This is a genomic window from Burkholderia sp. MSMB1459WGS (assembly GCF_001534535.1).
Lineage (GTDB): Bacteria > Pseudomonadota > Gammaproteobacteria > Burkholderiales > Burkholderiaceae > Burkholderia.
In genome coordinates, this window is the sequence record NZ_LPMU01000002.1 from 1 (window position 1) to 57,671 (window position 57,671).

General features: G+C 66.5%; 48 protein-coding genes (1 of these 48 running past the window's edge). 39 read left to right on the forward strand and 9 right to left on the reverse strand.

Annotated features, from left to right (window positions below; translation table 11 throughout):
* Nucleotides 1–82 precede the first annotated feature (82 nt).
* Nucleotides 83–580 (forward strand): universal stress protein, encoded by a 498-nt coding sequence (locus WT97_RS00230; protein ID WP_059498982.1) that lies wholly within the window; start codon nt 83–85, stop codon nt 578–580.
* 87 nt (nt 581–667) lie between these two features.
* Here WT97_RS00230 and WT97_RS00235 read toward each other — a convergent pair whose 3' ends face one another.
* From WT97_RS00235 to lexA, 3 genes are read right to left on the reverse strand one after another with little or no spacing between them, the layout of a single operon-like run.
* Nucleotides 668–1,393, reverse strand: a complete 726-nt coding sequence (locus tag WT97_RS00235) for a DUF2939 domain-containing protein (RefSeq protein ID WP_059498981.1) — start codon at nt 1,391–1,393, stop codon at nt 668–670.
* A gap of 29 nt (nt 1,394–1,422) precedes the next feature.
* On the reverse strand, nt 1,423–1,758 hold the full coding sequence (locus WT97_RS00240) for a hypothetical protein (protein ID WP_006476078.1): 336 nt from the start codon (nt 1,756–1,758) through the stop codon (nt 1,423–1,425).
* 25 nt (nt 1,759–1,783) lie between these two features.
* The gene (lexA, locus tag WT97_RS00245; protein ID WP_059498980.1) at nt 1,784–2,431 is read right to left on the reverse strand and encodes a transcriptional repressor LexA; all 648 of its coding nucleotides are present in this window, start codon (nt 2,429–2,431) and stop codon (nt 1,784–1,786) included.
* A gap of 264 nt (nt 2,432–2,695) precedes the next feature.
* Between lexA and WT97_RS00250 the strand changes: the two genes are divergently transcribed.
* The 24 genes from WT97_RS00250 to WT97_RS00365 all read left to right on the forward strand — a co-directional run bounded on the left by WT97_RS00250 (nt 2,696) and on the right by WT97_RS00365 (nt 36,108).
* On the forward strand, nt 2,696–3,733 hold the full coding sequence (locus tag WT97_RS00250) for a sulfate ABC transporter substrate-binding protein (protein WP_060352577.1): 1,038 nt from the start codon (nt 2,696–2,698) through the stop codon (nt 3,731–3,733).
* Between the two features lie 123 nt (nt 3,734–3,856).
* A complete protein-coding gene (cysT, locus tag WT97_RS00255) occupies nt 3,857–4,750 on the forward strand; it encodes a sulfate ABC transporter permease subunit CysT (protein ID WP_060352578.1) in 894 nt (297 codons plus the stop codon).
* Nucleotides 4,747–5,691 carry a sulfate ABC transporter permease subunit CysW gene (gene cysW / locus WT97_RS00260; protein ID WP_059789822.1) on the forward strand — a complete coding sequence of 315 codons (945 nt, stop codon included), beginning with the start codon at nt 4,747–4,749 and terminating at the stop codon, nt 5,689–5,691. The genes cysT and cysW overlap by 4 nt, the downstream gene beginning before the upstream one ends.
* 13 nt (nt 5,692–5,704) lie before the next feature.
* Nucleotides 5,705–6,763 carry a sulfate/molybdate ABC transporter ATP-binding protein gene (locus WT97_RS00265; protein WP_047900604.1) on the forward strand — a complete coding sequence of 353 codons (1,059 nt, stop codon included), beginning with the start codon at nt 5,705–5,707 and terminating at the stop codon, nt 6,761–6,763.
* 75 nt (nt 6,764–6,838) lie between these two features.
* The gene (locus WT97_RS00270; RefSeq protein ID WP_034207252.1) at nt 6,839–7,765 is read left to right on the forward strand and encodes a CysB family HTH-type transcriptional regulator; all 927 of its coding nucleotides are present in this window, start codon (nt 6,839–6,841) and stop codon (nt 7,763–7,765) included.
* 720 nt (nt 7,766–8,485) lie between these two features.
* Nucleotides 8,486–9,436 (forward strand): sugar ABC transporter substrate-binding protein, encoded by a 951-nt coding sequence (locus tag WT97_RS00275; RefSeq protein WP_059498976.1) that lies wholly within the window; start codon nt 8,486–8,488, stop codon nt 9,434–9,436.
* A 145-nt stretch (nt 9,437–9,581) separates the two neighbouring features.
* The gene (locus WT97_RS00280; RefSeq protein WP_060352579.1) at nt 9,582–11,195 is read left to right on the forward strand and encodes a sugar ABC transporter ATP-binding protein; all 1,614 of its coding nucleotides are present in this window, start codon (nt 9,582–9,584) and stop codon (nt 11,193–11,195) included.
* On the forward strand, nt 11,192–12,211 hold the full coding sequence (locus WT97_RS00285) for an ABC transporter permease (RefSeq protein WP_059789824.1): 1,020 nt from the start codon (nt 11,192–11,194) through the stop codon (nt 12,209–12,211). The genes WT97_RS00280 and WT97_RS00285 overlap by 4 nt, the downstream gene beginning before the upstream one ends.
* Nucleotides 12,212–12,246: 35 nt before the next feature.
* Nucleotides 12,247–13,278 (forward strand): LacI family DNA-binding transcriptional regulator, encoded by a 1,032-nt coding sequence (locus WT97_RS00290; RefSeq protein ID WP_034207256.1) that lies wholly within the window; start codon nt 12,247–12,249, stop codon nt 13,276–13,278.
* Nucleotides 13,275–14,204, forward strand: coding sequence for a ribokinase (gene rbsK, locus WT97_RS00295; RefSeq protein ID WP_060352580.1), 930 nt, complete (start codon nt 13,275–13,277; stop codon nt 14,202–14,204). Before WT97_RS00290 ends, rbsK begins: the two co-directional genes overlap by 4 nt.
* Nucleotides 14,205–14,472: 268 nt before the next feature.
* Nucleotides 14,473–16,242 (forward strand): methyl-accepting chemotaxis protein, encoded by a 1,770-nt coding sequence (locus WT97_RS00300; RefSeq protein WP_060352581.1) that lies wholly within the window; start codon nt 14,473–14,475, stop codon nt 16,240–16,242.
* 557 nt (nt 16,243–16,799) lie between these two features.
* Nucleotides 16,800–18,722 (forward strand): PrkA family serine protein kinase, encoded by a 1,923-nt coding sequence (locus WT97_RS00305; protein WP_027784391.1) that lies wholly within the window; start codon nt 16,800–16,802, stop codon nt 18,720–18,722.
* Between the two features lie 125 nt (nt 18,723–18,847).
* A complete protein-coding gene (locus WT97_RS00310) occupies nt 18,848–20,116 on the forward strand; it encodes a YeaH/YhbH family protein (protein ID WP_034207259.1) in 1,269 nt (422 codons plus the stop codon).
* On the forward strand, nt 20,113–21,792 hold the full coding sequence (locus WT97_RS00315) for a SpoVR family protein (RefSeq protein ID WP_059498972.1): 1,680 nt from the start codon (nt 20,113–20,115) through the stop codon (nt 21,790–21,792). The genes WT97_RS00310 and WT97_RS00315 overlap by 4 nt, the downstream gene beginning before the upstream one ends.
* A gap of 234 nt (nt 21,793–22,026) precedes the next feature.
* Nucleotides 22,027–23,331, forward strand: coding sequence for an MFS family transporter (locus WT97_RS00320; protein WP_060352582.1), 1,305 nt, complete (start codon nt 22,027–22,029; stop codon nt 23,329–23,331).
* Between the two features lie 939 nt (nt 23,332–24,270).
* On the forward strand, nt 24,271–24,855 hold the full coding sequence (locus WT97_RS00325; RefSeq protein WP_059498970.1) for a fimbrial protein: 585 nt from the start codon (nt 24,271–24,273) through the stop codon (nt 24,853–24,855).
* A 24-nt stretch (nt 24,856–24,879) separates the two neighbouring features.
* On the forward strand, nt 24,880–25,638 hold the full coding sequence (locus WT97_RS00330) for a molecular chaperone (RefSeq protein ID WP_060352583.1): 759 nt from the start codon (nt 24,880–24,882) through the stop codon (nt 25,636–25,638).
* Between the two features lie 167 nt (nt 25,639–25,805).
* On the forward strand, nt 25,806–28,457 hold the full coding sequence (locus WT97_RS00335; RefSeq protein ID WP_060352584.1) for a fimbria/pilus outer membrane usher protein: 2,652 nt from the start codon (nt 25,806–25,808) through the stop codon (nt 28,455–28,457).
* Nucleotides 28,458–28,545: 88 nt separating this feature from the next.
* Complete coding sequence (locus WT97_RS00340; protein ID WP_257128433.1) at nt 28,546–29,253, forward strand: molecular chaperone; 708 nt, start codon at nt 28,546–28,548, stop codon at nt 29,251–29,253.
* A gap of 80 nt (nt 29,254–29,333) precedes the next feature.
* A complete protein-coding gene (locus WT97_RS00345; RefSeq protein ID WP_060352586.1) occupies nt 29,334–32,330 on the forward strand; it encodes a GLUG motif-containing protein in 2,997 nt (998 codons plus the stop codon).
* Between the two features lie 124 nt (nt 32,331–32,454).
* On the forward strand, nt 32,455–33,573 hold the full coding sequence (locus WT97_RS00350; RefSeq protein WP_257128434.1) for a fimbrial protein: 1,119 nt from the start codon (nt 32,455–32,457) through the stop codon (nt 33,571–33,573).
* A gap of 179 nt (nt 33,574–33,752) precedes the next feature.
* Nucleotides 33,753–34,568: an ABC transporter substrate-binding protein gene (locus WT97_RS00355; RefSeq protein WP_059498964.1), complete on the forward strand. Its 816-nt coding sequence runs from the start codon at nt 33,753–33,755 to the stop codon at nt 34,566–34,568.
* 92 nt (nt 34,569–34,660) lie between these two features.
* The gene (locus tag WT97_RS00360; protein ID WP_059789834.1) at nt 34,661–35,383 is read left to right on the forward strand and encodes an amino acid ABC transporter permease; all 723 of its coding nucleotides are present in this window, start codon (nt 34,661–34,663) and stop codon (nt 35,381–35,383) included.
* 2 nt (nt 35,384–35,385) lie between these two features.
* Nucleotides 35,386–36,108, forward strand: coding sequence for an amino acid ABC transporter permease (locus WT97_RS00365; protein ID WP_059499094.1), 723 nt, complete (start codon nt 35,386–35,388; stop codon nt 36,106–36,108).
* A gap of 139 nt (nt 36,109–36,247) precedes the next feature.
* Here the strand turns inward: WT97_RS00365 and WT97_RS00370 are convergent, their stop codons facing one another.
* Nucleotides 36,248–37,513 carry a M23 family metallopeptidase gene (locus WT97_RS00370; protein ID WP_059498962.1) on the reverse strand — a complete coding sequence of 422 codons (1,266 nt, stop codon included), beginning with the start codon at nt 37,511–37,513 and terminating at the stop codon, nt 36,248–36,250.
* A gap of 321 nt (nt 37,514–37,834) precedes the next feature.
* Complete coding sequence (locus WT97_RS00375; protein WP_059498961.1) at nt 37,835–38,497, reverse strand: TetR family transcriptional regulator; 663 nt, start codon at nt 38,495–38,497, stop codon at nt 37,835–37,837.
* A gap of 151 nt (nt 38,498–38,648) precedes the next feature.
* Between WT97_RS00375 and WT97_RS00380 the strand changes: the two genes are divergently transcribed.
* From WT97_RS00380 to WT97_RS00410, 7 genes are all read left to right on the forward strand, one after another.
* A complete protein-coding gene (locus WT97_RS00380; RefSeq protein ID WP_060352587.1) occupies nt 38,649–39,848 on the forward strand; it encodes a MexX/AxyX family multidrug efflux RND transporter periplasmic adaptor subunit in 1,200 nt (399 codons plus the stop codon).
* Between the two features lie 15 nt (nt 39,849–39,863).
* A complete protein-coding gene (locus tag WT97_RS00385; RefSeq protein ID WP_059498959.1) occupies nt 39,864–43,004 on the forward strand; it encodes a multidrug efflux RND transporter permease subunit in 3,141 nt (1,046 codons plus the stop codon).
* Nucleotides 43,004–44,464: an efflux transporter outer membrane subunit gene (locus tag WT97_RS00390; protein ID WP_060352624.1), complete on the forward strand. Its 1,461-nt coding sequence runs from the start codon at nt 43,004–43,006 to the stop codon at nt 44,462–44,464. The genes WT97_RS00385 and WT97_RS00390 overlap by 1 nt, the downstream gene beginning before the upstream one ends.
* Nucleotides 44,465–45,314: 850 nt before the next feature.
* Nucleotides 45,315–45,827 (forward strand): fimbrial protein, encoded by a 513-nt coding sequence (locus WT97_RS00395; RefSeq protein WP_059498958.1) that lies wholly within the window; start codon nt 45,315–45,317, stop codon nt 45,825–45,827.
* A gap of 122 nt (nt 45,828–45,949) precedes the next feature.
* Nucleotides 45,950–48,403 (forward strand): fimbria/pilus outer membrane usher protein, encoded by a 2,454-nt coding sequence (locus WT97_RS00400; protein WP_060352588.1) that lies wholly within the window; start codon nt 45,950–45,952, stop codon nt 48,401–48,403.
* A gap of 15 nt (nt 48,404–48,418) precedes the next feature.
* Nucleotides 48,419–49,165, forward strand: a complete 747-nt coding sequence (locus tag WT97_RS00405) for a molecular chaperone (protein ID WP_060352589.1) — start codon at nt 48,419–48,421, stop codon at nt 49,163–49,165.
* Nucleotides 49,162–50,187, forward strand: coding sequence for a fimbrial protein (locus tag WT97_RS00410; protein WP_060035555.1), 1,026 nt, complete (start codon nt 49,162–49,164; stop codon nt 50,185–50,187). Before WT97_RS00405 ends, WT97_RS00410 begins: the two co-directional genes overlap by 4 nt.
* Before the next feature lie 112 nt (nt 50,188–50,299).
* Here the strand turns inward: WT97_RS00410 and WT97_RS00415 are convergent, their stop codons facing one another.
* Both WT97_RS00415 and WT97_RS00420 read right to left on the reverse strand, forming a co-directional pair.
* Nucleotides 50,300–50,944 carry a class I SAM-dependent methyltransferase gene (locus WT97_RS00415; RefSeq protein WP_156440183.1) on the reverse strand — a complete coding sequence of 215 codons (645 nt, stop codon included), beginning with the start codon at nt 50,942–50,944 and terminating at the stop codon, nt 50,300–50,302.
* Nucleotides 50,945–50,986: 42 nt separating this feature from the next.
* Nucleotides 50,987–51,514 carry a DedA family protein gene (locus WT97_RS00420; RefSeq protein ID WP_060352625.1) on the reverse strand — a complete coding sequence of 176 codons (528 nt, stop codon included), beginning with the start codon at nt 51,512–51,514 and terminating at the stop codon, nt 50,987–50,989.
* Nucleotides 51,515–51,798: 284 nt separating this feature from the next.
* Between WT97_RS00420 and WT97_RS00425 the strand changes: the two genes are divergently transcribed.
* Complete coding sequence (locus WT97_RS00425) at nt 51,799–52,464, forward strand: response regulator transcription factor (RefSeq protein WP_060352590.1); 666 nt, start codon at nt 51,799–51,801, stop codon at nt 52,462–52,464.
* Complete coding sequence (locus WT97_RS00430) at nt 52,461–53,840, forward strand: ATP-binding protein (RefSeq protein WP_060352591.1); 1,380 nt, start codon at nt 52,461–52,463, stop codon at nt 53,838–53,840. The genes WT97_RS00425 and WT97_RS00430 overlap by 4 nt, the downstream gene beginning before the upstream one ends.
* A 75-nt stretch (nt 53,841–53,915) precedes the next feature.
* Here WT97_RS00430 and WT97_RS34445 read toward each other — a convergent pair whose 3' ends face one another.
* Nucleotides 53,916–54,053, reverse strand: a complete 138-nt coding sequence (locus WT97_RS34445) for an HHHH-motif protein (RefSeq protein WP_174430366.1) — start codon at nt 54,051–54,053, stop codon at nt 53,916–53,918.
* 46 nt (nt 54,054–54,099) lie between these two features.
* Nucleotides 54,100–54,345: a hypothetical protein gene (locus WT97_RS00435; RefSeq protein WP_059498952.1), complete on the reverse strand. Its 246-nt coding sequence runs from the start codon at nt 54,343–54,345 to the stop codon at nt 54,100–54,102.
* Between the two features lie 293 nt (nt 54,346–54,638).
* Between WT97_RS00435 and WT97_RS00440 the strand changes: the two genes are divergently transcribed.
* The 5 genes from WT97_RS00440 to fhuB form a co-directional block, all read left to right on the forward strand.
* On the forward strand, nt 54,639–55,307 hold the full coding sequence (locus tag WT97_RS00440) for an RNA polymerase factor sigma-70 (protein WP_059498951.1): 669 nt from the start codon (nt 54,639–54,641) through the stop codon (nt 55,305–55,307).
* A gap of 85 nt (nt 55,308–55,392) precedes the next feature.
* Nucleotides 55,393–55,635, forward strand: coding sequence for an MbtH family NRPS accessory protein (locus WT97_RS00445; protein ID WP_006476052.1), 243 nt, complete (start codon nt 55,393–55,395; stop codon nt 55,633–55,635).
* 46 nt (nt 55,636–55,681) lie between these two features.
* Entirely contained in the window at nt 55,682–56,692 is a 1,011-nt protein-coding gene (locus tag WT97_RS00450; RefSeq protein WP_059789845.1) for a TauD/TfdA family dioxygenase, read from the forward strand.
* Nucleotides 56,689–57,537 carry an ABC transporter ATP-binding protein gene (locus WT97_RS00455; RefSeq protein WP_060352592.1) on the forward strand — a complete coding sequence of 283 codons (849 nt, stop codon included), beginning with the start codon at nt 56,689–56,691 and terminating at the stop codon, nt 57,535–57,537. Before WT97_RS00450 ends, WT97_RS00455 begins: the two co-directional genes overlap by 4 nt.
* Nucleotides 57,534–57,671, forward strand: partial view of a Fe(3+)-hydroxamate ABC transporter permease FhuB gene (gene fhuB / locus WT97_RS00460; RefSeq protein WP_060352593.1) — the 5' portion only. It continues 1,953 nt past the right edge of the window; the window shows 138 of its 2,091 coding nt (coding positions 1–138); the start codon lies at nt 57,534–57,536; the stop codon falls past the right edge of the window. Before WT97_RS00455 ends, fhuB begins: the two co-directional genes overlap by 4 nt.

Consider the following 57,671-nt stretch of genomic DNA (forward strand, 5'->3'; position numbering starts at 1 on the left):
GGCCGGATATAGAGCTGCAGCCCATCCTGTCTGTCGGAACACACGAAAACTGTTGCAAACGGGACGCGTTCATATAGGCTCCATGGCTAGCTACAACAAGATTTTGCTGTGTTACGACGGCACGCTCGAGGGGCGCAAGGCGCTGCGTTGCGGCGCCAATCTCGCGATGGACCTGAAGGCCGAAACGCATTTGCTGTCGGTCGTCGACATGCGTTCGAGCATTGCGCAAAGTGCAGGCTTGCTGACCGATGTCGCATGCGGCCGCTTCGAGGAAACCGCGCGCGAAATTCTGCAGGAAGGCGTGAACTGGCTGCGCGAGCGCGGCGTCCAGGCCGAGGGCCATTTCGCGTTCGGTTATCCGATCGACGAAATCGCGAATCTCGCGTCGGAGCTGAAGGTCGATCTCGTCGTCGTCGGGCACCGGTGCCGCAGCGGATTGTCGAGATGGTGGATGGGGTCGGGCAACACGCAACTGCTCGATCGCGTGAACTGCAGCATTCTGGTGGCGTGTTCGTCGGCGGAAGAGCAGAAGGCCGAAATCGCACGCGAGCGTGAAGCGACCATCGCGAGCGGCAAATGATCTAAAGGCCGGATGGCCGCCTGACCGGCGATGCATGTCGGTCAGGCGTTGCACTGCACCGGCAGTGCGCGTGTCGAGCGCGGCCTGCTATGCATGCAGGTCGATGCCGGACAATTTCCACGAGAACAGCCCGAAGCGGTGAAAGATCGCCGCATAACGCGTGCCGTCGGCGCTGCGCTGATACGTCACGACGAATTCATCGATATTTCGGTAGCCCGCGCTGGTTTGCTGCTGGTGCGGCGCTGGCGTTGCTTCGCTCGGGCTGGCCGGTGCAGCGGGTGCGGGCGCCGGTGCCGGCGACGATGCCGCCGAAGCGGCCGCGTTGCCGCCCGGTGCGCCGGCACTTGCCGGCGCCGGATTGGCGGCCGGTGCGGCAGGCGTGTTGCCGGGTGCATTGCCTGCTGGCGGTGGGTTCGACCATTCAGGCGGGCGCTCGCCCGGATTGCCGCGTGGCGGCAATCCGTTCATCAGTGCGGCCACGCCCTCCGGGGTCGCGTACGCATCGACCAGCGGGCCGATCAGCGCAGAGCCGATCAGCGCGCCAATCACCGCGAACGGATTATTTTTCTTCACGGCGTCGATCCGACGCATCAACTCTTCCGTGACCTGCTGCTTCAGGCTGATGCGCAGCGACGGAAAGTCGACATATTCGCTGATCGCCTGCGCATCACGCGCATCGATCGCCGATTTCAGGCGGCCGAGCGCGACATACGGCGACGCGTACGCATAGCCGAGCGTCGCAATGACGGCGACGACCAGCACGACGATCAGCAGGGGCTTGAGGCGCCGTGCGCGGCGCGACGATTCAGTCACGTTGCCTCCGGTGCGGGAACGTTCCGCAATCAGAGACCGCCCGGCGTGGCCGATCGTTCCTCTGCAATGCAGCGATCGATCATGCGGCACACGGCATCGATCGTACCCACCATGATCAGGCGCGAGCGGCCGTGATAGACGCGCACCGGCGCGCGGCGTGCGGGTTCCGCGTGATTCAGACCGGCATTCAGCGATACCCGCGCGAATGCGGGAAGCGCTGACGGCAGCAGGGACGCCTGCCGTTCGACTGCGACTTCTTCTTGCACTGGCGCCGCCGCGGACAGCGGTGCGCATGGCGTGCGGCCGCGCAGATGACGCAGGCGACCGAATTGACGGAAAGGCAGCAGGCGGGCAAGGCGTTCCATGATGTTCTCCTGGCGAGATGGAATGTCAGAGTTCGCCCGAGCGGATCAGCCCGACGGCGATGCCTTCCAGCGCGAAATCCGCGCTGCCGGCCTTGACGAAGATGTTTTCGTAATCCGGGTTCTCCGCGATCAGCTCGAGGCCGCCGGGCCGGCGCATCAGGCGCTTGACCGTGACGTCGTCGCCAAGACGCGCGACGATGATCTGGCCGTCCTTCGCTTCCGTGCGCTTCTGCACGGCGAGGAGGTCGCCATCGAGAATGCCGGCGTCGCGCATCGACAGGCCGCGCACCTTCAGCAGGTAGTCGGGCTTGCTGGTGAACAGCGCGGGATCGCATGCGTAATGCTGCGAGATGTGCTCCTGCGCAAGGATCGGGCTACCGGCCGCGACGCGGCCGACGAGCGGCAGCGACAGTTGCATCAGGCCGGCGTGCGGCAGCGTGAACTGGTGTGGGGTGTCGTCGATGCCGAGCAGCCGGATGCCGCGCGATGCGCCGGCGGCCAGCTCGATCACGCCCTTGCGTGCCAGCGCGCGCAGGTGCTCCTCGGCCGCATTCGGCGAGCTGAAGCCCAGTTCGGCCGCGATCTCGGCGCGGGTGGGCGGGAATCCGGAGCGCTCGATCGCGCGACGGATCAAGTCGAACACTTGCTGCTGACGGGCGGTGAGTTTGGTCATGGCTCAACTGTATGGATAGACAGTGAGCTGTATTTTTATACAGTACTTGGTGAATTTCAAGTGTTACTTGAGGTTCGACGCGATCGCGCCGGTTCCGGCGCGATGTCGCGACGCCCGGACGCCGGTTTGTCCGCCGCAACCGTCCGTCCCGTATGCGTTAGCACTTTTGAGTATTAAAAAATGAGGAACGATTATTTTTAATCATGTAACCCGTTCGCTAGACTGGCCCGACATCGCAATACCGACAACACTGGAGAACCAAGGATGGCGAAGCGCAATACGGGGCTGGTGGGCGGGGTGGGCCGCCTGATCACAACACTCGCGCTCGGCGCGGCGGCGGCGCTGGGCGTCGCGACGCATGCGCAGGCCGATACGACTTTCCTGAACGTGTCGTACGACCCGACGCGCGAGCTGTATCAGGATTTCAACCAGGCGTTCGGCAAGGAGTGGAAGGCGAAGACGGGCGAAACCGTCAACTTCAAGCAGTCGCACGGCGGATCGGGCGCGCAGGCGCGCTCGGTGCTCGACGGCCTGCAGGCCGACGTCGTCACGCTGGCGCTGGCGTACGACATCGACGCGCTCGCGAACAAGGGGCTGGTGAACAAGGATTGGCAGAAGCGCCTGCCCGACAACGCGTCGCCGTATACGTCCACGATCGTGTTCCTCGTGCGCAAGGGCAATCCGAAGGGGATCAAGGACTGGGACGACCTGACCAAGCCGGGCATCTCGATCGTCACGCCGAATCCGAAGACCTCGGGCGGCGCGCGCTGGAACTACCTGGCCGCGTGGGCATACGCGCTGCACAAGCCGGGCGGCAACGAGCAGACGGCGAAGGAATTCGTCACGAAGCTCTACAAGAACGCCGGCGTGCTCGATTCGGGCGCGCGGGGCGCGACGACGAGCTTCGTGCAGCGCGGGATCGGCGACGTGCTGATCGCGTGGGAAAACGAGGCGTTCCTGTCGGTCAAGGAATTCGGTACCGACAAATTCGAGATCGTCGTGCCGTCGGTGAGCATCCTGGCCGAGCCGCCCGTCGCGGTGGTCGACAAGGTGGTCGACAAGAAGGGCACGCGCAAGCTGGCCGAGGCCTACCTGAATTTCCTGTATAGCCCGCAGGGCCAGGAAATCGCGGCGCGCAACTATTACCGGCCGCGTTCGAAGAACGTGCCGGCGGAGCTGACCAGGCAGTTCCCGAAGCTGAAGCTGTACACGGTCGACGACACGTTCGGCGGCTGGACGAATGCGCAGAAGACGCATTTCGCGGACGGCGGCGTGTTCGATTCGATCTACAAGCCGCAGTAACGCCATAACGACAAGCGGCGCGCCACGACAGCGCGCCGCATCCCCGACGGGCCGCCGGCGCGATTCACTGCGCCGGCGTTTGCGTCGGGCCCATGAGCAGCATCGACCCAGCAAGAGCATCCGATGACGACGTACACCTTTCGCAAGCCGAGCGCGCTGCCCGGTTTCGGCGTGACACTCGGCATCACGGTGGCCTATTTGAGCCTCGTGGTGCTGATTCCGCTCGCCGCCACGTTCCTGAAGACCGCGACGCTGTCGTGGGAGCAGTTCGTCACCGCCGTCACGTCGCCGCGCGTGCTCGCGTCGTACCGGCTGACGTTCTCGGCCGCGTTCGGCGGTGCGCTGATCAATGCCGTGTTCGGCTTCCTCGTCGCGTGGGTGCTGGTGCGCTACACGTTCCCCTTCAAGCGCCTCGTCGATGCGATCGTCGACCTGCCGTTCGCGCTGCCGACGTCGGTAGCCGGCATCTCGCTCGCGGCCGTCTACGCGACCAACGGCTGGGTCGGCCAGTATCTGGCGCCGCTCGGCATCAAGATCGCGTTCACGCCGGCCGGCGTGCTGGTCGCGCTGACCTTCATCGGGCTGCCGTTCGTCGTGCGCACCGTGCAGCCGGTGCTCGAGGATTTCGAGCGCGAGCAGGAAGAAGCCGCCGCATGCCTCGGCGCGTCGCGCTGGCTGACGTTCCGGCGCGTCGTGCTGCCGGCCGTGCTGCCGGCGCTGCTCACCGGTTTCGCGCTCGCGTTCGCGCGCGCGCTCGGCGAATACGGATCGGTGATCTTCATCGCCGGCAACGTGCCGATGAAATCCGAGATCACGTCGCTGCTGATCATCACGAAGCTCGAGCAGTACGACTACGCGGGCGCGACTGCGCTGGCGGTCGTGATGCTGGTCGTGTCGTTCCTGATGCTGCTGCTGATCAACACGCTGCAGTGGTATCTGCAGCGCAGGACGAGCAAGGGCGCGAGCGGTCCGGCGCCCGCCGCCGTCAGCGCCGTCGCCGCAGGAGGCCTGCAATGAGCCAGGAGGCCACCGTCGTGCTGAAAACCCCGTCGCCCACCGCGCGCGCCGCGAAGCGGCTCGACCCCGTCAGCGAATCGCGCGTCGTGCGCTGGCTGCTCACGGGCATCGCGCTGGCGTTCCTCGCGTTCTTCCTCGTCGTCCCGCTCGCCGCGGTGTTCGTCGAGGCGCTGCGCAAGGGCGTCGGCTTCTATCTCGAATCGCTGGCCGATCCCGATGCGTGGTCGGCGATCAAGCTGACGCTGACCGTCGCCGCGATCGCGGTGCCGCTGAACCTCGTGTTCGGCGTGTGCGCATCGTGGGCGATCGCGAAGTTCGAATTCCGCGGCAAGGCGCTGCTGACGACGCTGATCGACCTGCCGTTCTCGGTGTCGCCGGTGATCTCGGGCCTCGTGTACGTGCTGCTGTTCGGCGCGCAGGGCTGGCTCGGGCCGTGGCTGCAGGATCACGACGTCCAGATCATCTTCGCGGTGCCGGGCATCGTGCTCGCGACGATCTTCGTCACGTTCCCGTTCGTCGCGCGCGAGCTGATTCCGCTGATGCAGGCGCAAGGCACCGACGAGGAAGAGGCCGCGCGCGTGCTCGGCGCGTCGGGTTGGCAGATCTTCCGCCGCGTGACGCTGCCGAACGTGAGATGGGGTCTGCTGTACGGCGTGATCCTGTGCAATGCACGCGCGATGGGCGAGTTCGGCGCGGTGTCGGTCGTGTCCGGCCACATCCGCGGCGTGACCGACACGATGCCGCTGCACGTGGAGATCCTGTACAACGAATACAACTTCGCGGCGGCGTTCGCGGTGGCGTCGGTGCTGGCGCTGCTCGCGCTCGTCACGCTCGCGCTCAAGCTGATCGCCGAGCGTCATCTCGCGGCCGAACTGGCCGACGCGCACGACGCCGTTCCCGCACATGCCGGCCCTGTCGGCGCCGTTTCGTCGAAATCGTAAAGAGGCAACCAGAATGGGTATCACCGTCCGTAACCTTCAGAAGCGCTTCGGCGATTTCACGGCGCTCGACAACGTGTCGCTCGACTTTCCGCCCGGCGAACTGGTCGCGCTGCTCGGGCCGTCCGGCTGCGGCAAGACCACGCTGCTGCGCGTGATCGCGGGCCTCGAGCACGCGGACGCCGGCCAGGTCGTGCTGCAGGGGCTCGACGTGGCGTCGGTCGGCGCACGCGACCGCCAGGTCGGCTTCGTGTTCCAGCACTACGCGCTGTTCCGCCACATGACGGTGTTCGAGAACGTCGCGTTCGGGCTGCGCGTGAAACCGCGCCGCGAGCGGCCGTCGGAAGCCGCGATTCGCGACAAGGTGCATGAGCTGCTCAAGCTCGTGCAGCTCGACTGGCTCGCGCAGCGTTACCCGTCCGAGCTGTCGGGCGGCCAGCGCCAGCGCATCGCGCTCGCCCGCGCGCTCGCGGTCGAGCCGAAGGTGCTGCTGCTCGACGAGCCGTTCGGCGCGCTCGACGCGAAGGTCCGCAAGGAACTGCGCGGCTGGCTGCGTCGCCTGCACGACGACCTGCACATCTCGACGATCTTCGTCACGCACGACCAGGAAGAGGCGCTCGAAGTGGCCGATCGCATCGTCGTGCTGAACCGCGGCCACGTCGAGCAGGTCGGCAGCCCGCAGGACGTCTACGATCATCCGCAAAGCGCGTTCGTGTACGAGTTCCTCGGCGCGGCGAACCGGCTGCCGGGCACGGTTGCCGGGCGTGGCTTCGTCGCCGAGGGTGCGGCTGCGCCGATCGAGGTCGACGCCGACTTCGCGGGCCCCGCGAACGCTTACGTGCGGCCGCACGATCTGCAGCTGTGGCCGGCGGGCGAAGGCCACCGCGACGGCATCGCGGTGGACGTGCGGCGCGTGATTCCGCTCGGCGGTTCGGTGCGCGTGGAGCTCGAGGCGCGCGCGGGCGGCGCGCTCGAGGCGGAACTCGACCGCGACGCATGGCGGGCGCTTTCGCTGCAGGTCGGCGACGGCGCGACGGCCGTGCCGCGCGCCGTGCGGGTGTTTCCCGCACGTTGACGAGACAATGCAGGGCAGAGGGCGGGATTCGCTCCGATTCGACAATCAAACAACGACAGCCTAAGAGGCATATCCATGAATTTTCAGCAATTGCGGTTCGTGCGCGAAGCGGTGCGCCAGAACATGAACCTGACGGAAGTCGCGAACGTGCTGTACACGTCGCAGTCGGGCGTGTCGAAACAGATCAAGGATCTGGAAGATGAGCTGGGCGTCGACATCTTCATTCGGCGCGGCAAGCGGCTGACGGGGCTCACGGAGCCGGGCAAGGCGGTGCACCAGCTGATCGAGCGGATGCTGCTGGACGCCGAGAACCTGCGCCGCGTCGCGCGCCAGTTCGCCGATCAGGACAGCGGCCACCTCGTCGTCGCGACGACGCACACGCAGGCGCGCTACGCGCTGCCGAAGGTGATCCGGCAATTCACCGACGTGTTCCCGAAGGTGCATCTCGCGCTGCGCCAGGGCAGCCCGCAGCAGATCGCGCAGATGATCCTGAACGGCGAGGCCGATCTCGGTATCTCGACCGAGGCGCTCGACCGCTATCCGGACATCGTCACGTTCCCGTGCTATTCGTGGCACCACACGGTCGTCGTGCCGAAGGGCCATCCGCTCGTCGGCCGCGAGAACCTGACGCTCGAGGAGATTGCCGAGTACCCGATCATCACGTACGACCAGGACTTCACGGGCCGCTCGCACATCGACCAGGCGTTCGCGCAGGCGGGCGCCGTGCCCGACGTCGTGCTGACCGCGATCGACGCGGACGTGATCAAGACCTACGTCGAGCTCGGAATGGGGATCGGCGTCGTCGCGGCGATGGCCTACGATCCGCAGCGCGACACGGGGCTCGTCGCGCTCGACACGCAGCACCTGTTCGAGGCGAGCACGACGCGGGTCGGCCTGCGCAAGGGCGCATTCCTGCGCGCGTATGCGTACCGGCTGATCGAAATGTTCGCGCCGCATCTGAACGAAGCGGAAATCGCGGGGCTGTTGCGCGAAGCCGTTTGATGGCGCATGTCGCACGCCGTCCGGGCAGATGCCGCGGACGGTGCGCGACACGCGCCGCGCATAGCCTGCCGTACACCGCACCGGGCGGCGGCGGGGATTGCCGCCGGCGCGTCCGAATCATCGGCCGAGGCATCCGATCAGGTGCGTCGCGTCAGGACGACCGGCACGCGTTCCCGTGCCCACGGAAAAACAAGAACGATCGGCAACGCCGAATCCCGGTGCGGAACGCACGATCGGCAACCATCCTCATTCACGAAGCAGCGCGATACGAATCGCCGGTTCGGTCACAGTCGACCACATATCGGGCGGTGGATGCCGGCGTCCGCGTGCCGATCGTGTCGTTCGCGCCGAACCGCTTCATCATCGGCCCGCCGCCGGCGACGCGCGTCGGCGAGCCGCCTTCGGCATCGCGACTGTCGCATTTGCGCGTCGTGAAGCGCGCTCGCGCGCTCCGAATAAACCCTTAAATATTGATCAGACAGGTTGCGCGCCGAAGCGAATCGGTACAGCATAGCCTTCACTCCGCCGGCGTCCCGCCGGCGGTGGCGCGTCGACGACAGCGCGCGCCAGGCAGTCGGCCGTCTGCCTTGCTTCCATTCCGTGGTACCGACAGCAGCATCGATGGCCATTGCCCGGGTAGTGTGGCGCAAACGTTTGCTCACATTAAAACAACAACCGAATAACAATCCGGCCCTTCGGGCCAGTCGCCAGGAGATGTGTATGAATGTCCGCTTTCGCCGTCGCTTCCTGACCGCCGCGCTCGCCGCCGTCGCGGTGGCCGCCGCACCGGCTGTCCACGCGCAATCCGCGGCCAAGCCGAAGGTCGCACTCGTGATGAAGTCGCTTGCCAACGAGTTCTTCCTGACCATGGAAACGGGCGCGAAGGAATACCAGAAACACAACGCGAACCAGTTCGACCTGGTCACCAACGGCATCAAGGACGAGACCGACACCGCGAACCAGATCCGCATCGTCGAGCAGATGATCGTCTCGAAGGTCGATGCGATCGTGCTCGCGCCGGCCGATTCGAAGGCGCTCGTACCGGTCGTGAAGAAGGCCGTCGACGCAGGCATCGTCGTCGTGAACATCGACAACCGGCTCGATCCCGACGTGCTGAAGTCGAAGAACCTAAACGTGCCGTTCGTCGGCCCGGACAACCGCAAGGGCGCGCGCAAGGTCGGCGATTACCTCGCGAAGCGGCTGAAGGCGGGCGACCAGGTCGGCATCGTCGAAGGCGTGTCGACGACCACCAACGCCCAGCAGCGCACGGCCGGCTTCCAGGACGCGATGAAGGCGGGCGGGATGAAGGTCGTGTCGGTGCAGTCGGGCGAATGGGAGATCGACAAGGGCAATGCGGTGGCCGCCGCGATGCTCAACGAATATCCGAACCTGAAGGCGCTGCTGTGCGGCAACGACAACATGGCGATCGGCGCCGTGTCGGCCGTGCGCGCGGCCGGCAAGCAGGGCAAGGTGCTCGTGGTCGGCTACGACAACATCAACGCGATCAAGCCGATGCTGAAGGACGGCCGCGTGCTCGCGACCGCCGACCAGTACGCGGCGAAGCAGGCCGTATTCGGCATCGACACGGCGCTCAAGGCGATCGCCGAGCATCGCAAGCAGGCCGACATGTCCGGCGTGGTCGAGACGCCGGTGGATCTCGTGACGAAGTAACGCCGCACCGGTCCGGCCGCCGCCCTCAAGAATCCGGCGCGGCGGCCGTTATCCGGTGTGAGCGCGATCACGGCCACTGCATGCACATGCACTTGTGAGCGTCATATCCGCGCGCCCCGTGCGCGCGGCCGCAACCAGGATCGCGATGGAACCGACCTTCCAACCCTCCCGTTCAGCCCACCCCGTGCTGTCCGTATCCGGCATCGGCAAGACCTATGCCGAACCCGTGCTCGCCGACGTCACGCTGACGCTCGACGCGGGCCAGGCGCTCGCGCTGACGGGCGAGAACGGTGCCGGCAAGAGCACGCTGTCGAAGATCATCGGCGGCCTCGTCGACCCGACCGCCGGCACGATGCAGCTCGGCGGCCAGGCCTATGCGCCGGCGAGCCGCACGCAGGCCGAGGCGCTCGGCGTGCGCATGGTGATGCAGGAGCTGAACCTGCTGCCGACGCTGAGCGTCGCCGAAAACCTGTTCCTGAACCGCCTGCCGCGGCGCTTCGGGATCATCGATCGCGCGCGGCTGCGCGACGACGCGCGCGCGGCGATGGCGCAGGTCGGGCTCGACGCGGTCGATCCGGATACGCCGGTCGGCGCGCTCGGCATCGGCCACCAGCAGATGGTCGAGATCGCGCGCAACCTGATCGGCGACTGCCGCGTGCTGATTCTCGACGAGCCGACCGCGATGCTGACCGCGCGCGAAGTCGAGCTGCTGTTCGAGCAGATCGACCGGCTGAAGGCGCGCGGCGTCGCGATCGTCTACATCTCGCACCGGCTCGAGGAACTCGCGCGCGTCGCCGAGCGCGTCGCGGTGCTGCGCGACGGCCGGCTCGTGCATGCGGGCGACATGGCGGCGACCACGTCCGACGGGCTCGTCACGCTGATGGTCGGGCGCGAGATCGGCGAACATATCGATCTCGGCGAACGTCGTTTCGGTGCGCCGCGGCTCGCGGTGTCGGGCCTCACGCGCGGGACGGCCGTGCGCGACGTGTCGCTCGAGGTACGCGCGGGCGAAATCTTCGGCATCTCGGGGTTGATCGGCGCGGGTCGCACCGAGCTGCTGCGGCTGATCTACGGTGCCGACACGCCGGATGCCGGGACGATCGCGGTGGGCCAGCCGCTGAAGCCGGCGCGGATCGCGTCGCCGGTCGATGCGGTGCAGCAGGGCATCGCGCTGATCACCGAGGATCGCAAGGGCGAAGGGCTGCTGCTGTCGCAGTCGATTACAGCGAACGTGTCGCTCGGCCAACTCGACCGGCTCGCGCGCGGCGGCATCGTCGATTCGGCGCGCGAGACCGCGCTCGCCGAGCAGCAGATCGACGCGCTGCGAATCCGCACGCACGGGGCGACGCAGCCGGTCGGCGAACTGTCGGGCGGCAACCAGCAGAAGGTCGTGATCGGCCGCTGGCTCGCGCGCGACATGGGCGTGCTGCTGTTCGACGAGCCGACGCGCGGGATCGACGTCGGCGCCAAATTCGAGATCTACACTTTGATGGGCGCGCTCGCGCGCGAAGGCCGCGCGCTCGTGGTCGTATCGAGCGACCTGCGCGAGCTGATGCTGATCTGCGACCGGATCGGCGTGATGTCGGCCGGCCGCATGACGGCCGTGTTCGAGCGCGGCAACTGGACCCAGGATGCGCTGCTGGCCGCGGCGTTCGCCGGCTTCGGCCGCGAGACGCCGGCGGCCGCCATGCCGCATCCGGATGCGGGGCAGGCGCGCGGCGCCGCTCCGGGCACTTCGACGACAGGACCACAGCAATGACCCAGCCTCCCGTATCCCCGACCGACGCAGGCGCGCAGCAGGACGTGACGGGGCGCCGCGCGCGCACGCTGTCCGGCACGCGGCTCGGCCTGTCGAACTATCTCGGGCTCGCCGGCGCGCTGGCCGCGATGATCGCGCTGTTTTCGGTGCTGAGCGCGCACTTCCTGACCTACGACACGTTCAGCACGATCGCGAACCAGATTCCCGATCTCGTCGTGATGTCGGTCGGGATGACCTTCGTGCTGATCATCGCCGGGATCGACCTGTCGGTCGGCTCGGTGCTCGCGCTCGCCGCGTCGATGGTCAGCGTCGCCGCGCTGAAATGGCAGTGGGGGCCGCTGCCGGCCGCGCTGATCGGGATCGCGGTCGCAACCGCGACGGGCACGCTGACCGGCGCCGTCACGGTCGGCTGGCGGATTCCGTCGTTCATCGTGTCGCTCGGCGTGCTGGAGGCCGCTCGCGGCCTCGCGTACCAGCTGACGAATTCGCGCACCGCGTATATCGGCGACGCGTTCGATTTCCTGTCGAACCCGATCGCGCTGGGCATCTCGCCGGCGTTCCTGATCGCGGTCGCGGTGATGATCGCGGCCCAGTTCGTGCTCACGCGCACGGTGTTCGGGCGCTATCTGATCGGGATCGGCACGAACGAGGAAGCGGTGCGACTTGCAGGGGTTAACCCGCGGCCGTATAAAATTCTCGTATTCGCACTGATGGGCGCGCTCGCGGGGCTCGCGTCGCTGTTCCAGATTTCGCGGCTCGAGGCGGCCGATCCGAACGCGGGCGCGGGCCTCGAACTGCAGGTCATCGCCGCCGTCGTGATCGGCGGCACGAGCCTGATGGGCGGGCGCGGCTCGGTGATCAGCACGTTCTTCGGCGTGTTGATCATCTCCGTGCTGGCCGCGGGGCTGGCGCAGATCGGTGCGAACGAGCCGACGAAACGGATCATCACGGGTGCGGTGATCGTGGTGGCGGTCGTGCTCGATACGTATCGCAGCCGGCGTACGCGCGTGCGGTAAGAAGACACACAGAACAGACCAGAGAGAAACGGGAAATGGCGACGATCAAGGATGTGGCGGCCATGGCGGGCGTGTCGTTTACGACCGTCTCGCACGTGGTGAACAATTCGCGGCCGGTGTCCGCGGATGTGCGTGCGAAGGTCGAGGGCGCGATCCGCGAGCTGAATTACGTGCCGTCGGCCGTGGCGCGCTCGCTGAAGGCGCGGGCGACGGCGACCATCGGCCTCGTCGTGCCGAACAGCACGAATCCATACTTCGCGGAGCTTGCGCGCGGCATCGAGGATCAGTGCGCAGCCAACGGCTATTGCGTGTTCTTCTGCAATTCGGACGACGATCCCGTGAAGCAGCGCAATTACCTGCGCGTGCTGCAGGAAAAGCGCATCGACGGTCTGATCGTCGCGTCGGCGGGCGAGGACGCGGTGCTCGCGCAGACGCTTGCCGATATCCACGCGCCGCTCGTCGTCGTCGATCGCAACATCGAGGGGCTCGCGGCCGATCTCGTACAGATCGACCACGAGCGCGGCGCGTATCTGGCCACGCGCCATCTGCTCGAACTCGGGCACGCTAAGATCGGCTGCATCACCGGGCCGACCGACACCGCCGTCAGCGCGATGCGCGTGCACGGCTTCATCCGCGCGATGGCCGAGCGCGGGGTCGACATCGTGCCGGGCGCGATCGCCGAAAGCGATTTCTCGTGCCTGGGCGGCTATCACGCGGCGTCGCGGCTGTTCGAATCGGTGCGGCCGAGCGCGATCTTCGCGGGCAACGACCTGATGGGGGTCGGCGCGCTGCGCGCGGCGGCCGAGCGCGGGATGCGCGTGCCCGACGACTGCTCGATCATCGGGTTCGACGACATCGAATTTTCCCGCTACACGTATCCGGCGCTGTCGACGGTCGGCCAGTCGGTGCGCGCGCTCGGCGAAATGGCCGCGCAGACGCTGATCGAACGGATCGGCGGCGGTTCGAGCGCCGTGCCGAGCCGCCGCCGCGTCGTGTCGCCGCGCCTCGTGCTGCGCGAATCGACGGCGGTCTATCGCGAGCCGGCCGCGCCGGGCGCTCGCGCATGACGGCGACCGCCACGGGCGCCGGCCGCGTGACGGTGGTCGGCAGCCTCAACATGGATCTCGTCGTGCGGGCGCCGCGGTTGCCTCTGCCGGGCGAAACGCTGGCCGGGCACGCGTTCGCGCAGGCAGCGGGCGGCAAGGGCGGCAACCAGGCCGTCGCCGCCGCCCGGCTTGGCGCGCACGTCGCGATGATCGGCTGCGTCGGCGCGGATGCGCACGGCGCGGCACTGCGAGCGGGCCTCGAGGTCGAGGGAATCGACTGCACGGGGCTCGCGACGAGCGCGTCGGCGTCGACCGGCGTCGCACTGATCGTCGTCGACGATGCGAGCCAGAACGCGATCGTGATCGTCGCCGGCGGCAACGGCGAGGTCACGACCGACACGATTGCCCGGCACGAGGCCGCGCTCGCGGCGGCCGACGTGCTGATCTGCCAGCTCGAGACGCCGCCGGACGCGGTGTTCGCTGCCTTGTCGGCCGGGCGCCGGCTCGGCCGCACGGTGGTGCTCAATCCGGCCCCGGCCGTCGCGCCGCTGCCGGACGGCTGGCTGCCGCTCGTCGATTACCTGATCCCGAACGAGGTCGAGGCGGCCGCGCTCACCGGGCTGCCGGTGCGCGACCCGGCGGAGGCCGAAGCCGCCGCGCGCTCGCTCCAGGCCGGCGGCGCGCGCAACGTGCTGGTCACGCTCGGTGCGCGCGGCGTGCTCGCGTTGACGGCCGACGGCGCTGCGCGACACTATCCGGCGCCGGCGGTGCAGGCGGTGGACACGACGGCGGCCGGCGACACCTTCATCGGCGGCTTTTCCGCACGGCTCGCGGCCGGCGCGGACGTCGACACGGCCATCCGCTTCGCGCAACGCGCGGCGGCGCTGTCGGTCACGCGCGCAGGCGCACAGCCGTCGATTCCGAGCCGCATCGAACTGGCCGACTAGGGCCGGATCACCGCTTTCCGGTTCCGCTACGCGGCCCGTCCGTCGCACGAGACGGACGGGCCGCGTACCGGTGCGCCTTCTCCTGTTCGCCATTCCGACCCGAATTGCGTCAATTATTCAGTCATTTGTAATAAACAGACGAATAATTCGAAATAATGACGCCAAAGCCATCAAGTTATGCGCCACACGGTCGTAAATGCACCGAGTGAAGCAATGCTTCGAGCCAACGGGCGAGGCCCGTTCATGACGACGCAATACAGGATGGATGATGGTGTTCAGGAACCTGACGATTCGTGCGCGCATCGGTTTGACGATGGCGTTTCTGGCGGTACTGCTGGGTATCACCGGCGTGCTCGGTCTGTACGGAATGACGCGTTCGAACGATTCGACGCGCGAGATTTTCACGAACCAGATGCCGAGCGCGGTCGACGTGTCGGTCGCGGAAATGTTCGCCGCGCGCGAGCGCCTCGCACTCGACCGGGCGGCGCTGCTGGTCGGCACGCCCGATTCCACGGCTGCCATCGAGCGCAGCCGCGCGATGCGCACGCAATCCGACGCATGGTGGCAGAAGTACCTCGCGCTGCCGCGCGGCGCCGATGAGGATCGCCTCGCCCAGGACGTCGTCGCCCGGCGCAAGGTGCTGCAGGATACCTGCGACGCGTTCGCGAGCGCGATCGGCACGGGCGATCACGACCGGATCGGCGACGGCGCGAAGCAGCTTCAGGCGCGCTATAACGAACTGGCCGTGGCCGGCGAAGCGCTGCGCAACTTTCAGTTCACCAATGCGCAGGCGCGCTTCGATCGGGCGGAATCGGTGTTCGAGACGATGCGCGTGCTGTCGATCGTCGTGCTGCTGGCCGGCATCGGGGCCGCGGCGCTGTCGTGGCTGACGCTGAGCCGCGCGATCGGCCGCCCGATTGCCGATGTGCTGTCGCATTTCGACGCGATCGCCGCGGGCGACCTGCGCCGGCCGATCGTCGTCGATCGGCGCGACGAGATGGGGCAGTTGCTGGAAGGCCTCGCGAGGATGCAGCGCGGGCTCGTCGACACGGTGCGCACCGTGCGCGGCGGCAGCGAATCGATCGCGACCGCGGCCCGCCAGATCGCGGCCGGTAACATCGACCTGTCGTCGCGTACCGAGGAACAGGCCGCTGCGCTGCAGGAAACCGCGTCGAGCATGGAGCAACTGACCGGCACCGTGAAGCAGAATGCGGACAATGCGCGCCAGGCAAGCGCGCTGGCCGCGAATGCGTCCGACATTGCAAACAAGGGTAATACGGTGGTGGGCCAGGTGGTCGGCACGATGGGCGAAATCAACGACAGCTCGGCGAAAATCGCGGACATCATCGCGATCATCGAGGGAATCGCGTTCCAGACCAACATACTTGCGCTGAATGCGGCCGTCGAAGCCGCGCGGGCAGGCGAGGAAGGCCGCGGCTTCGCGGTCGTCGCCGGCGAAGTGCGCAGCCTCGCGCAGCGTTCGTCGAGCGCGGCGAAGGAAATCAAGACGCTGATCGACGCGTCGGTGGAGCGTATCCGGACCGGCTCGACGCTGGTCGACGAAGCCGGGCGCACGATGAACGACGTGATCGGCGCGGTCCAGCGTGTGACGGACATCATGGGCGAGATCGCGGCGGCGTCCGAGGAACAGAGCGGCGGGATCGACCAGGTGGCGCGCGCGGTCGCGCAGATGGACGAGGTCACGCAGCAGAATGCGGCGCTCGTCGAGGAGGCCGCGGCCGCCGCGCAGTCGCTCGACGAACAGGCGATGCGCCTGCGCGAAACGGCGGCGGTATTCCAGCTCGACGACGAAACGGCGCGCGCGGACACCGTCGTTGCGGTGGCGCGGCATGCGCCGCGCGCATCGTCCGCGCCGGCGGCGGCGCCGGTACAGGCCGCTGCGCGCGTCGAACGCGATGCCGCGCCGAAACGCGCGACCGCCGCGATGCCGGCGCGCAAGCCTGCCGCCGTATCGGCTGCGCCGGTGCCCGCGCCGGCCGTCGCGAGCGCCGGCGGTGACGACTGGGAGACGTTCTGATCCGCGTGCGCCGCGTATCTATCCCCATTTGGTGACGAACGACGCCCGCGATCCGCGGGCGTCGTCGTTTCTGCGACAGGCCGAATGTGACAGCGCGGACGATCGATCGGGCTCAGGCACGTGCGTCGCGCATCGTGCGTGACGCACCGACGGATTCGCGCGGAGGCGCTGCGTGCGCGTCGTGTTCCCGCGTTCGTCGTACGGGTATGTCCGTACGGGACTGCGAAAAAAATTTGTAACGGTGCGGGCGGCGTGTCATCGCGCGCGGCCGCTCGAACGTATAGGGATGAAGGGGAGAGGTGGCGACGTCGGGGGTGTCCAACGCACGAGCCGTTTCGATGTTCGACGAGACGCGGCGGATGCAGTTTCTGCGGCTCGGGAGGTCGATTGTAAAACGACGAAATGCGTTGTCCAAGCGGTGTTGTCGAGAATGACGAACTTCATACGAAGAGTTCGTGAAAAAAAATAAGAAAGGGTTTAGGATGAATTCGAACGCGCTTGCTTCTGCGCAGTCATAGAAGGCAGGCACGTCTTCAGACTCAGGCGAGGGAGGTAGCATGGATATTTACAGCAGCTTCGCGAACCGCTTCGAAAAAACGCGAGAGGAAGAGCTCTCGCTGGAGGAGTATCTCGCGCTCTGCAAGAACGATCCATCCGCGTATGCGACGGCGGGTGAACGCATGCTGGAAGCAATCGGGGAACCTGAACAGATCGATACCCGCAACGACCCGCGCCTGTCGCGGATCTTCGCGAACAAGGTCATCAAGGTGTATCCGGCATTCCGTGAGTTCTACGGAATGGAGGAGGTGATCGAGCAGGTGGTCGCGTATTTCCGCCACGCTGCGCAAGGTCTTGAAGAGAAGAAGCAGATCCTCTATCTGCTGGGCCCGGTGGGCGGCGGCAAGTCGTCGATCGCCGAGCGTCTGAAGCAACTGATGGAGCGCGTGCCGTTCTATGCGCTGAAGGGCTCGCCCGTCAACGAATCGCCGCTCGGGCTGTTCGACTACGACGAGGATGGTCCGATCCTCGAGGAACAGTACGGCATTCCGCGCCGCTACCTGAAAAGCATCCTGAGCCCGTGGGCCGTCAAGCGCCTGCACGAATACAACGGCGACATCCGCCAGTTCCGCGTGGTGCGACGCTATCCGTCGATCCTGCGGCAGGTCGGCATCGCGAAGACGGAGCCGGGCGACGAGAACAATCAGGACATCTCGTCGCTGGTCGGCAAGGTCGATATCCGCAAGCTCGAACAGTACGCGCAGGACGATGCCGACGCCTATAGCTACTCGGGCGGCCTGTGCCTCGCGAACCAGGGCCTGCTCGAATTCGTCGAAATGTTCAAGGCGCCGATCAAGGTGCTGCACCCGCTGCTGACCGCCACGCAGGAAGGCAACTTCAAGGGCACCGAAGGCTTCGGCGCGATTCCGTTCGACGGCGTGATTCTTGCGCACTCGAACGAATCGGAGTGGAAGGCCTTCCGCAACAACCGCAACAACGAGGCGCTGCTCGACCGGATCTTCGTCGTGAAGGTGCCGTACTGCCTGCGCGTGTCGGAAGAGATCAAGATCTACGAGAAGCTGATCCGCAACTCGTCGCTGGCCGAGGCCGTGTGCGCGCCGGGCACGCTGAAGATGATGTCGCAGTTCTCGGTGCTGTCGCGCCTGCACGAGCCGGAGAATTCGAGCCTGTTCTCGAAGATGCAGGTGTACGACGGCGAAAACCTGAAGGATACCGATCCGAAGGCGAAGTCGTACCAGGAGTATCGCGACTACGCGGGCGTCGACGAAGGGATGACCGGCGTATCGACGCGCTTCGCGTTCAAGATCCTGTCGCGCGTGTTCAACTTCGATACGAGCGAGGTCGCGGCGAACCCAGTGCACCTGATGTACGTGCTCGAACAGCAGATCGAACGCGAGCAGTTCCCGCCGGAAACCGAGCAGAAGTACCTGTCCTTCGTGAAGGACGTGCTCGCGTCGCGCTACGCGGAGTTCATCGGCAAGGAGATCCAGACGGCGTATCTCGAATCGTATTCGGAATACGGCCAGAACATCTTCGATCGCTACGTCACGTACGCGGACTTCTGGATCCAGGACCAGGAATTCCGCGACCACGACACGGGCGAGAGCTTCGACCGCGCCGCGCTGAACGCGGAGCTGGAGAAGATCGAGAAGCCGGCCGGGATCAGCAATCCGAAGGATTTCCGCAACGAAATCGTGAACTTCGTGTTGCGCGCACGGGCGGCGAACGCCGGCAAGAACCCCGTGTGGACGAGCTACGAGAAGTTGCGCGTCGTGATCGAGAAGAAGATGTTCTCGAACACCGAGGAGCTGTTGCCGGTGATTTCGTTCAACGCCAAGGGTTCGGCGGAGGAGCAGCGCAAGCATGAGGACTTTGTGAACCGGATGGTCGCGAAGGGCTATACGCCGAAGCAGGTGAGGCTGCTTTGCGACTGGTACCTGCGCGTGCGCAAGTCGTCATGACACGCGCGGCATCGCGCCCGGACGGCGAGTCCGCCCGGGCGCTTTCAGAGGCGCCGCCCGCATGACGGCAGACGGCATGCGCGGCGAGTGCCCCGGCAGATCGACTTTCGAGCGGGAGACCGGGAGTGCTTCATCAAATCATCGACCGCAGGCTGGCCGGCAAGAACAAGAGCATCGCCAATCGCGAACGCTTTCTGCGTCGCGTCAAGAACTACATTCGTCGTGCCGTGTCCGACGCGGTGCGCGACCGTAGCATCAAGGATATCCAGAGCACGCAGAGCATCACGATCCCGCGCAAGGACATCGCGGAGCCGAATTTCCGGCACGCGCCGGGCGGGCGTCGCGAATACGTGCACCCCGGCAACGAGGACTACGTGCGCGGCGACAAGATTCCGCGTCCGCAGGGCGGCTCGGGCGGCGGCGGGAGTCAGGCGAGCAACGAAGGAGAAGGGCAGGATGACTTCGTGTTCGAGCTGTCGCGCGACGAGTTCATGCAGTACTTCTTCGACGATCTCGAACTGCCGCGCCTCGTGAAGACGCACCTGCTGACGGTGCCGAGCTGGAAGAACGTGCGCGCGGGCTGGTCGGCGGAAGGTACGCCGAACAACATCGACGTCGTGCGTTCGCTGCGCAGCGCGCTCGGCCGGCGCATCGCGCTCGGCTCGCCGCTCGTCAACGAGCTGCGCGAGCTCGAGGCGCGGCTCGAAGCGCTGAAGAACGACACCGAAGACCGCCGCGCGGAAATCGCGACGCTCGAAGCCGAGATCCACCACCTGAAAGGGCGCATCTGGCGGATTCCGTTCATCGATCCGTTCGACCTGCGCTACATCAACCGCGTGAAGCAGCCGCAACCGTCGAGCCAGGCCGTGATGTTCTGCCTGATGGACGTGTCGGGCTCGATGGACGAGCAGCGCAAGGATCTCGCGAAGCGCTTCTTCATCCTGCTTTACCTGTTCCTCAAGCGCAACTACGAGCGCATCGAAGTGGTGTTCATCCGTCACCACACGCGCGCCGAGGAAGTGGACGAAGATACCTTCTTCCATTCGACCGAAAGCGGCGGCACGGTCGTGTCGAGCGCGCTCGAACTGATGCGCAAGGTGATGAACGAGCGCTACTCGCCGACCGAGTGGAACATCTATGGCGCGCAAGCGTCCGACGGCGACAACTGGACTGACGATTCGCCGAAGTGTCGCAAAATCCTGGAAGAGGATATTCTCACCAAGACGCGTTACTTCGCGTATATCCAGGTCGCGCCGGAAGAGCAGAATCTGTGGCTGGAATACGCGCAACTGGCCCTGTCGCAACCGCATCTCGCGATGAAAAAAGTGGAATCGGCTGCGGACATTTACCCGGTGTTTCGCGAATTGTTCGAAAAGCAGGTGGAAATGTCATGACGACCCGCCATCTGCACAACGAGTCGCGCGGCTACGAGCCGCGCCCTTCCGGCGACGACACGGCCGGCCCTGCCGCACCGCAGCAACGCGTGCAGGCCGAACCGTCGCCGCCGGCCGCCGACTTGCCCGGTTCCGGGCAAAAGGAAGCGCGTATGAACGTTGCCGAACGCAAGCCACTGCCGTGCCCGTCCGACTGGACGTTCGAATTGCTCGAGGAATACGACACGCACATCTCGCAGGTCGCCGAACAATACGAGCTCGACATCTACCCGATCCAGCTCGAGCTGATCAGCGCCGAGCAGATGATGGATGCGTATGCGTCGGTCGGGATGCCCGTCAACTATCGCCACTGGTCGTTCGGCAAGCACTTCCTCGCGACCGAAAAGAGCTACCGCCGCGGCCAGATGGGCCTGGCCTACGAAATCGTCATCAATTCGAACCCGTGCATCGCGTATCTGATGGAAGAAAACACGATGACGATGCAGGCGCTCGTCATCGCGCACGCGGCGTACGGGCACAACTCGTTCTTCAAGGGCAACTACCTGTTCCGGCTGTGGACCGACGCGCACGCGATCATCGACTATCTCGTGTACGCGAAGAACTACGTCGCGGAATGCGAGGAGCGCTACGGTCTCGATCGCGTCGAGGAACTGCTCGATTCGTGCCACGCGCTGATGAACTACGGCGTCGACCGTTACAAGCGGCCGCAGAAACCGTCGCTGTCGAAGGAAGCGGCACTGCGGCGCGAGCGCGAGGCGTACCTGCAGTCGCAGGTCAACGAACTGTGGCGCACGCTGCCCGGCAAGAAGCCCGAGCTGACGGAGGAGCAGGAAGAGCGCTATCCGCCCGAGCCGCAGGAGAACCTGCTGTATTTCGCGGAGAAGAATGCGCCGCTACTCGAACCGTGGGAGCGGGAGGTGATCCGCATCGTGCGCAAGATCGGCCAGTATTTCTATCCGCAGCGGCAGACGCAGGTAATGAACGAAGGCTGGGCGACGTTCTGGCACTACACGCTGCTCAATACGCTGTACAACCAGGGGAAGCTGGAAGACGGCTTCATGATGGAGTTCCTGCATTCGCACAGCAACGTGGTCTACCAGCCGCCCGTCACGAAGCCGTACTACAGCGGGATCAACCCGTATGCGCTCGGTTTCTCGATGATGAGCGACATCCGAAGGATCTGCGAAGCGCCGACGGAGGAGGACTACAAGTGGTTTCCGGAGATCGCGGGCACGCCGTGGCTGCCGGCGATGCACTATGCGATGCGCAACTTCAAGGACGAGAGCTTCATCGCACAGTACCTGTCGCCGAACCTGATTCGCGAGATGCGGCTCTTCTCGGTGCTCGACGACGACATGCGCGACTCGCTCGAGGTATCGGCGATCCACGACGATTCCGGCTATCAGTACGTGCGGCAGGCGTTGTCGCGGCAGTACGACATCCATCATCGCGAGCCGAACATCCAGGTATGGGCCGTCAACACGCGCGGCGACCGTAGCCTTACGCTGCGTCACTTCATGACCGACAACCGCCACCTGTCGAACGACAGCGAAGAGGTGCTCAAGCACATGGCGCGGCTCTGGCAGTTCGACGTGTACCTGGAAAGCGTCGACGAGGCCGGCACCGTACGCAAGCGCTACGAGTGCCGCTACGTGCCGCCGGAAGTGCGCGTGTGATCGTCGCCAAGCGAAAATGTTTGCATCGGACGCCAGCCCGAAGGCTGGCGTTTTCATATGACGAACGCGTGGCGGGAGAAAAATTTTCTACATCCGGACGAACCCGGAGCGCTTGTTACTTTACATTTCGCTAAAATCCCGTAGCGCCGTGCGCCGGAACCGGTGCCACGTGCGACCGCACGCGGCGGCCCCAGCCGTCTCGCCCAGAAAGTACTAAAAGGAACAGACCAACCCATGGACGTCCAGACCGACCAAGCTGCGCTGTCCGCGCATGACACCCGGCGGCGCGTGTTCGCCATCGTCGGCGCCTCATCGGGCAACCTCGTCGAGTGGTTCGACTTCTATATCTACTCGTTCTGCGCGCTGTACTTCGCGCCGGCATTCTTCCCGAGCGGCAACACGACGACCCAGTTGCTGAACACGGCGGGCGTGTTCGCGGCCGGCTTCCTGATGCGTCCGATCGGCGGCTGGCTGTTTGGCCGCATCGCCGACCGTCACGGCCGTCGCACGGCGATGATGATCTCGGTGCTGATGATGTGCGGCGGCTCGCTCGTGATCGCGGTGCTGCCGACCTATGCGCAGATCGGTGCGCTCGCGCCGACGCTGCTGCTGGTCGCGCGCCTGTTCCAGGGCCTGTCGGTGGGCGGCGAGTACGGTACGAGCGCGACCTACATGAGTGAAGTGGCGCTGAAGGGCCGTCGCGGCTTCTTTGCGTCGTTCCAGTACGTGACGCTGATCGGCGGCCAGCTGTGCGCGCTGCTGGTGCTCGTGATCCTGCAGCAGACGCTGTCGGCCGGTGAGCTGAAAGCGTGGGGCTGGCGCATTCCGTTCGTGGTCGGCGCGGCGGCCGCGCTGATCTCGCTGTACCTGCGAAAGTCGCTCGACGAGACGTCGACGAGCGCATCGCGCGACAAGAAGGACGCCGGCACGATCCGCGGCGTGTGGCAGCACAAGGGGGCGTTCTTCACGGTGGTCGGCTTCACGGCCGGCGGCTCGCTGATCTTCTACACGTTCACGACGTACATGCAGAAGTACCTCGTGAACACGGCCGGCATGCAGGCGAAGACGGCCAGCAACGTGATGACCGTCGCGCTGCTCGTCTACATGCTGATGCAGCCGGTGTTCGGCGCGCTGTCGGACAAGATCGGCCGCCGCACGTCGATGATCCTGTTCGGTTCGTTCGCGGTGATCGGCACGGTGCCGCTGATGCATGCGCTGAAGGACGTGACGAGCCCCGTGGCCGCGTTCGTGCTGGTCACGGTTGCGCTGGCGATCGTCAGCTTCTACACGTCGATCAGCGGCCTCATCAAGGCCGAGATGTTCCCGCCGGAAGTGCGCGCGATGGGGGTGGGCCTGTCGTATGCGGTCGCGAACGCGATCTTCGGCGGCTCGGCCGAGTACGTCGCGCTGTGGTTCAAGTCGATCGGCAGCGAGGAAACCTTCTACTGGTACGTGACCGTGCTGTGCGCGATCTCCCTGATCGTGTCGTGGCGCATGCGCGATCCGAGCAAGGAAGGGTATCTGCGCCACGAGCCGTGATCGGCCGCGGAGCATAGCCCGGCCGACGGCCGGCGCTGCCCGCCGCCACGGATAGCCAGCGGCGCTCCTCCCGGACGGCGGAGCGCCGTTTCGTTTATGGGGCGCGCCGACTCGGAAGCTCATCCGCACGGCGACGATATCGATATCGCAATCGCTTCGTTGTCGACGATGGCCGATCCTTTTATGCTGGACCCGTAGTTCGTGTGACACCTCCTTGACTGGGATTCGCGCCCGCTGCTTGCAGCGGGCGTTTTTTTTGGCGCTGCGTTCGTTGCCGCTCGAGGCGGCGGGAAGGCAGCGCCGGACCCGAACGACGCACATGGGACAAGTCGGTAACGACGCGTATATCGATGCGATTGCGAAACGACCGGCGGCCCGCAATGACGAATCGGCATGGAAAAGGAAAATGCTGATTCTGGTGTGCAATATTCTCGATTGGTTACCCTTTTAAAATGAGTCGCGAGGGGCGTGCACATGAGATTTTTCTGAATACATGTCAATTCCAATGAGAAAATTACTGGATGGGAGATGATCTGAAACTGTTGTTAACAAAATAATGCAATTGGCCTGGATTTTGCGCGTGCAATAACGGACGCTCGCCGGGCCTTCTTTCGCCTCGTCGTTCCGTTATCGACTATCGGTCGAAGTGCCGTGCGCCCTTGCTGCGCCAGCATCGTCGGCTGCCTGCCGCTCGCGATTGCCGCGTTCATTCGAATTCCACATGCTTCGATAAGCGAATGGAATAATTCGTACCAGTACGATATCGATAAATCATTTTGATTAATAGAATTTCGCTGGCCGTCAAATTCGCGGATGAGGTCAGCCTTTCTTCCGGAATAAGACGACCAGGTTCGTGCTGCGGCAATCGGCGAAACGATCGAATGCCGGCACGTGAACGGGCTGTTCCGAGAAAACATCCATTTTTAAAGGAATTCAACGATGAAGATGAATCTGCTCCGGGGTTGCGTCGCCGCAGGTATCGCAAGTGCTGCGCTCGTGCCGTCGGTTTCCCACGCATTCGACGGCGAGCTTGCGTTCTACGGCAGCATTTCCGACGTCACCTGCAACATCGACGGCGCAGCGCCGGGCGCCGGCAACCGCAAGGAAGTGCAACTCGGCGACCGTATCGGCACGGACACGTTCACCGAAATCGGCAAGACTTCGAATCCCGTCACGTTCAACCTGAACATCGGCGGCAATGCAGGGTGTACCGACGGCACGAAGGTTCTGGTCGAATTCGATCAGCGGTCGATCAACATCAATCCGGTGACCGGCAACCTGAAACTCGTCGGCACCAAGCCGGCGGAAGGCATCGAAATCCAGCTCAAGGATGCGGGCAACGGCAAGAACGGCAAGATCATGCTCGGTCAGCCGCAGAACATCGCGGATGCCCAAGTCGCGACGGTCGCGAACAACACCGCCACGCTGACCTATACGGCGCAATACGTATCGACGGCCGCGCCGGCTGCGATCAAGACCGGTTCGGGCAACTCGTTCATCCGCTACGTGCTCGCGTACCACTGATCGATGCAATCTCTGCTCCACGTCATGAACCTGTCCATTCGTTCCCTTCGTGTGCAAGCCGTGGCCGGTGTCGTGGCGTGGGCCGCCTGTGCCGCGCCGGCACAGGCGGCACTGCTGCTGGACGGTACCCGGGTGATTTTTCCGGAGCATGCCCGCGATGTGACGGTCCGGATGAAAAACGCAGGTACCGAGCCGGTACTCGCGCAGAGCTGGATCGACGACGGCCGCGCCGATGTGCCGCCCGAGGAGATGCGCACACCGTTCCTGGTTGCGCCGACCTTGGTGCGCGTCGAAACCGGACGCAACGCCGTGCTGCGCATCACGAACCTGCAGGCACAACTGCCCGCCGACCGCGAATCGGTGTTCTGGCTGAACGTGCTCGAGGTGCCGGCAGTGACGCAGGACGCGGACAACCGCTTGCGCTTCGCGTTCCGGACCCGCATCAAACTGTTCTACCGGCCCACGGCGCTCGCGAACGACGCCGACACCGCGGCGGACAAGCTGGTGTGGAAGGTATCGGCCGACGCGGCGCATACGCGCGGGCAGCCGATATCGCTCGAGGTTTCCAATCCGACGCCGTATTACGTGTCGTTCGGCATGGTGGAGGGCGACGTCGGCGGAACCTTCGTCCCGGCCGGCGGCGGGATGGTCGCCCCGTTCGGGTCGCAGCGCTTCCCGTTGCCCGCCGCCACCGCGCGTTCGCAGCGTCCGACGGCCGTGCGCTACATGGCGATCGACGACTACGGCGGCCGCAGCACGATAACTAAAAAATTGACCGATTGAGCAACAGGTTCACATAGCACATCTCGAAGGCACGACACAGCATGCCGGATCATGAAAATCGATTCGGTATGCGAAACAACTGTATCCTCATGCTGAGTTCGGCTGGTTTTCAATTTTCATGTGCGCCGCGGTTTCTGCAGCGTCCTTGTCTGCTGGCCGTCACATCCGTGTTCGCATCGATCGCGATGGTGTCGGGGACGAACGGTTTCGCCGCGACGACGGATACGGTCGAGCCGGCTGGGCGGGACGGCACGCGCCGCTCGACAGCGAGCGCGGCATCGAGCGTGTCGACAGGCGGGGACACGCACTTCGACGATTCGATGCTGATGCACGGCGCGGGCAGCGAGCCGATCGATACGACGCCGTTCGCACGGCCGAACGCGGTCGTGCCCGGCATGCATCGCGTCGACCTGATCGTCAACGGGCAGTGGCGCGGCGTGGAAGACATCATGTTCCGTCATGATGTGCGCGGTGACGTGCTGCCTTGCTACGATCGCGCGCTGCTGCAGCGCGCGGGCATCGATCTGGATCGAAGCGCGCGCGGCCAGGATGGCAGCCAGCCGCCGAATCCGATGCCCGACGGGTCGATCTGCGATGCGTTGTCCCGCTACGTGCCCGGCGGCGCGCTGTCGTTCGACGCGGCCGAGCAGAGGCTGTATTTGACTGCGCCCCAGCTCTACATGCGGCTCGCGAGCCAGAGCACGTACGTCGACCCGTCGCATTGGACGAACGGCGTGCCGGCCGCATGGCTGAACTACAACGCGAGTGCGTTTACGACGCGTTCGAGCGGTTACGAGTATTCGCAGTTCTATACGGGCCTGTCGATGGCGGCGAGCGCCGGGCCCATCCGGATCCGTCACAACGGCAACCTGACGTGGTCGCAGCGCAGCGGCGCGCGCTATCAGCGCGGCTACGTGTATGCCCAAACCGATCTGTCCGACTGGCACGCGCAGTTGCTGGCGGGCGAGAGCTCGACCAGCGGTTCGATGTTCGACGCCGTGTCGTTTCGCGGCGTGCAAATCGCGAGCGACGACAGGATGCTGCCCGACGAGCAGCGCTACTACGCTCCCGTCGTGCGCGGCGTCGCGCAGTCGAACGCCAAGGTGTCGATCTATCAACGCGGCTATCTGGTGCACGAGACGACCGTCGCGCCCGGACCGTTCGCGATCGACAACCTGCAGGCGATGAGCTACGGCGGCGACCTGAACGTGACGGTGACCGAGGCCAACGGAGAGACGCGCAGCTTCGTGGTGCCGTTCGCGACGACGGTGCAACTGCTGCGTCCGGGCAGCACGCGGTTCAGCGTGACGGCGGGGCAGGCGATCGAACTCGGCGACGATATCGGCAAGCAGTACGTCGGCCAGTTCACCGTGCAGCGCGGCGTCAGCAATGCCGTGACGGCTTATGGCGGCGCCGCGTTCGCGAGCCGCTACCAGTCCGCGCTGGTGGGTGTCGCGCTCAATACGTCGATCGGCGGCTTCGGGGCGGACATCACGATCGCGCGCACGCAGCCGCGCGGCAGCGAGCGCCTGACCGGTTCGAGCATTCGCGTGTCGTACAGCAAGAACCTGCCGAACAGCGGGACGAACTTCTCGCTGCTCGCGTATCGCTATTCCACGAAAGGCTATCTCGGCCTGCGCGACGCGATGCTGCTGAACGGCCGGGGCGATCAGGGCGCAGGGGCGGCCACGTTTGCGCGTTTGCGCGATCGGGTCGATCTCAACGTGAGCCAGCAGATCGGGAGTGCGGGCAGCGTTTATGCGAACGGATCGGCGCTCAGCTACTGGGCGGGCGGCGGGCGGACGGTCAGTTTCACGCTCGGCTACAGCACGCAGTGGCGCGATGCCACGGTGACCGCGTCGGTGCAGCGCGTGCGCAACCTGTCCGGACGCGAGCCGTCGTTCGGGGGTGGCGCAGGCAGCACGCTCGCGAGCGTGAACGTGTCGATTCCGCTGGGCCGCAATTCGCGGCGTGCGCCGATCTTCAGCTCGCTCGTGACGCATGACAGCAGCGCCGGCACGAGCGCCACGGCGAGCCTCGCGGGCCGCTTCGGCGAGCGGGGCGACGGATCGTACTCGCTGGCGTCGAGCTATGACGGCAACAATCGCGCATCGTCGGGCAGTTTCGGCATCGGCTATCAGCGGCCGGCCGTGTCCGTGTCGGCGAATCTGGGCATCGGGCGTGACTACCAGCAGGCTTCGGCGAACGCGACGGGCGGCCTCGTGTTGCATCCGGGCGGCCTGACGCCGGCACCCACGTTGAGCGAGACCATCGGCGTCGTGCACGCGCCGCACGCGCGCGGCGCACAGGTCGCGAACACGAGCGCGCGCGTCGACCGCTTCGGCTACGCGATCGTGCCGAGCCTCATTCCGTATCAGCTCAACAAGATCGACATCGACCCGAAGGACATTCCGGAGAACGTCGAGCTGAAGACGGTGTCGCGCAGTGTTGCCCCGCGCTCGGGGTCGATCGTCATGCTGTCTTACGACACGCTGAAGGCGCGCGCGCTGCTGATCGACGCACAGACCGACGAAGGGCGGCCGCTGGCGTTCGCGGCACGCGCGTTCGACGCACACACCGGCGCGGCGCTCGGCGTGGTCGGCCAGGGCAGCCGACTGTTCGTACGCAGCGCCGCGGACGACGGCCGGATTCGTGTCGAATGGGGACCGCGTGCGGACCAGCAGTGCGTGATCGATTACACGATACCGGCTGCGCAGCGTGCGGGGACGGGCTACGTGATGCTGACGGGTACCTGCCGCGCGGCGACGGTGACGCGGGACGCCGTCGCATCGCGAGCCGAGCACGACGGAGGGCGCTAACACGATGCATCGTTCACGCTTTCGTGATGTCCCGCTTGCGCGGCTGTCGTCGCGTCGTGGGTGCCGCCGCCCGGATACCGGTCGCGTCTTGCGCGCGCTCGTGCTGGCCTGTGTCGCGAGCGTCGGCGCGGTCCGGTGCGAGGCGTCTCTCTCCGTGGTCGGCACGCGGTTCGTCTATCCGGGCAATGCGCGCGCGCTGACGATCCTCGCCCGCAACGGCGGGAGCGCCCCGATCCTCGTGCAGGCGTGGCTCGACGACGGCGACCCGGATGCCGACCCGAGCCGTCTGCGCGTGCCGTTCGTCGTCGCGCCGCCGCTTGCGCGGCTCGATCCGGGGCAGCCGCTGTCCATTCGCGTGCAGGCTGTCGGCGGCGGCCTTCCCACGGACCGTGAGGTGTGCTTCTGGATCAATCTGCTCGAAGTGCCGCCGGCCGCGCCGACCGGCGAGCACGTACTGCGCATCGCGTACCGGCTCAGGATGAAGCTGCTGGTTCGGCCGCCCGGTCTCGATGGCGAACCCGACGACGCGCCGAACCGGCTCGTATGGACGCACGGCGGCACGCAGGCCGCTGCATCGGTCGCCGCGCGCAACCCCACACCGTACTACGTGACGCTGACGCGCCTGTCGGTGAACGGCGAACCCGTCGTGCTGGAGAGCGGCGCGGTGGACGTCGCGCCGTTCGGCCGGGCCGAGATTCCGATCGGCATGCGGGCCGGCGCGGGCGCGATCGTGTTCGACGCCGTCGACGAGAGCGGTGCGTCGCACGAATACCGCGCGCGGGCCGCGCCGCCGTGACGAGCGGCACGTCAATGTTTGCAGGACCCGTCCTGCCGGGGGTATCGGCAGGGATTCAACTACAACAAGGGAAAACGAAAGTGAACAAGACCTATGCTCTGGTGTGGAACGACCGACAAGGCGCCTGGCAGGTCGCCGGCGAACGGGTACGCCGGCGCGGCAAGTCCAGCACGCGAGCGCGTGTCGTCGCGGTGCTGACGCTGCTTGCGGGCGGCGCAGCGACGTCCGTGCATGCGCTGCCGACGGGCGAGACGATCGTGTCCGGGAAAGCCGACATGCTTCGCTACGACAACGGGCAGCAGATGTCGATCAACCAGCACAGCGACAAACTGGTGACGAACTGGCAGTCGTTCAACGTCGACAAAGGGCAGCGTGTCACGTTCAACCAGCCGTCCGCGACGTCGATCGCGCTGAACCGGGTCGTCAGCCAGGACGGCAGCGCGATCTACGGCAACATCGACGCGAACGGCCGCGTGTTTCTCGTCAATCCCAACGGCATCCTGTTCGGCAAGGGCGCGCAGGTCAATGTCGGCGGGCTGCTGGCGACGACGCTGGACATCAGGAACGAAGACTTCGACGCAGGCCGCTTCCGGTTCTCCGGCCGGAGTCCGAGCGAAGTGCAGAACTTCGGCAATCTCGTGGCGCGCGAAGGCGGGTCGATCGCCCTGCTGGGCGCGCGCGTGTTCAACAGGGGAATCGTCCAGGCACAGATGGGCACCGTTGCACTGGCGTCGGGCAGCGACGTCACGCTGAACTTCGACGGCGGCAAGCTGCTCAGCGTGCAGGTCGACCAGGGAACCGTCAACGCGCTCGTCAGCAACGAACAATTGCTGAAAGCCGACGGCGGACAGGTGCTGATGAACGCCAAAACCGCCGATACGTTGCTGCGTACGGTAGTCAACAATCAAGGCACCATCGAGGCGCGCACGCTCAGGAATACGGCGGGCCGGATCTCGCTGGATGGCTACGATGCCGGCACCGTGAACGTCGCGGGTGTGCTGAATGCGAGCGCGACGGCACCGGGCAACGGCGGCACGGTCGACACGCGCGGTGCGGACGTGAAGGTGGCGCTCGGTGCAACGGTCGATACGCGCGCGACCAACGGTCGCGGCGGCTCCTGGCGCATCGCATCGTCCGACGTGTCGGTCACGGCCGGTGCGAACCAGCCCGGTACGATCGTGGCCGACACGCTGTCGCGCAATCTCGCGACCACCGATGTCGAGCTGGTCGCCGATCGCGGCCACACCTCGGTCGACGGGGCCGTTACCTGGGCCGGCGGCAACCGCTTGACGCTGGCCAGCCGGCAGGGCGACGTGTCGATCAACGGCGCGCTGCGCGCGACAGGCGCGAATGCACACTTCGCGATTAACGCACACGACAACGTGCGGATCGCGGCGCCGATCGCGCTGACCGGCGCGAATGCGCTTCTGACGCTCGACTACGGCGTCGCGCAATCGCTGACGGGCGGTGCGGCAGTGAAGCTGTCGGGGGCAGGGGCCGGTTTCGAATCGAACGGGTATCGCTATACCGTGATCCAGAACCTGCAGCAGCTGCAGGCGGTCGATGCGAATCTCGACGGGCTGTACGTGCTCGGCAACGACATCGCGGGTTCCTATTACGGCTCCGCGTTCAAGACGATTGGTTCGGGAGCACAGTTCTCCGGTGTGTTCGACGGCCTCGGCAACACGATCAGCAACCTCAACATTACGAGCAGCGACCCGTACGCCGGGCTGTTCGGCCGCAACACCGGCACGCTTGCCAACCTCAACCTGAAGTCGTTGCGCGTCAGCGCCGCGGCGGGCGTCGGTCCGGTGTCCATCGGCGGGCTGGTGGGCGAAAACGCCGGCAAGATTTCGAACGTGACCGCAACCGGCATGCAGGTCAATGCGAACGCCAACCGCAGCAATGCGCTGGGTGGGCTGGTCGGCACCAATCTGGGCGAGATGTCCCGCGCATCGTTTGCCGGATATGTGACAGGCAACCACATGTCGTATGCGGTCGGCGGCCTGATCGGCGAGAACCGCGTCGGCGAGCTCTCCGGTGTCGTGGCCGACAGCGAATCGAATGCGACCGTATTCGGCGGTGCATCGAATCTCGCGTCGATCGGCGGGCTCGTCGGCGTGAACCGGGGCGGCGACATTCTCCGGTCGACGAGCCGCGGCACCACGTCGGGCGCCAATATCGCCGGCGTGAACGTGGGTGGACTGGTGGGGGCGAACCTGCTCGGCATGATCGAGGACTCGGCCGCGCTGGGCCGCGTGACAGGCGGCTCTGGCGGTACGGTGGGCGGCCTCGTCGGCAGCAATACCGGCAAGATCGTCAAGTCGAGTGCGAGCGGCATCGTCGACGGTCGATATGCGCAAGCGATCGGTGGTTTCGTCGGGTTGAACCAGGGGATCGTGACCGACAGCAAGGCGCTGGGCGAGGTCTGGAGCGCATCGACGGGTTCGACGGGTGGCTTCGTCGGCATGAACCTGGGGCCGAACGCGATCATCGACATGGCGGAAGCGCATGGCGCGGTGAAAGGCGGCCAGGGCACCAACGGCGGCTTCGTCGGCAGTCACCTCGGCGGACGGATTGCACACGCGGTCGCGCGCGGCAAGACGACGGGCGGCAACTACAGCAAGACGGGCGGCTTCGTCGGCAGCAACGCGGCCGAACTGGGCAACGTCGATGCGAGCGGCGACGTGTCTGGCGGGTTTGGCGCGTCAGTGGGCGGTTTTGCCGGCGCCAACACGACGTCCGGCACGATCGAGGCCGCGTCGGCAACCGGCAACGTGACGGGCGGTGGGTCGAGCACGGTGGGCGGTTTTACTGGCGAAAACCTCGGTACGGTGCGTGACGCGTCGGCATCGGGCATGGTCGGCGCCGGCTGCTATTCGACACTCGGCGGCTTGATCGGCATGAACACCGGATTCGTCGAGCGCTCCGTCGCGAGCGGGCGGGTCAACGGATCGTCGGGCCAGACCTTCGGTGGCCTCGTCGGTATCAACCGAGGCATCTTCCGCAACAGCATCGCGTCCGGCGAAGCTGCGCTGCAAAAGATCGCCGGTCTCAATCTCGGTGTGATCGAGTAATGCAATGGCTGGCGGGCGTGCCGATCGGCACGCCCGCCAGCCAGCGATACAAAGGTGGGGCAGCATGAAGACGATTCAATGGTGCAGGCCCGGGCGTATCGGCCGGGCGATACGACGCCTGACGATGATGGGATATCTGATGCTTGCGTTCGGCACGCACGTCATGGCGCAAAGCGGTAGTAACGCGACGGCGCTGGATTGCAGTTTCAGCAACGTCGAAGCGACACCCTGGCAAATGCAGACGCCGTTGACGAGCACGACACCGAACAACGCGATCCTGTACAAGCGCACCGTTTCGCTCATGGTGACGTTCAAGTACGGCAGCATGGCTCCGACGGCACACGAACTCGTGAGTGCGGCACATTGGACGCCGGGCAGTATCGTCGCGGACGGCGTCGCGCAGACGAACGTCGATGGCATCGGCTTCAAATGGGCGGGCGTATCCGATGACGGCGTCGAGCGCACGCTGCAGCAAGGCACGCTGCCGGTGGCGACCGCGAAGCAAGCACTCATCCAGTCGGGCGCCGGGGGTACCGATTCGCGAATGATGCGCTTCCGACAATTCCTGGTGCTCGCCAAGCCGGTTTCACAATTGCCGCCGGGCAAGCTGGTCGTCAAGAACCTGCCGGGCAATCCGACCGTCGCGATTTACGCGCTCGACTTGCCGAAAGGTGTCGCAACGGTCGGCGGCACCGTGGCGGTGCCCGAGCAGACAAGCCCGCCGAACCTTTGCAAGCAGTTGAAGGCTTTCGTCGGGGTCGGCAACGTGTGCATTGGCAGCGAGTGCGAGATTCATGTGCCGAACCGCTGCGAGGTGCAGTCGAAGGAGATCGTGCCGGTGACGCTCGGCAACTTCTCGATCAGCAATTTTCCGAGCCTGAACGCGACGTCGAAGCCGGTCAGTTTCGATATCGCGCTCAGCCAGTGCGCAGCGTCGGCCAAGCCGTCGATCAGCTTCCGCGACAAGGCCGCGCAGCCGAATCCCGACAAGACGCTGCTGCAACTGAGCGCGCCGGCAGGACAGACGGTCGCGCGCGGATTCAACATCGTGATGACGAACGCGCTGACCGGCGAGCGGATCGCGTACGGCGAGCCGGGCGCAGCGACCGAGTATCCGATGCGACGCACGGGCGACATGGCCGTGATGCCGCTGCGTGCGCAGTACATCCGTACCGGCGCGGACGGGGAACTGGCGCCCGGCTATGCGGGCGGTGGGGCGGAATTCTCGTTCACGTTTCCGTGACGCGGCGCGCGATGCGTGCCTCATCACGAAACCCGCAGAGCAAAGCACCATTTATTGGTTCGAGTTCGCCGCGCGCGCTGATACGTTAGCGGCTTCGCGACGACACTGCGTCGCGATGTTCTTCGAACCGTGCTGCCGCGCGATCCGCGGCGGCCTCCATAACAAATCAGGTCGTGCTCATGAAAATCAACACGCTCGCTACGTGGCTCATCGGGGTCGCGCTCGTTACCGCAGGCACCGTCGCGCATGCGGACCGTCTCGACGACATCAGGAAGGCCGGCGTGCTGCGCGTCGCGACGTTCGACAGCAATCCGCCGTTCGGCTATGTCGACGCGAAAAGCAACCGCATCGTCGGTCTCGACGTCGATTATGCGAAGGCGCTGGCCGACAAGCTCGGCGTGAAGCTGCAACTGCAACCGACGAACCCCGCGAACCGCATCCCGTTCCTGACGTCCGGCAAGGTCGATCTCGTGCTCGCGAATTTCACGATCACCGACGAGCGCGCGAAGCAGGTCGACTTCAGCATTCCGTATTTCTCGTCGGGCCAGCAGTTTCTCGCGAAGAAGGGCGTGCTGAAATCGGCCGACCAGTTGAACGGCCTGCGCGTCGGCGCGGACAAGGGCACGACCAACGAGATCACGCTGCGCGAGAAATTCCCGAAGGCGACGATCGTCGCGTACGACGACACGCCGTTCGCGTTCGCCGCGCTGCGCGCCGGCAACGTGCAGGCCATCACGCAGGACGGCCCGAAACTGATCGGCCTGCTCGCGAACGTGCCCGACAAGCAGAACTACGAGATCCCGGCATTCACGATCTCGAACGACTACATGGGTGTCGGCGTGCCGAAGGGCGAGACGCGCCTGCTCGGCTTCGTCAACGACACGCTGAAGGGGCTCGAGGCGAGCGGTCGCGCCACGCAGATCTACGACGCATGGTTCGGGCCGACCACGAAAACGCCGCTCACGCGGATTTTCCGTATCGGCGACAAGACCTGATCGGTCACGCACGTGCGCCGCGATCGGCCTGAACGTCGGCCGTGCGGCGCTTTTCGTTTTCATCCGAACGTGCGCTTCGCGCGCGCCACAGCATGCTCGGGTTGGCTCCCAAATATCTGTCCTGGCTCTGGCAGGGCTTCCTGCTGACACTCGGCCTCGCGGCCGCGTCGGCCGTCGCCGCGACCGTCGGCGGGCTACTGCTCGCCGTGATGCGGCATGCGCGCGGCAGGGCGCCGCGCACGGTCGCCGCCGCATACGTCGTCGCGTTTCGCAACACGCCGCTGCTCGTGCAGTTGCTGTTCTGGTATTTCGGCGTCGCGTCGTTGCTGCCCGATACGTGGGTCGCGTGGCTCAACGCGCGCCATGCGGTGAGCGTGGGCCCGTTTACGCTCGCGTGGCCGTCGTTCGAATTCGTCGCGGGCTGGGTCGGCTTGAGCGCCTATACGGCGGCATTCGTCGCCGAGGAATGCGAAGCCGGCCTGCGCGGCGTGCGACGTGCGCAACACGATGCGGCGGCCGCGCTCGGCCTCACGCCGATGCAGTCGCTGCACTACGTGGTGCTGCCGCAGGCCGTGCGCATCGCGCTGCCGCCGCTGTTCGGCCAATACATGAATCTCGTGAAGAACTCGTCGCTCGCGATGGCGATCGGCGTCGCCGAGTTGTCGTATGCGTCGCGGCAGGTCGAGACCGAAACGTTCAGGACGTTCGCCGCGTTCGGCGTCGCGACGCTGCTGTACGTCGCGGCGGTGGCCGCGATCGAGGCCGGTGCGTACGCGGCGACGCAATGGCGCGACCGGCTCGGAGCGGGGCGCTGACGATGGATCTTTCGCTGCTCGTCTCCAATTTGCCGTACCTGCTCGTCGGCGCGTTTCCGGACGGCCCGCTCGGCGGCGCCGCGCTGTCGCTGGTGCTGGCGCTCGCGTCCGCGATTGCGTCGGCCGGGCTCGGCGTGGCGCTCGGCGTCGCGATGGCGCTCGCACGCGGCCCGGCGCGCGTGCTGCTGCTCGCGTTCATCGGCTTCTTTCGCGCGATTCCGGTGCTGATGCTGATCTTCTGGACGTATTTCCTGATGCCCGTGCTGCTGCACATGGACGTGCCGGGGCTCGCGACGGTCGTGTGCGCGCTGGCGCTGGTCGGCGGCGCGTATCTCGCGCATGCGGTGCATGCGGGGATCGTCGCGGCGGGCGACGGGCAATGGCAGGCCGGGCTGTCGCTTGGCCTCACGCGCTGGCAGACGGTGCGCTACGTGCTGCTGCCGCAGGCGATCCGGATCATGACGCCGTCGTTCGTCAACCAGTGGGTCGCGCTCGTGAAGGACACGTCGCTCGCGTATATCGTCGGCGTGCCGGAGCTGTCGTTCGTCGCGACCCAGGTGAACAACCGGCTGATGGTGTATCCGGCGCCGATCTTCCTGTTCGTCGCGGCGATTTATCTGGTGCTGTGCACGTCGCTCGACGGCGCGGCGCGGTGGTTGCTGTCGCGGCGCCCGAGGGCGCCGCGCATCGCGCAGGCGGCGGAGCGCACCGAACCCGCGCGGTGACGGCGTGCCGCCCGATGCAGGCGGCGGATTTCCGGTGATGAAGATGGGGGCCGCGTCGCCGCTGGTCGAGCGGCGACGGGCGTGAGCATGCTGCTGTGGCCGCGGTGCGATTCTTGGCGTGATTGCCGGCGTTCGCGCGTTAGGACGCGCTGTAATGCGTATCGAACACCGCGCGCAGCGTCGACGAACCGGTCGCGAAATCGCCCCACAGCGGCCCGTCGTTCTGCGTGAACGCGAACGGCGTCGTACTGATCGACGCGAGGCGCAAGCGCCATTGCGCGGCTTCCTGACGGAACGCGGTGAGCTGCATGTCGGACAGCGCCGTCTGCGCGCTCGCGAGCGTGACGAGCGGATCGACCGGATCGTTCGCGACTCGCACCTCGAAATGCAGGTGCGGGCCCGTTGCGGCGCCCGTCATCCCGACCGAGCCGATGCGCTGGCCTTGCTTCACGGTTTCGCCGACCTTCAGCCCGCGCGCGAACGCGGACAGGTGCGCGTAGTAGGTCGAATAGCCGTCCGCATGATCGACGATCACATAGCGGCCGTAGCCGCCCGGATCGGTGCCGACGAACGACACGACGCCGTCGGCGGCCGCATCGACCGGCGTGCCGCTGGGCGCGGCGAGATCGACACCCGTATGGAACGCCATCGCCTGCGACAGCGGATGGATGCGCTCGCCGAAGAACGAGCTGATGCGCGTCCACTTGACCGGCATCGTGAACGCGGCAGCTTCGAGCGGCGAACCGTCGAGCGTGTAGTACGCGCCGTGCTCGGCGCCGGGCGCGCGGAACCAGATCGCGCCGAACGTGCGGCCGGCGACGCGCAGCTCGAGCGCGGTGACGCGCGGCGTACCGTCGTTCGTGTCGAACGCGATGCGGTAATAGTCGCCGCGCTGCGCACTCGCGCGCATCGCGACCTTGCCGGTGACGAGATCGCCGAGCTGGATGCGCACTTCGGGCGGCACGTCGAGGCGGTTCAGCGTATCGGACAGCGTGAGCTCGATGTCGCCCGCGCGCATCCCGTGCTGCTGTTCGGGCGACGCGAACTGGAACAGGCTCGCATAGCCGAGCATGTCGTTGCGATGCGCGCTGAGCGGTGCGAACAGGCCCGGCTGCAGGCTGCGATCGTTGCGCTCGACGTGTTCGTTGCGCTCGCCGATCGTGCGGGCGAGCTCGCTCGTCACGAAATGCTGCGCGGTGGGAAACGGCGTATCGGACAGCACGCGCTGCGGCAGCGCGGCCGTGCCCGAGTCGACGGCGCCCGGCAGTTGCGACACCGCCGGCAGCGCGGCGGCGAGGCCGAATGCGGCGAGGGCGCCGAGCACGGCGGCCGGCACGAGCGCGCGCACGGCGCGCTGCGCACGGCCGGGCGCGACGGCATCAGGGGTTACGACGGACTTGACCAAGGTGTCCACATCCAGGAAAGCGGTTCAAAGGGGTGTGGGCGGGGGCCACCGGCGGCACATCGTCGAAAGGCGACGGGGCGGGCGGCGGGCGTGCAACAAAACAGGCCCCGCCAGGGGCCTGTGTCGTTTCCGTTCGACCCAACGCGCGGGGCTGGCCCGCTTCGAACGGCGGCGTGCATACCGGGTCGAACCCGGTATCACGCAGACGCTAAAGAAAAATGACAGCGTCAGTCTACCGATGTTCCGCGAAACGTTAAAAATTTTAAAGGGGGTCAGCTCATTCGTTTCGCACTGCGGTAAATCGGGTTAAATCAGCATTTGTTACGACGATTTTGGTCGGTCAGGCAATTTTTGCGCGCGTCGGCGGAGGGCGGCGGAGGTGCGGACGGCGTCGAAACCGGCGTCGAGCATCGCCTCGGCGTCGTTCCACAGATTGCCGCGCAGCCGGTTGGTCCAGATCATCGACGCGAACACGCCTTCGAGCAGCGACACGAGATAGACGGCGGCCAGATGCACGTCGAGATCGGCGGCGACTTCGCCGGCGGCGATCGCGCGACGCAGCAGCGCCTTGGTGATGCGCAGCATCTGCAACTCGAGCAGCATGCGCCGCCGTTGCAGCGCACCGTTTTCCTCGCTCTGCTCGCACTTCGTATAGAGAATCACCAGCACGCGCTGCATGGGGCCCGGCTCGCCGCATTCCTGCAGGTAGTGCGACGCGGCGCGCCGCAGCGTCGCGAACGGCGGCAGGCCATCGCCCGCGTCGAAACCTTCCGAGGTGCGCGCGAACGCGCGGTCGCACATCGCCAGACACACTTCCATCTTGTTGCGGTAGTGGCCGTACACGGCGCCCCGCGACATCCCGGCGGCCTCGGCGAGGTCCGCCATCGCGGTTTGCGCGACGCCGCGCTCGAGCAGCACGAGTTCGGCGGCGTCGAGGATACGGTGCTTGATGGCGAGCGATTCTTCCCGGGTCTTGCGGGCCATGTCGTGAAATTCCTTACAGTTCGCTGTCGTTTTATTGAGACAATGTGCGGGCCAGATTGAAGTCGCCTGTATTTAATCAGTCGTGACTGATTATAATCGGCCTCCCTGAGCCGCCGCATTGTATCGGCGGCGAGTGATCCGAGGTCAGAACATGAATAACAAACGCACCCTGTGGCGCCGCATGCGGCTGGCGCCGTTCGCGCTCGCAGCCTTGCTGGCCGTGGCCGGATGCGGAAAGGGCGACAAGGACGCCGCGCCGGAGACCGCGAAGCAGGCCACCGTCGTGACGGTACGCCCGACGGCCGTGCCAATGACCGTCGAACTGCCGGGCCGGCTCGACGCATACCGGCAGGCGGAGGTCCGCGCGCGGGTCGCGGGCATCGTCACCGCACGTACCTACGAGGAAGGCCAGGAAGTGAAGCAGGGCGCGGTGCTGTTCCGCATCGATCCCGCACCACTGAAGGCCGCACGCGACGCCGCGCAGGGCGCGCTCGCGAAGGCGCAGGCCGCCGCGCTCGCGGCGACCGACAAGCGTCGCCGTTACGACGACCTCGTGCGCGATCGCGCGGTGAGCGAGCGCGACCACACCGAGGCCGTCGCGGCCGACACGCAGGCGAAGGCCGAGGTCGTATCCGCGAAGGCCGAACTCGCGCGGGCTCAACTGCAGCTCGACTACGCGACCGTCACCGCGCCGATCGCGGGCCGGGCACGGCGCGCGCTCGTGACCGAGGGCGCGCTCGTCGGCCAGGACCAGGCGACGCCGCTCACGACCGTCGAGCAGCTCGATCCGATCTACGTGAACTTCTCGCAGCCGGCCGCCGACGTCGACGCATTGCGTCGCGCGGTGAAGAGCGGGCGCGCGACGGGCATCGCGCAGCACGACGTCGCGGTGACGCTGCTGCGCGCCGACGGCACTACGTATCCGCTGAAGGGCAAATTGCTGTTCAGCGATCTCGCGGTCGATCCGACCACTGACACCGTCGCGATGCGCGCGCTGTTTCCGAATCCGGAGCGCGAGCTGCTGCCCGGCGCGTATGTGCGGATCTCGCTCGACACGGCGGTCGACCAGCGGGCGATCCTCGTGCCGCGCGACGCGCTGCTGCGCACGACCGACCGGACGTCGGTGCGCGTGGTCGGCGCGAACGGCAAGGTCAAGGACGTCGAAGTCACGGCCGACCAGATGAGCGGCCACGACTGGCGCATCACGCGCGGCCTCGCGGGCGGTGAGCGCGTGATCGTCGACGACGCCGCGCAGTTCGCGCCCGATACGGTCGTCAAGCCCGTCGAGAAGGCGCCGCCGTCGAAGGCGGCGCCGGCAGCGGCCGCTTCGCCGGCCGCCCGTCAAACCTGACCGGTTCAAACCAACATGGCACGTTTCTTCATCGATCGCCCCGTCTTCGCATGGGTGATCGCCATCTTCATCATGCTGGGCGGCCTGTTCGCGATCCGCGCGCTGCCCGTCGCGCAGTATCCGGACATCGCGCCGCCCGTCGTCAGCATCTATGCGACGTACCCGGGCGCGTCCGCGCAGGTCGTCGAGGAATCGGTGACCGCGCTGATCGAGCGCGAGATGAACGGGGCGCCGGGGTTGCTGTATACGTCGGCGACGAGCAGCGCCGGGGCGGCGTCGCTGTACCTGACGTTCAAGCAGGGCGTGAACGCCGATCTCGCGGCCGTCGAAGTGCAGAACCGGCTGAAGACGGTCGATGCGCGCCTGCCCGAGCCCGTGCGCCGCGACGGCATCCAGGTCGAGAAGGCGGCCGACAACATCCAGCTCGTCGTGTCGCTGACGTCCGACGACGGCCGGATGAATGCCGTGCAACTCGGCGAATACGCGTCCGCGAACGTGGTGCAGGCGCTGCGCCGCGTCGAGGGTGTCGGCAAGGTGCAGTTCTGGGGCGCCGAATATGCGATGCGGATCTGGCCCGACCCGGTGAAGATGGCCGGGCACGGCCTCACCGCGTCGGACATCGCGTCGGCCGTGCGGGCGCACAATGCGCGCGTGACGATCGGCGACATCGGCCGCAGCGCGGTGCCGGACAGCGCGCCGATCGCGGCGACCGTGTTCGCGGACGCGCCGCTGAAGACGCCGGCCGATTTCGGCGCGATCGCGTTGCGCGCGCGGGCGGACGGCTCCGCGCTGTTCCTGCGCGACGTCGCGCGCGTCGAATTCGGCGGCAACGACTACAACTATCCGTCGTACGTGAACGGCAAGGTCGCGACCGGGATGGGCATCAAGCTCGCGCCGGGCTCGAACGCGGTGTCCACCGAGAAGCGCGTGCGCGCGACGATGGACGAGCTGTCCGCATACTTCCCGCCGGGCGTGAAATACCAGATCCCGTACGAGACGTCGTCGTTCGTGCGCGTGTCGATGAACAAGGTCGTCACGACGCTGATCGAGGCCGGCGTGCTGGTGTTCCTCGTGATGTTCCTGTTCATGCAGAACCTGCGCGCGACGCTGATCCCGACACTCGTCGTGCCGGTCGCGCTCGCTGGCACGTTCGGCGTGATGTATGCGGCCGGCTTCTCGATCAACGTACTGACGATGTTCGGGATGGTGCTCGCGATCGGCATCCTCGTCGACGACGCGATCGTCGTCGTCGAGAACGTCGAGCGGCTGATGGTCGAGGAAGGGCTCCAGCCCTACGACGCGACCGTCAAGGCGATGCGGCAGATCAGCGGCGCGATCGTCGGGATCACCGTGGTGCTGACGTCGGTGTTCGTGCCGATGGCGTTCTTCGGCGGCGCGGTGGGCAACATCTATCGGCAGTTCGCGCTGTCGCTCGCGGTATCGATCGGCTTCTCGGCCTTCCTCGCGCTGTCGTTGACGCCCGCGCTGTGCGCGACGCTGCTCAAGCCGGTGTCCGGCGACCATCACGAGAAGCGCGGCTTCTTCGGCTGGTTCAACCGCTTCGTCGCGCGCGCGACACAGCGCTACGCGACGCGGGTCGGCACGATGCTGAAGAAGCCGCTGCGCTGGCTCGTCGTGTACGGCGCGCTGACCGCGGCGGCCGCGCTGATGCTCACGCAGTTGCCGACCGCGTTCCTGCCGGACGAGGACCAGGGCAACTTCATGGTGATGGTGATTCGCCCGCAAGGCACGCCGCTCGCGGAAACGATGCAGAGCGTGCGCGAGGTCGAGTCGAGCATCCGCCGCGACGAGCCGACCGCCTATACGTATGCGCTCGGCGGCTTCAACCTGTACGGCGAAGGGCCGAACGGCGGGATGATCTTCGTCACGCTGAAGAACTGGAAGGAACGCAAGGCCGCACGCGATCACGTGCAGTCGATCGTCGCGCGCATCAACGAGCGCTTCGCGGGCACGCCGAACACGACGGTGTTCGCGATGAACTCGCCGGCGCTGCCCGATCTCGGTTCGTCGAGCGGCTTCGACTTCCGGCTGCAGAATCGCGGCGGGCTCGACTACGCGGCGTTCAGCGCCGCCCGCGAGCAACTGCTCGCGGCAGGGCACAAGGATCCGGCGCTGACCGACCTGATGTTCGCGGGCACGCAGGACGCGCCGCAACTGAAGCTCGACATCGATCGCGCGAAGGCGTCCGCGCTCGGCGTGTCGATGGACGAGATCAACACGACGCTCGCGGTGATGTTCGGCTCCGACTATATCGGCGACTTCATGCACGGCACGCAGGTGCGGCGCGTGATGGTGCAGGCCGACGGGCTGCACCGGCTCGATCCGGACGACGTGAGGAAGCTGCGCGTGCGCAACGCGCGCGGCGAGATGGTGCCGCTCGCGGCGTTCGCGACGCTGCACTGGACGCTCGGGCCGCCGCAGCTCACGCGCTACAACGGCTATCCGTCGTTCACGATCAACGGCTCGGCCGCGGCAGGCCACAGCAGCGGCGAGGCGATGAGCGCGATCGAGCGGATTGCCGCGACGCTGCCGGCCGGCATCGGCCATGCGTGGTCGGGGCAGTCGTTCGAGGAGCGGCTGTCGGGCGCGCAGGCGCCGATGTTGTTCGCGCTGTCGGTGCTCGTCGTGTTCCTCGCGCTCGCGGCGCTCTACGAGAGCTGGTCGATTCCGTTCGCGGTGATGCTGGTCGTCCCGCTCGGCGTGATCGGCGCGGTACTCGGCGTGACGCTGCGGGCGATGCCGAACGACATCTATTTCAAGGTGGGGCTGATCGCGACGATCGGGCTGTCCGCGAAGAACGCGATCCTGATCGTCGAAGTCGCGAAGGATCTCGTGGCGCAGCGCATGTCGCTCGTCGACGCGGCGCTCGAGGCCGCGCGCCTGCGGCTGCGGCCGATCGTGATGACGTCGCTCGCATTCGGGGTCGGCGTACTGCCGCTCGCGTTCGCATCGGGCGCCGCGTCCGGCGCGCAGATGGCGATCGGCACGGGTGTGCTGGGCGGCGTGATCACGGCGACCGTGCTCGCGGTGTTTCTCGTCCCGCTGTTTTTCGTGATCGTCGGCCGTCTGTTCGACGTCGGCCCGCGCCGGCGCGGCGGATCGCGGCCGGCGACGATGGAGGGTTCGCAACCATGATGTTTGCGCTGAACGCGCGCGCCGCGCGGCGGGTTCCGGCCGCGCTGGCCGCTGCACTCGCGCTCGCCGGCTGCTCGCTCGCGCCGCGTTACGAGCGTCCGGCGGCGCCGGTGCCGGCAAGCTATGCGCCGGTCGACGGCAGTACTGCGCCAGCGGCCGACCCGGCCGCGGCGCAGGATGCCGCGTTGCTCGACGACTGGCATGCGTATTTCACCGATCCGGCGCTGCAGGCGTGGATCGATGCGGCGCTCGCGAACAACCGCGACCTGCGGATCGCGGCCGGCCGGCTCGAGGAAGCGCGCGCGTTGTACGGCGTGCAGCGTGCGGACCGGATGCCGTCGGTCGATGCGCAGCTCGGCTATGAACGCGCGCGCCAGTACGATCCGGTCGTGCGCGAAAGCGCGATCAGCGGGCTGTATCGCGCGGGCGTCGGCGTCAGCGCGTATGAGCTCGACCTGTTCGGCCGCGTGCGCAACCTGTCCGACGCGGCGCTCGCCGAATACTTCGCGACGGCCGACGCGCAGCGCACGGTCCGCATCGGCGTGATCGCCGAAGTGGCGGGTGCGTACGTATCGGAGCGTGCGCTGCTCGAGCAGCGTGCGCTGGCGCAGCGCACGCTCGATGCGCGCGAGCGGATGGCCGCGCTCACGCAACGCCGCTATGCCGCCGGCACGAGCGACGCGATCGAGCTGCGCTCGGCCGAGATGCTGGTCGCATCCGCGCGCGCGTCGCAGGCCGCGCTGCAGCGCGAGCATGCGCAGGCCGTACGGGCGCTGCAACTGCTGGCGGGCGATTTCGCGCGCAACGTGCCTGCCGACGCGACCGCGCTCGACACGCTGTCGATCGCGCCCGTGGCGCCGGGCGCGCCGAGCGAATTGCTCGAACGGCGGCCGGACATCCGGCAGGCCGAAGCACGGCTGAAGGCCGCGAACGCGAACATCGGCGCGGCGCGCGCGGCGTTCTTCCCGCGCATCGCGCTGACGACCGACTACGGCTCCGTGAGCGACGCGTTCTCGAGCCTGTTCGCGGCCGGCACGAGCGTGTGGACCTTCGCGCCGCGCATCACGCTGCCGATTTTCGCGGGCGGGCGCAATCGCGCAAACCTCGACGTCGCGAACGCGCGCAAGGACATCGCGGTCGCCGAATACGAGAAGGCGGTGCAGACCGCGTTTCGCGAAGTGGCCGATGCGTTCGCCGCGCGCGACTGGATCGACCGGCAGCTTGCCGCGCAGCAGGACGTGTATGCGGCGGACGGCGCGCGGCTGAAGCTCGCGGAGCGTCGTTATGCGGGCGGCGTCGCGACTTATCTCGAACTGCTCGACGCGCAGCGCAGCACGTACGAGTCGGGGCAGGAGTTGATTCGGCTCAGGCAGCTCAGGCTCGCGAATGCGATCGCGCTGTATCGCGCGCTCGGCGGCGGCTGGGCGCTTGCATCGGCGGAGGCCGCGGCTTCCGCGTGATGGGCGATTCGTCGCCCGATACCGCAGCGTGTCGGGCGACATGACGGCGGCCGTACGATTCGACGTACGGCCGCCGCTTCGACAGGGCGTGCTGTTCGCCGTACCGCCCGTCGTACCGCCTTTCGTCATCGGCGCTTCCTTTCGCCGGCCCGCGCATCGCTCTCATCTCTCGGCCGCGCGCAGGGGCCGAGTCCGCATCCGTGGACCAATCGTGTCGCCCGCCGGCGTAAACATGTGCCGCGTCTCTTCGTTTCTCATCTCATCCGGTCCGGCATGCCAGGCGTGTTCCGGCGGCCGCGCATGCTGTCGATTCCCGATCGGTAATTGACGATCGAATTAATCGATGCATTGGAATCAATGGCGGCGGCAAAGTGTCGCAGTAAAACGTTTGTATGCTTTTCGCAATCGTTTGCGCGATAAATCCATATTGATGAAATACCGTCTTTAATTTCCTGTCAGTTGAAAATGACTCGATATTCGTGTTGCGACCGGACAACGATGGCGGCACTGGACAATGTTTTGTCCTTTGAGTGGAGGCAGCGTGCAAGCCGGCCCCAGCGACGAGGGGCACGGCCAAGCCGATTACCGGCAAAAAATTCCCTTAATCTTCAATCGGTTCCGGAAAATAAAAAAGGACTGCGGATTAAAGATCCGGAATTGGAAATCGAAAGGAAAGAATGAGGTTCCAGAGGAATAAAGAAAACATTGTCAGATGTATTTGACAATGATTTACAGAAATCTTTCACGGTTATCTCGATAATGCGGCCTCGTGTCGGACGGGAGCCACCACACGCTACCGTTTGTGTCCGCCACGTCGTTCATTCCATTTGCACTCCTTACGGGAAACGTCATGAAAAAATCTCTCCTGACCGCTGTCGCACTCGCGGCCCTGTCCACCTCGGCCTTCGCGGCGGGCACCGGCACGATCAACTTCACGGGCGAGATCGTCGCGGGCGCATGCGGCATCGATTCGAACTCGGTCAACCAGACCGTGCAGCTCGGCAAGGTGCCGACCAACAAGTTCAAGCAAGCCGGCGACAAGTCGGACCCGGTGTCGTTCGACATCAAGCTGACCGACTGCGACACCAGCATCGCGCAGAACGCGTACTTCACGTTCACGGGCACGTCGAGCGCCGGCCAGCCGAAGCTGCTTGCCACGATCGGTTCGGCAACCAACGTCGGCATCCGCCTGCAGTCCGCATCGGGCGAATACCTCGACAACGGCGCCGAGCAGAAGGCGCCGACGCTGCTGCAGAACGGCACGAACACCGCGCGCTTCGCGGCGATGTACGAAGCGACGGCAGCCGGCGTGACGCCGGGTACCGCCGACGGCGTCGCGAACTTCACGGTCCGCTACCAGTAAGCGTCCGTACCGGAGGAGGGGGGCGTGCGTCCCGTCCTCCTTCGTCTTTCCTCCCGTTTTCCTTCTCCCTGGACTCACGGTAGCGCCGCGTGCGAATCAGACATTCCTTCCTTTGCGTCTCCGTGCTGGTCGTCGGCAGCCAGAGCCATGCGACGGAATTCAATTCGTCGTTCCTCGACATCGACGGAACGAGCAACGTCGACCTGTCGCAGTTCTCGCAGCCGGACTTCACGTTGCCCGGCGAGTACATGCTCGACGTGCAGGTCAACGACCTGTACCTCGGACTGCAGCCGATCGAATTCGTGACCGTCGATGCAACGGGCGCGGGCAAGCCGTGCCTGCGACCGGAGCTCGTCGCGCGGTTCGGCCTGAAGCCGTCGCTGGTCAAGGACCTGCCGCGCTTCCGGGGCGGCGCTTGCGTCGACCTGGCGGCGATCGAAGGGGCGACCGTGCGTTACCTGAAAAGCGACGGGCGGCTCAAGATCACGATTCCGCAGGCCGCGCTCGAATTCACCGATTCGACTTACCTGCCGCCGGATCACTGGTCCGAAGGGATTCCCGGCGCGATGCTGGACTATCGCGTGATCGCGAACACGAACCGCAACTTCGGTGCGGCCGGCGGGCAGACGAACTCGATCCAGGCCTACGGGACGGTGGGCGCGAACTGGGATGCCTGGCGCTTTCGCGGCGACTACCAGGCGCAATCGAACGTGGGTAACACGGCGTACGCGGACCGCACGTTCCGCTTCAGCCGGCTTTATGCATTTCGCGCGCTGCCGTCGATCCAGTCGACGGTGACGTTCGGCGACGACTACCTGAGCTCGGACATTTTCGACACGTTCGCGCTGACGGGCGCGTCGATCCGCAGCGACGACCGCATGCTGCCGCCGTCGCTGCGCGGCTATGCGCCGCTGATCTCGGGCGTGGCGCGCACCAACGCGACCGTGACCGTGTCGCAGGCCGGCCGCGTGCTGTACGTGACGCGCGTGTCGCCGGGCGCGTTCGCGCTGCAGAACATCAACACGAGCGTGCAGGGCACGCTCGACGTCGCGGTCGAGGAAGAGGACGGCAGCGTGCAGCGCTTCCAGGTGACGACCGCCGCCGTGCCGTTCCTCGCGCGCACCGGACAGTTGCGCTACAAGGCCGCGGTCGGCAAGCCGCGCCTGTTCGGCGGCGCCGGCATCACGCCGTTCTTCGGTTTCGGCGAAATCGCGTACGGCCTGCCGTTCGACATCACCGCGTATGGCGGCTTCATCGCGGCGTCGGGCTACACGTCGGTCGCACTCGGCGTCGGCCGCGATTTCGGCGCCTTCGGCGCGGTGTCGGCCGACGTCACGCACGCGCGGGCGCGCCTGTGGTGGAACGGCGCGACACGCAACGGCAACTCGTATCGCATCAACTATTCGAAACACTTCGACGGGCTCGATGCCGACGTGCGCTTCTTCGGCTACCGTTTCTCCGAGCGCGAGTACACCAACTTCGCGCAATTCTCCGGCGATCCGACGTCATACGGCCTCGCCAACAGCAAGCAGCGCTACTCGGCGACGATGTCGAAACGCTTCGGCAATACGTCGACCTATTTCTCGTACGACCAGACGACCTACTGGGCGCGTGCGTCCGAGCAGCGGGTCGGCCTGACGCTCACGCGGTCGTTCTCGATCGGCACGCTGCGCAACCTGAACGTCAGCGTGTCGGCATTCCGCACGCAGAGCGCGGGCGCGAGCGGCAACCAGTTCTCGGTCACCGCGACGCTGCCGATCGGCGGCAACCACACCGTCACGTCGAACCTGACGACGGGCAGCGGCAGCACCAGCGCGAACGCCGGCTACATCTACGACGACCCGGCCGGACGCATCTACCAGGTCAATGCGGGCGCGACGGACGGCCGCGCGTCGGCGAACGCGAGCTTCCGCCAGCGCACGTCGGCGTACCAGCTCACCGCGCAGGCGTCGACGCTCGCCAATGCGTATGCGGCCGCGTCGCTCGAAGTCGACGGCTCGTTCGTCGCGACGCAGTACGGCGTGTCCGCGCACGCGAACGGCAATGCGGGCGACACGCGGCTGCTGGTGTCGACCGACGGCGTACCCGACGTGCCGCTGTCCGGCACGCTCACGCATACCGACTCGCGCGGCTACGCGGTGCTCGACGGCATCTCGCCGTACAACGTGTACGACGCGACGGTCAACGTCGAGAAGCTGCCGCTCGAAGTGCAGGTGACGAACCCGATCCAGCGCATGGTGCTGACCGACGGCGCGATCGGCTTCGTGAAATTTTCCACCGCGCGCGGCAGCAACCTGTACCTGACGCTGACCGACGCGGCCGGCAAGCCGCTGCCGTTCGGTGCGTCGGTGCAGGACGCGGCGAACGGCAAGGAACTCGGCATCGTGGGCGAAGGCGGCGCGGCGTTCCTGACCCAGGTTCAGCCGAAAGCCACGCTGGCGGTGCGGGCGGGCGAACGGACGCTCTGCACGATCGACGCACTGCCGAACCAGCTCCAACTCGAAGGCACGCCGATTCCGGTGACGTGCCAGCCGCCCGGCGAGTCGCATGCAGCGGCCGTGCGGGCCGAACGATGATTTACGGATCCAGCGATGAAGCATTCCATTTCCCGTTCTTTCCCGCGGCGCGCGCTGTGCGCGTTCGCAACCGTCGGCGCGCTGCTCGCCGGCGCCGCGCAGGCGGCGATCGTGCCCGACCGCACACGCGTGATCTTCAACGAAGGCGAGCAGGCCGCGATCGTGACGATCACCAACAAGAGCACGACGTATCCGTATCTCGTGCAGTCGTGGCTCGAGGATACGAAGGGCAACAAGATCACGTCGCCGCTGATGGTCGTGCCGCCGCTGCAGCGGGTCGAGGCGAACGAGCGCAACGTGCTGCGGATCGCGAAGCTGCCCGGTGCGCAACTGCCGGCCGATCGCGAAACGGTGTTCTACCTGAACATCCGCGAAGTGCCGCCGAAGACCGACACGCCGAACACGCTGCAGATCGCGCTGCATACGCAGATGAAGCTGTTCTACCGGCCGAAGGCCGTGCAGCCCGCGCGCGACGAGGACTGGACGCTGCCGATGACGCTGCGGGTGGATGCGGCGGCGCACAAGCTGGTGTTCGACAACCCGACGCCTTACCACGTGACGGTGGTCGACGTGAGCGCGGGCGCGCAAAAAGCGCCGGTGCCGATCGAGCCGACGATGGTGAGCCCGATGAGCACGGCCGACGTGCCGTTCAACGCGGCGACGCCGTCGACGCTGTTCGTCACGCATATCGACGATTACGGCGGCCAGGTGGCGGTCGAGTATGCGTGCGAGGCCGGTGTGTGCAAGAGCGTGAAGAAATGAGCGGGGGAATGCGTCAGCGGGAATCGTCGACGGCATGGTTGCGCTGGGTCGTACTCGCGCTGCTGCTCGCGGCCGTGCAGCCTGCGTGGGCGCTGCGCTGCCTGACCAACAGCGGCGCGACGTCGTTGACTGAGCCGATCGGCGGTGTTGCGTCGTATCCGACCGACGCGCCGGACGGCTATGTGATCTGGGTGTCGCCGGTGCGCACGACGTCGGGGTACTGCTACAAGGATCTGGGTGACGACGGCAGCCTGAAGGTTGTCGACAACATTTACTTCTACGCGAATCCGAATCGCACGGACCCTGCCGCGTGGGGGCTCGAGATCGGCATCCGCTACAAGGGCGTCGACTATTTCGACAAAACCAGCAATCGCGGCGGCGGGGTGTTTACCGGATATTCGGTGCCGCCGTGCAGCAGGTACGACTTCGGCCGCGGGCGTTGCCAGCAGACGCGCATCAGCATCGACTATCAGGTCGTCGTGCGCAAGAAGGGCAACTGGGTCCAGCCGCCGAGCGATATCTATACGGTGTTCCAGTTCGACGGCGAGTTCGGGCTGAATGCATTCGGCACAAGCTTCCAGTACCGTCTGAGCGGCCTGCGCAACCTCAAGCCGACGCCGTGCTTCGTCGACGTGCTGGTGACGCCCGAGCCGGGCATCGTCAATTTCGGGCAGGTGCAGACGTCCGGCAACGGCTTCCTGCCGGCCGTGCCGCGCCGGCGGTTTTCGCTGTCGCTGACGAAGAAATGCAGCATCCCGGTGCGCGTCGACGGTTACTTCGAAGCGACGAAAGGCATCGTGCAGAACGGCTTGCTGGTGCCTGAAAGCAAGAGCAACTTCGGCATCGGCCTCGAGGACAGCCAGGGCAAGGCGATCGAGTTCAACAAGCAGTTCACGCTCACGCAGTTTCCGGCTAACGTCGCGAATCAGAGCGTGTTGCTCGATGCGGTGCTCAAATCGTTCGGACCACCGAAGATCGGGCCTTTCGATGCAGCCGCAACGATCCGGATTTTCCTGTATTGAGTGTTGGGCGGCGTCGATCCATTGACCGGGATCGGCGCGACCGGAGCGAACGCGCGCGGCCCGTCGCCGGGGCAGCGCCCGGCAGCACGAACAGCCGGGCCGTGTCTCGACCCTACGAAGCCGTTGCTCGCGCAACCTCATCCAGCGACGGCTTCGCAGCGGCACGGTGCCGGCCGACCACCTCCCCCAGCCGTTCGAACCGATACACGAAGGCCGGCGGAAAATTCATCCACGCGACCCCGACCCGCACGGCGCGAATGCGCATGGCTTCCAGATAGCGCGCGGGAATCGGGCAGCGCGGCACATAGGTGAACTGATGGAACGCGCCACCGGCAGCCAGATGGCGCGCAAATGCGCACTGCACGATCGCGACGGCTTGTTCGACCGGCATCGCGACGAGCGGCAACCCGCTCACGACCGCGTGCGCGCGCTGCCCGCCGAAGAAGTCGCCCGTCGTCCAGAGCTCGGCCGCATCCATCTGCATCACCCGCAACGCCGGAAATTGATGCCGCAGCGCGTTCGCGAACGCGGGATCGGCTTCCACCAACACCAGCCGCTCGCTCGCGACGCCGCGTGCGAGCAGCGCGCGCGTGAACACGCCGGTGCCGGCGCCGAGTTCGATCACGGACGCGCCATCGCACGGTACCTGTGCGGTGATCAACGCGGCGAGCGCCGGACCGGACGGCGCGAGTGCGCCGACCCGGCGCGGGTTGTGCCACCAGCTACGCAGAAACAGCATCCATTCGGGGATTCGCATCGACAGGCTCCTGGAGGGTCGATCGGTCAATGACAGGCGCGGCTAGGCGACCGCTTGCGCGGCGAGATAGCCGGCCGTGATGAACAGCGTGTTCCACAGCGCAATGCCGGCCGCGGCGCCGGACGCGAAACGCGTGAAGCTCGTTTCCAGCAATCCGGCGAGCGCCGGCGCGACGAGCCGGACGAACGGCACCAATTGCGACCACAGGGCGAGCCGCGTGGGCCGCGCGCGGATGCTTTCGATCAGCGCGTCGATTCTGGCGGGCTGCAGCCGGCCCAGCGGTGCGAGGCGGCGCAGCAGGGTCAGCACGCTGTCTTCGGGCCACAGATTGCCGAGCGCGTAATGAAAGAGGCAGCCGGCGAAACTGCCGAGCACCGTGACGACGATCGCTTCCGGCAAGGTCCACGCGCCTTGCGCACCGGCGACGCCGATCATTGCGAGCAGCACGTGCGACGGCAGCACGGGAATCAGTCGTTCGATCAGCGACAGCCCGGCGAGGCAGACGATGCCGTTGGCGCTGGCCAGGCTCAGCGCGAGGCCGAACGGGACGAGCGTGGCGAACTGGTTCATCGCGCGGCTCCCGTGCGACCCGGGCACGACGGGCACGACGCGTGCGGCCTTCCATGCCAGAATGACGCGCACCGGCCCGGCGCGAAGGTGGCGCGCCGCGCCGTCTTGCATCGCAGCAACGAAATCGAAGAACGGAACACGGTCATGGCGGGCCTCTCTGGAAAGCGCCGGATGCATTGCGCCGGCAATGCGGCGATCGATGCGCATCGTGGCCCTTCGGCTTTAAGAAGTTTTTAATCGCAGTCCGTCAGGCTGGCGACCTCGCCAATCGAGGAGCGATATCGATGCATATCCTGCTGGTGGAAGACGATGCGATGCTGGCCGACGCCGTGCGGGCCGGCCTCGCGCAGAACGGCTGGCACGCGGACTGGTCGGCCGACGTGCCGGCGGCGCGGCTCGCGCTCGTCGGGCACGACTACGACGCGGTGCTGCTCGACCTGCAACTGCCGGGCGCGTCCGGTTTCACGCTGCTGGCCGCGATGCGTGCGAACTACGATGCGACGCCGGTGCTGATCGTGACCGCGCGCGATCAGTTGAGCGACCGTATTCGCGGCCTGGACGCCGGCGCCGACGACTATCTCGTGAAGCCGTTCCAGCTGGACGAGCTTTATGCGCGGCTTCGCGCGCTGACGCGCCGCAGCCAGGGCCGTGTGTCGGAGCGGCTGGTCTGCCGCGATATCCACGTCGATCCGGCGCGCCGGGAAGTCACGCGGGCCGGCGAACCGGTTGCGTTGAGCATCCACGAATACCGGACGCTGCTCGCGCTGATGGAGCGGCAAGGGCGAGTCGTCACGCGGGCGCAGCTCGAGGAGCGCGTGTACGGCAACGACGACGCAATCGAAAGCAACACGATCGCGGTGTACATCCATCAATTGCGGCGCAAGCTCGGCGACGAACTGATCGTGACGGTGCACGGCTTCGGCTATCGCATCGGGGAGGGTACGGCATGAGGTCGCTGCGCGTACGCCTGCTCGCGACCGTGATGGCGATGGTCGTCGTGTTCTGGGCCGGCTGGGGCGCGTTTCTCGGCATCGGCCTGTGGCGCGAACAGCGCGGCTGGCGCGACGGCTTGCTCGAGGGCGCCGCGCAACTGCTGCTGTTGTCGTTGCCCGATACGATCGATCGCCTGCCCGAAGTGCGCACACAGGCAGTGTTGCCGAAAACGGCGTACGGCAAATACGACGTCGCGTTCCAGATCTGGGTCGACGGCCGCAACGTCATGCACAGCGCGGATGCGCCGGGGCCGGCGCTCAAGGCCGACATGCGCGATGGCTACGGCGTGAGCGCCGGACGCGGTCTCGCGCACGACGAGACCTGGCGGGTTTACTCGCTCGCGGATCCGGCCGGCCGGATTCACGTGCAGACCGGCGGGCCGGCCACGACCTGGCAGGAGAAGGCCAGCAATGCGGTGCAGCTCGGCCTGTTCAATACGGCGGTGATGCTCGCGATGCTGGGCGTGGCGATCTGGTGGGGGATCCGCTGGTCGTTCGGGCCGGTGCGCGAGGTTCAGCGGGCGATCCAGCACAAGGCCGCGTTCGATTTTTCGCCGTTGCCGTTGACGATGCTGCCGCGCGAACTCCGGCCGCTCGTCGAATCGTTCAATCGGCTGCTCACGCGGCTGAGCCAGGCCGTCGATACCGAGCGCCGTTTCATCGGCGATGCGGCGCACGAATTGCGCATTCCGCTGGCGGCGTTGTCGGCGCAGGCGGAAGTGGCACTGCGGGCGGACGATCCGACGGACAAGGACGCGGCGCTGCGCCGCCTGGCAACGGGCGTCGAGCGCAGCGCGCGGCTGTCGGCGCAATTGCTCGAGCTGGCGCGGCTGGATGCCGGCTCGCGTGCGGAGCAGCATGGGCCGGTCGACCTGGCACGGCTCGTTGCGCTGATCGCGAGCGACTTCGACGCGGCCGCGCATGCACGCGGGCAGACGGTGCGGGTGGCGGTCGAGCCGGTATGCGTGTGGGGCGACCTGGACGAAGTCGCGATCGCGGTGCGCAACCTGATCGACAACGCGCTGCGTTACGGCCGTGAAGGCGGGCGGGTCGAGATCACGTGCGATGGCGTTGCGGATGCAGGGCGGGTCGGGTTGCGGATCGCGGACGACGGACCGGGCGTGCCGATCGATCAGCGCGAGCGAATCTTCGAACGCTTCTACCGGGTGCCGGGCACCGCGCAGCCGGGAAGCGGTATCGGACTGTCTCTGGTCGCGCGCATCGCCGAGTCTCACGGCGGGGCGGTCGACGTGACGTCCGGTATCGACGGGCGCGGGCTCGCGGTGATCCTGTCGTTTCCGATCTGGCTCGCGCCGGAGCGGTGGCAGCGCTAGCGTGGACGCCGCGTGGCGTCGACCACGCAAAAAAGCGCCGGCAAGCGGCGCTTTTCCGCATCGGCTGCGCGACGCTCAACGCACCCAGCGGCATACCCTGTGATGGTGATGCTCGAAGTGACACACGCGGTGCGGATGCGCTTCGGCGATGGCCGGCACGAGCACGGCGGCGGCAACGGCGGCGGCGGTGAGGGTTTTGAGTAGCGTCTTCATGTCGAGGTCCTGTCGTTGAATGATGGGTCAAGAGTGCGCAGCGGCATCACCACTGCGGCCGCTGATCGTCGCGACGGTCGTCACGGCGGTCATCCCGGCGATCGCGGTCGTCACGCGGGCCGGGATGCCGGGCTTCCCAGTCGCGGCGCTCCCAGTAGCGATTTCCGTCCCAGTAACGATCGCCATGCCAGCCGATCGTGACTTCGGCAGGGCCAGGGTAGGCGACGCACCCGGCGAGCATCACGCTCGACAGCGCGCCCACCATGACTGCGGATAACACGATGGATTTCATGTTGCTCTCCCTTGGAAACGGCAGGTCGATCGTACGAGCCCCCAAAATTTCACGTAGTAAGAAGTTGCTACCGCCGATGACACGTGCAGGCGTTTCGTCAGGAACGTGAAAGCATGCGTGCGCGGCGTGCGAGCCGTCTGCGCAGCGCAGATATACACCTGTCCACTCCAACAACGATTCCACCAATTGTTCAGACAAATCCTGATGACCCAAAGGGTCATCTCGTAATCGGATTGAGAATGATTTGCGTTTACGTTAAATTGCGCTATCTCGGAATTTGACGGAGCAGATCGATGGCCATGGCGGAAGTGCTCGACCGACCGGCGGCGACAGCGGCAAACCCGTTCCTCGGCAGTTATCCGGACCTGCCGCCACGCGCCGCGCCGCGTCCGCGCCGGGCGTCCGAGCCCCGTGCGCAGGGCGCGCTGCTCGACGTGCTGATCGCCCATCGCGCGATGCTCGTCAACGTCGCGCGCGGCTTCGTCGGTTGCGCGAGCCGCGCGGAGGACGTCGTGCACGACGTGTTCGTGAAGCTCGTCGAATTCCCGAACCAGGACGCGGTGCGCCAGCCGGTCGCGTACGTGACGCGGATGGTGCGCAATGCGTCGATCGACGCATGCCGCCGGCAGAGCCTGGAAAACGTCTATCACACGGAAGAGGACGACGGCTTCGACGTGCCGTCGCCCGAGCCGACGCCGGAAGCCGCGCTGATGACGCGCGATACGCTGCGGCGCGTGTGGGCCGCGCTCGACGACCTGCCGGCGCGCAGCCGTGCGGCATTCGAGATGGTGCGGCTGCGCGAGGAGACGCTGCAGACCGCGGCGCGCGCGCTGAACGTGTCGCAGACGCTCGTGCATTTCATGGTGCGCGACGCGGAGCGCCATTGCGCGGAATGCCTCGACGCGTGCCATCGCGGCGTCGCCTGCCCGGTGTTCCTCGGCGGCCGCGCGCGGCGGCGGTAAAAAAACGCGCCGGCCAACCGTCTATCAGACAGGAGCGGCCGAATCCGCCGCTTCGCCTCCTTCAACCGCCCAGCGATTTCCGATCATGACGCAAGCCCCGACGCCTTCCGCCGACACCGACGATCTCGTCTATACGGTCGTCATCAACGACGAAGAACAGTATTCGATCTGGCCGACGTTCCGGCCCGTGCCGGCCGGCTGGCGCGAAGTGGGCGTGAGCGGCCCGAAGGCCGACTGTCTCGCGCACATCGAGACCGTCTGGACCGACATGCGCCCGGCGAGCCTGCGCCGTGCGATGGACGGCGAGCGCGCGACGCGCGCGTCGTGATCTGCTGCGCCGCGGGTGCGGCGCCTCACCTGAAGAGGACGTTTGCATGACCCTGCTTTCGTTGCCGACGCTCGACGACCTGCGTATCGAGCCGGGGCTGCCCACCGTCGTGTCGCCGCGCGGCAACGACGGGATGTCGATCGACGATGTCGCGCCGCTGGCGCGCGAGATCGCGGCCGACACGCTCGAACGGGCGGGCGGCGTGCTGTTCACGGGCTTTCGCGTGCCGTCGATCGACGCGTTCCAGCAGTTCGCGGCTTCGTTCGGCGATCCGCTGATCGGCTATGAATACGCATCGACGCCGCGCAGCCAGGTCGAAGGCGCGGTCTACACGTCGACCGAATACCCGCCGCACCGCGCGATTCCGCTGCACAACGAACAGTCGTACACGCGCGAATGGCCGCTGCGGATCTGGTTCCACTGCGCGCTCGCCGCGCCGAAGGGCGGGGCGACGCCGATCGCGGACAGCCGTGCCGTGTACCGCGCACTCGATCCGGCGCTCGTCGCGCGCTTCGAGAAGCGCGAGCTGCTGTACGTGCGCAATTTCGGGCAAGGGCTCGATCTGCCGTGGCAGCAGTCGTTCGGCACCGACGAGCCGGCCGAGGTCGAGCGGATGTGCGCGGCGCGCGGCATCGAATGCGCGTGGCGCACCGACGACGACGGCGAGCTGCTGCTGCGCACGCGCGAGCGCTGCCAGGCCGTCGCGCGTCATCCGCGCACGGGCGAGCGCGTCTGGTTCAACCAGGCGAACCTGTTTCACCTGTCGGCGCTCGACGAAGACATGCAGGAAGCGCTCGTCGACGCGGTCGGGCTCGAGAACGTGCCGCGCAACGTGTACTACGGCGACGGCGAACCGCTCGAGGCCGACGCGCTCGCGGAGATTCGCGGCGTGCTCGACCAGCAGCGCATCGTGTTCCCGTGGCGCACCGGCGATGTGCTGATGCTCGACAACATGCTGAGCGCGCATGCACGCGACCCGTTCGAGGGGCCGCGCAAGGTCGTCGTCGCGATGGCACAGAGTTACACGGTCCCGCGCGACCGAACGGAGGATCGATGACGTGTAGTACCGCCGCGCTTGCCGCGCGCGGGCTGTCGGTGGGATATCGCGACCATGTCGTGATCGACGGGCTCGACCTGTCGATCGCGGCCGGCCGCGTCACCGCGCTGTGCGGACCGAACGGCTGCGGCAAGAGCACGCTGCTGCGCACGCTGGCGGGCCTGCAGCCCGCGCGCGCCGGTCATGTCGAAGTGAACGGCAAGCCGCTTGCATCGTTTCGCCGTCGCGCGCTCGCGCGCGAGCTGACGATGCTCGCGCAGTTCAACCAGATTCCGTCGGGCCTTACCGTGCGCGAGCTCGTCGCGTACGGGCGCTATGCGTACGGCGGCTTCCTGCGCGGCCTGTCGCGGATCGATCATGCGGCAATCGACGAGGCGCTCGAAACGAGTGGCCTTGCCGACGATGCGCAGCGCGACGTCGGCGCGCTGTCGGGCGGCGAGCGCCAGCGCGCGTGGATCGCGATGGCGCTCGCGCAGCAGGCGCCGATCGTGCTGCTCGACGAACCGACGACCTATCTCGACATCCATCACCAGCTCGACATCCTCGATGCGCTGCGTGCGCTGAACCGTGCGCGCGGGCTGACGATCGTGTGGGTGCTGCACGACCTGAACCAGGCGGCCGCGTACAGCGACGAGATCGTGCTGATGCGCGCGGGCCGCCTCGTCGCGCAGGGCACGCCCGACGCGATGCTCGACCCGGCGCGGCTGCGCGCGGCGTTCGGCGTCGAGATGCTGAAGCTCGCGCATCCGCGCACGGGCGCACCGATGTGTGTGCCGGCCTACGGGCCGTCGACCGACGGCGCGCCGCAGGCGGCCGGCGTCTTCGACCGGGATCTCGCGGTATGACGACGTTCGCGATGCGCAAGCGCCTCGCGGCGACGGGCAACGGGGCGACGACAGGGCGGGCCGGCGCGATCGCGTTCGGCCTCGTCGTGCTGATCGCGCTGCTCGCGGCGCTGCGGATTGCCCCCGATCTGCGC

Bases quoted from the DNA above. Each gene is read 5' to 3' on its own strand.
- WT97_RS00435 (WP_059498952.1), bottom strand. From the start codon at position 54,345: ATGAAATCCATCGTGTTATCCGCAGTCATGGTGGGCGCGCTGTCGAGC.
- WT97_RS00270 (WP_034207252.1), top strand. From the start codon at position 6,839: ATGAATTTTCAGCAATTGCGGTTCGTGCGCGAAGCGGTGCGCCAGAAC.
- lexA (WP_059498980.1), bottom strand. From the start codon at position 2,431: ATGACCAAACTCACCGCCCGTCAGCAGCAAGTGTTCGACTTGATCCGT.
- WT97_RS00430 (WP_060352591.1), top strand. From the start codon at position 52,461: ATGAGGTCGCTGCGCGTACGCCTGCTCGCGACCGTGATGGCGATGGTC.
- WT97_RS00320 (WP_060352582.1), top strand. From the start codon at position 22,027: ATGGACGTCCAGACCGACCAAGCTGCGCTGTCCGCGCATGACACCCGG.
- WT97_RS00405 (WP_060352589.1), top strand. From the start codon at position 48,419: ATGAAGCATTCCATTTCCCGTTCTTTCCCGCGGCGCGCGCTGTGCGCG.
- WT97_RS00305 (WP_027784391.1), top strand. From the start codon at position 16,800: ATGGATATTTACAGCAGCTTCGCGAACCGCTTCGAAAAAACGCGAGAG.
- WT97_RS00325 (WP_059498970.1), top strand. From the start codon at position 24,271: ATGAAGATGAATCTGCTCCGGGGTTGCGTCGCCGCAGGTATCGCAAGT.
- WT97_RS00360 (WP_059789834.1), top strand. From the start codon at position 34,661: ATGCTCGGGTTGGCTCCCAAATATCTGTCCTGGCTCTGGCAGGGCTTC.
- WT97_RS34445 (WP_174430366.1), bottom strand. From the start codon at position 54,053: ATGAAGACGCTACTCAAAACCCTCACCGCCGCCGCCGTTGCCGCCGCC.
- WT97_RS00450 (WP_059789845.1), top strand. From the start codon at position 55,682: ATGACCCTGCTTTCGTTGCCGACGCTCGACGACCTGCGTATCGAGCCG.
- WT97_RS00240 (WP_006476078.1), bottom strand. From the start codon at position 1,758: ATGGAACGCCTTGCCCGCCTGCTGCCTTTCCGTCAATTCGGTCGCCTG.
- WT97_RS00380 (WP_060352587.1), top strand. From the start codon at position 38,649: ATGAATAACAAACGCACCCTGTGGCGCCGCATGCGGCTGGCGCCGTTC.
- WT97_RS00355 (WP_059498964.1), top strand. From the start codon at position 33,753: ATGAAAATCAACACGCTCGCTACGTGGCTCATCGGGGTCGCGCTCGTT.
- WT97_RS00315 (WP_059498972.1), top strand. From the start codon at position 20,113: ATGACGACCCGCCATCTGCACAACGAGTCGCGCGGCTACGAGCCGCGC.
- rbsK (WP_060352580.1), top strand. From the start codon at position 13,275: ATGACGGCGACCGCCACGGGCGCCGGCCGCGTGACGGTGGTCGGCAGC.
- WT97_RS00330 (WP_060352583.1), top strand. From the start codon at position 24,880: ATGAACCTGTCCATTCGTTCCCTTCGTGTGCAAGCCGTGGCCGGTGTC.
- WT97_RS00445 (WP_006476052.1), top strand. From the start codon at position 55,393: ATGACGCAAGCCCCGACGCCTTCCGCCGACACCGACGATCTCGTCTAT.
- WT97_RS00290 (WP_034207256.1), top strand. From the start codon at position 12,247: ATGGCGACGATCAAGGATGTGGCGGCCATGGCGGGCGTGTCGTTTACG.
- WT97_RS00250 (WP_060352577.1), top strand. From the start codon at position 2,696: ATGGCGAAGCGCAATACGGGGCTGGTGGGCGGGGTGGGCCGCCTGATC.
- WT97_RS00390 (WP_060352624.1), top strand. From the start codon at position 43,004: ATGTTTGCGCTGAACGCGCGCGCCGCGCGGCGGGTTCCGGCCGCGCTG.
- WT97_RS00425 (WP_060352590.1), top strand. From the start codon at position 51,799: ATGCATATCCTGCTGGTGGAAGACGATGCGATGCTGGCCGACGCCGTG.
- WT97_RS00265 (WP_047900604.1), top strand. From the start codon at position 5,705: ATGGGTATCACCGTCCGTAACCTTCAGAAGCGCTTCGGCGATTTCACG.
- WT97_RS00350 (WP_257128434.1), top strand. From the start codon at position 32,455: ATGATGGGATATCTGATGCTTGCGTTCGGCACGCACGTCATGGCGCAA.
- cysT (WP_060352578.1), top strand. From the start codon at position 3,857: ATGACGACGTACACCTTTCGCAAGCCGAGCGCGCTGCCCGGTTTCGGC.
- WT97_RS00285 (WP_059789824.1), top strand. From the start codon at position 11,192: ATGACCCAGCCTCCCGTATCCCCGACCGACGCAGGCGCGCAGCAGGAC.
- WT97_RS00395 (WP_059498958.1), top strand. From the start codon at position 45,315: ATGAAAAAATCTCTCCTGACCGCTGTCGCACTCGCGGCCCTGTCCACC.
- WT97_RS00455 (WP_060352592.1), top strand. From the start codon at position 56,689: ATGACGTGTAGTACCGCCGCGCTTGCCGCGCGCGGGCTGTCGGTGGGA.
- WT97_RS00440 (WP_059498951.1), top strand. From the start codon at position 54,639: ATGGCCATGGCGGAAGTGCTCGACCGACCGGCGGCGACAGCGGCAAAC.
- WT97_RS00300 (WP_060352581.1), top strand. From the start codon at position 14,473: ATGGTGTTCAGGAACCTGACGATTCGTGCGCGCATCGGTTTGACGATG.
- WT97_RS00275 (WP_059498976.1), top strand. From the start codon at position 8,486: ATGAATGTCCGCTTTCGCCGTCGCTTCCTGACCGCCGCGCTCGCCGCC.
- WT97_RS00375 (WP_059498961.1), bottom strand. From the start codon at position 38,497: ATGGCCCGCAAGACCCGGGAAGAATCGCTCGCCATCAAGCACCGTATC.
- WT97_RS00410 (WP_060035555.1), top strand. From the start codon at position 49,162: ATGAGCGGGGGAATGCGTCAGCGGGAATCGTCGACGGCATGGTTGCGC.
- cysW (WP_059789822.1), top strand. From the start codon at position 4,747: ATGAGCCAGGAGGCCACCGTCGTGCTGAAAACCCCGTCGCCCACCGCG.
- WT97_RS00385 (WP_059498959.1), top strand. From the start codon at position 39,864: ATGGCACGTTTCTTCATCGATCGCCCCGTCTTCGCATGGGTGATCGCC.
- WT97_RS00420 (WP_060352625.1), bottom strand. From the start codon at position 51,514: ATGAACCAGTTCGCCACGCTCGTCCCGTTCGGCCTCGCGCTGAGCCTG.
- WT97_RS00230 (WP_059498982.1), top strand. From the start codon at position 83: ATGGCTAGCTACAACAAGATTTTGCTGTGTTACGACGGCACGCTCGAG.
- WT97_RS00365 (WP_059499094.1), top strand. From the start codon at position 35,386: ATGGATCTTTCGCTGCTCGTCTCCAATTTGCCGTACCTGCTCGTCGGC.
- WT97_RS00280 (WP_060352579.1), top strand. From the start codon at position 9,582: ATGGAACCGACCTTCCAACCCTCCCGTTCAGCCCACCCCGTGCTGTCC.
- WT97_RS00415 (WP_156440183.1), bottom strand. From the start codon at position 50,944: ATGCGAATCCCCGAATGGATGCTGTTTCTGCGTAGCTGGTGGCACAAC.